This window comes from Candidatus Thiodubiliella endoseptemdiera (genome assembly GCF_964212635.1).
Lineage (GTDB): Bacteria > Pseudomonadota > Gammaproteobacteria > PS1 > Pseudothioglobaceae > Thiodubiliella > Thiodubiliella endoseptemdiera.
In genome coordinates this window covers 1254088-1307711 of the sequence record NZ_OZ156463.1, presented here as the reverse complement: position 1 = coordinate 1307711, position 53624 = coordinate 1254088, and the positions used below count along the sequence as shown (strand labels likewise).

Here is a 53624-nt window from a genome sequence, read left to right as displayed (position 1 = left end):
AATTAATCAATATTGATGAAAAACCACTTAAACAATGTCCACAACTTAAAATCATTCGCATCGATATGTCAATTTATTTTGGCTCAGTCAATTATATCCAAAAACGCATTTCAACGATTGTTGAAAATGAACGCATTAATCACATTTTGATTGTTGGCAGTGGCATCAACTTTATTGATCTAGCAGGCACAGAAGCCCTTATTTCAGAAAACAACAGTTTGGTAAAAAATGGCGGTGGATTATATTTTGTCGGCTTAAAAGCCCCTGTTTATGAGTTTGCTGCCAAATCACATTTCATTGAACATATTGGCAGATCAAGATTCTTTGACTCAAAATCACAGGCAATCGCTACTATCTACAAACAACTGGAGCGTGAAATTTGTGCCACTTGTCCCGCGCAAATCTTTAACGAATGTAATGCTCAATGAGACCTTTGTATAAATACAGATACCCTCTTTCATCAAATTATATATTTTGAGACCTTTGCATAAATATGAATAATCATCAAAACGCCATCTTTCATCAAATTACAAACTTTTTAAAAACACCCTTAGCCCTGCTAGGAGTGGATTTAAAAAATTTCCAATTTAATAAAATCTGTCATTTTGCTAATCATCCCTATTTATGCAAAGGTCTCATTTTGCTAATCATCCCTACTTTCATACAAAAGTCTCAATAAAATTAAAATTAGGCTTTACATCGTCATATAAATCATTAAAATACTAGATGCTGGTAAGAATACAGCTGCTGTTTATTATTTGTACTTGATGCTCTGCATCAGCCCTGATTTATAAAAGTGGTCTAGTTTTTTTCGGTATTTTTTTTATAATATATAGGAGACATTATGTCTACAACAGGAAAAGTCAAATGGTTTGACGCAAAAAAAGGTTTTGGTTTTATTGAGCAAGAGAGTGGTGATGATGTATTCGTTCACTTCCGTGCTATTGAAGGTGATGGTTATAAATCACTAGACGAAGGTCAAGAAGTTGTTTTCGATTTAGAAGACGGTGCTAAAGGTCCTCAAGCAGCAAATGTAATTCCACAGTAAATAATATTTACTTAGAATTTAAAAAACCCGGCTTAATTGCTGGGTTTTTTATGTGTAAAGCCCACTCAAAACATTTATAATTAACACTAATATGAAAACATTCTATTGGTATGACTACGAAACTTTTGGTATTAACCCAAAAATAACACGCATTTCACAATTTGCAGGTATTCGCACAGATGAAAATCTAAATATTTTAGACGAACATATGTTTTATTGTAAACCCACTAACGATTGTTTACCGTCGCCAGAAGCCTGTGCAGTAACAGGCATATCGCCACAACTTTGTGAACAAAAAGGAATGATTGAGCACGAATTTATTAAAAAAATTCACGCTGAATTTTCCACACCTGATACCTGTGTGGCTGGCTACAACTCTATTCGCTTTGACGATGAATTTACGCGTTATACTTTGTATCGTAATTTTATTGACCCTTACGCTTGGCATTGGAAAAATGGTAATACTCGCTGGGATATCTTGGATGTGGTGCGTTTGTGTTACGCCCTAAAAAAAGACGATTGTTTGAAATGGGTGTACGATGAAAATGACAAACCTATTTTCAGACTTGACCAACTTGCCCCTGCAAATGGCATTGAACATAGCGATGCTCACGATGCGTTAGCCGATGTTCGCGCTACGATTGCAATCGCAAAAATTATTAAGGACACGCAACCACAATTATTTGCATATGCATTTAGTTTGAGAGAAAAGAAAACGGTGGAAAGTAAAATCAAACTGTTTGAACCAATGTTACACACTTCGGGAATGTATCCTGCGACACTTTCTTGCACGCGTTTGTGCGTTGCACTGGCATATCATCCAGAATATAGCGACCGTGCCATTGTATTTAATTTAGATCAAGACCCATCTATTTTGTTGAAATTGAATACCGACGAATTAAAAAAATTGATGTTTACTAAACAAGCAGAGCTGCCAAAGGATGTGGAGCGACTGCAAATCAAAGATTTAATTTTTAACAAAAGCCCAATGTTTGTACCCAATGTTTCTAAACTTAACCCTAAAATTGTTGAGCAATTACAATTAAATATGGATATTTGCCTGCAAAGATTAGCATTTATTGAAAGTAATCAAATTGCGTTGAAAAATATTGCACAAAATTTATATAAAAATAACGACAAACTAACACCAAGTCTTGATGTTGAACAAACATTGTATGATGGCTTCATGGACAATGCAGACAGGCGTATTAGTGATGAAATTCAAAAGCTTTCTGTGACACAATTAAAAAACTTTCATCCGAAATTTAAAGCGGAAAAACTCAACACACTATTAATCCATTTTAAAGCCAGAAATTATCCCGAATCTTTAACTAAAGATGAGCAGGAAAATTGGCTTTCCACTGTACAAGGTCGTGTTCAAAAAGGAGAAAATGGCTATTTATCAATTGGTGAATATTCTGATTCTATCAATGCAATGCGTAAAGCATATCCCGACCAAGAAGATCTGTGGAAAAAATTAGAAAAATATGCAGAATATTTTCTTATAAAACACTGATAGAGCCTATTATAGAACGGTTTTGCTATTCATTTAATATTAAGGTATAATGTTCGCTCAATCAAATAGATACGTGAAATAAATGAACGCCGAAACACGCAGTGAAATATTTGGCAGGTTATTGAAAAAAATACCTGACCCAACAACAGAATTAAATTACTCAACTCCATTTGAATTACTCGTAGCAGTAACTCTATCGGCACAAGCGACAGATAAAAGTGTCAATAAAGTGACTGAGAAATTATTCCCATTGGCCAACACACCTGAAACAATTTATGAACTGGGTGAAGATGTAGTACGAAATACCATTAAAACCATCGGTTTGTTCAATTCAAAAGCCAAGCATATCATTCAAGCTTGTAAAATTCTTATTGATAAATATGATTCCAAAGTACCTGAAACTCGCAAAGAGTTAGAAGCGTTGCCTGGTGTCGGCCGTAAAACAGCCAATGTAGTGCTTAACACTGCTTTTGGTCACCCTACTATTGCCGTTGATACGCATATTTATCGTGTTGCCAATCGCACAGCGATTGCCAGTGGTAAAACGGTTTTAGAAGTTGAGAAAAAATTAGTCAAATTCATTCCCGATGAGTATCGTGTACCTGCACACCACTTGATGATTTTGCATGGTCGTTACACTTGCAAGGCGCGTTCACCATTATGCTCAGAGTGTATTTTGCTTGACTTATGCGAATACGAAGAAAAGAATTTAAATTCTTAACCTTTGCTTTACACTCAAGATAGAACCGAGCAACGCCAATTCCTCGCCAATGCTTGGCAAAAATTCTTAGACAAAAAACCACTCGACCCACTCGAAGACCAACTCACGCAAGTGATTGAAATGCACCCTGAATATCACACTTATATTAATGATATAAAATCCGATTATTTCCCCGAACAAGGTGAAGTCAATCCATTTTTACACATCAATTTGCACTTGTCGTTAAGAGAACAATTATCCATCAACCAACCCACAGGCATTCAAAGTTATTATCAAAAAATAATCAATAAACTCAAAGACCCGCACGAAGTAGAACACAAAATGATGGATTGTATCGCTGAAATGATTTTTTCTTCCCAAAAAAATAACACGCCAATGAATCATCAAGCCTATATTCATTGCTTAGAAAAGCAATCTTATTAATAGAGACCTTTGCATAAATATGAATAATCATCAAAACGCCATCTTTCATCAAATTACAAACTTTTTAAAAACACCCTTAGCCCTGCTAGGAGTGGATTTAAAAAATTTCCAATTTAATAAAATCTGTCATTTTGCTAATCATCCCTATTTATGCAAAGGTCTCTAATAGGCATTATGGGGAATTAGCAAAACTACGCGGCTTGGGTAAAAAATCTGAACAGCAATTGAATAAAATTGGCATTTACACACAGATTAGTTTACAAAAAATAGGCTCAATAGCTGTTTATATCAAACTCGGCAAACCACATTTATGTTTTTTTGTATGCGCTAGCAGGTACACTTGAAGATAGAAGTTGGTGAGATATAAAACAAGGCTTATTATTGAACTGGATAATTACAAAAATATTTAATCAATATTCCAATTCACAAAATTTTTCAACAATTGTAAACCATCATGTTGGGATTTTTCAGGGTGAAATTGCACTGCAAATAAATTATCTTTAGCCACTGCACAAGTGAAGTCAATTCCATAATTACTTGATCCAGTAATGATATTCGTCTCAGAGGTTGCAACAAAATAACTGTGAACACTATAAAAGCGTGCATTGTCTTCAATATTATGCCAAAGTGGATGTTCTGATACTTGTTTGACGGTATTCCAGCCCATGTGTGGGATTTTTAGTGCATTTTTTGGAAAATGAACTACATCACCTTCAAGAATAGATAAACCTTCAACACCCCCATTTTCTTGAGAATGATCAAATAAAAGCTGTAGCCCAAGACAAATACCTAAAAAAGGTTTTTTGCGGGCAGACTGTTTAACCACTTCCACCAAATTATGCTTATTCAATGCTTGCATACATGCACCAATTGCCCCCTGTCCAGGAAATACAATGCGGTCTGCATTACGAATTAACTCGGCATTATCGGTTAGGAAAATATTATCATTAGGTGCAACATGTGCTAACGCTTTTTGTACACTACGGACATTACCCATGCCATAATTAACAATCGCAATACTTTGCATTTTTATAGACTGCCTTTGGTCGATGGAATTACACCCACTTGTCGTTCATCAAGTGTTACTGCCATACGCAATGCCCTGCCAAATGCTTTGAAAATCGTCTCAGACTGATGGTGAGAATTAACGCCTTTAAGATTGTCAATGTGCAGAGTAATTAAGGCGTGATTAACAAAGCCTTGAAAGAACTCTGAGATTAAATCCACATCAAACGAGCCAATCATTGCCCGAGTAAAATTTACATTAAGTTCCAAACCAGGGCGACCTGATAAGTCTAGCACCACACGAGATAGTGCCTCGTCCAACGGCACAAAAGCGTGTCCATAACGAGTCAAGCCTGCTTTGTTACCCACGGCTTTAGCGAACGCCTGACCTAATGTAATACCGATATCTTCCACACTGTGATGGTCATCAATTTCGGTATCGCCATCACATTTAATGATTAGATCCATTAAGCCATGTCGTGCAATTTGGTCAAGCATATGGTCTAAAAATGGCACGCCTGTATCTATATCTGCTTTGCCTGTGCCATACAAATTCAATTCAACACTAATATCAGTTTCGTTAGTTTTTCTGGATACTTTTATCATATTATTTTGCAAGTTCAATTATCTTTTTATTATAACTGTTAGTTGCAATAACCGCCCAGATAATGCAAATAATATAAGGAATGAATAATCCAAAACCGAAAGTAATAAAACCAACTATAGCGGTAACGACTAACATAATCAACGCACCAATCACACTGGTATAGAATAAACCAATTGGTCCTAAAAATATTGTCAGAAGAATGGCAACAATAAAACTTTTGGTTGGTAATTTTTGTAATGACATAATTTATAGATATTCTTCAATCAAAATTTCAGCAATTTGAATGGTATTCAATGCCGCACCTTTGCGAATATTATCAGAAACTACCCAAAGATTAAGCCCTTTTTCATAAGAAATATCTTCACGAATACGACTCACAAAAGTATCATCGTGGTTCATCGCATCAGTAAATGGTGTCGCATACCCCCCATCTTCACGAATATCCAATACCGTTACACCACTCGCTTTTGACAAAATTTCAGTCGCCTCGGTGGCGGTAATTTTCTTCTTAGTTTCGATGTTAATTGCCTCAGAATGCCCATAAAGAACTGGCACACGCACTGCTGTTGGGTTGACTAAAATATTGTCATCTTCAAAAATCTTTTGCGTTTCCCATACCATTTTCATTTCTTCTTTGGTATAGCCATTCTCTTGAAATACATCAATATGCGGGATCACATTAAACGCAATCTGTTTTGGATACACCTCAACATTAATATCAGTATTACCGCCCAATAATTTAGCACTTTGGTCGGTTAATTCCGTAATTGCCTCCTTACCCGAACCTGATACTGCCTGATAAGTTGCCACATTAATGCGTTCAATACCTACCGCATCATAAATCGGCTTCAACGCCACCAGCATTTGAATGGTTGAACAATTCGGATTAGCGATAATATTGCGTTGCGTATAACCCGCAATCGCATGCGGATTAACTTCTGGCACCACTAATGGAATATCTTTATCACGACGAAAATGTGCCGTATTATCAATCACCACACAGCCTGCTTCTGCTGCAATTGGTGCATATTTTTTAGAAATACTGCCACCTGCTGAAAATAAACCAATTTGTGCTTGTGAAAAATCAAACGACGCCAAATCCTGCACCGTCCACTGTTTCCCTTGACACATTATCTTCTTACCCGCAGAATTAGCACTTGCTAGTGGGTATAAATTATTAATCGGAAAATTTCGCTGTTCTAAAATCGAAAGAATCGTCTCACCCACAGCACCTGTTGCGCCAACCACACAAACATCAAACTTTTTGCTCATAATATAAAAATGTTAAAGATTATAAAACCGTAGCATTATACTTGATTATTGATATCAATCAATTGGTGCTTAAAACCAAACTTATCACTCAAATGTTGACACAGGGCTTGCACGCCATAGCGTTCGGTGGCGTGGTGTCCTGCGGATATGAAAGTGATATTGTTTTCTTTGACAATCGCTGGGATTTTCTCGGATACTTCGCTAGTGATAATGTCATATTAACTTCCCCTCGCCAAACTAGCGTATCGCCAATGGGTTTAGGATTTTTTTATGCCAAAACGCTGTGCAAGTTGGATGTTGTTGCCCACTGTTGCGTGTGCATCCAGGCAAACATCAACTTTTTTGTTTATTTTTACTTCTTCTTTCTTTATTTTCTTTATTGTTTAATTTTCGGTATAAAGTATTAGTATCGTCAATACTTTTTATAAACATTTTACTTTCTGAAATAATAGTCTTTAAAAATCTCTTTTTTTGTCTCACATTCCAGAGTAACCTCAAAAATGTAGCAATATAAATAATAATCGACAATAAATTTATAGATAAAATCCATTTTATGGATATAGAAAGGTCGAATACTCCACTAGATAGCGTTACAAGTATAGAAATAGCAGATAAGAAAATGACTAGAAATAAAGCATAATATTCCCAAAAAATATTTGTTGAAAGATTTTCATACTTAGTTTTCAATATTTGGGTATTGTTTCCCAAAATATCTAAAACTGCATCATCGCATGCTTTTTCTTTATTATCTAATTTTTTAATTGAGTCGTCGCATGACTTGGCATCAGACTGAATGGAATCTATAATATATTTAAAAACAACCAAGGCTGTAGAAGATAATACAACTAGCGTCGTTGTAGTGATACCATAAAAAATATTAATCTCGGGCATGGTACTACCCACTTAGGATAAAAGGCTTATCTTATTTTTAATCTCATCAAATAGAACAGATAAAAAACTACCTCGCATATGCCCGTTAAACGAGGCATCGGCTGTTTTCAAAGCGTCACTTTTTTCATCGCGATAGGCGGATTCACCTGCTAAAACGAAATGAGAAACGCCGATATCTTGACTTGCGTTAATATTTAAAATTTCGCCGTTATCATCATCACCAACTAGTGCTTGAAACCTACCTTCTTCACATTGTTTTTCGCAAATAATTGAGATTTTTTGTGTTCTTAATAGGGTCCTGGCTTGTTCCAAAAACTTGTCATAGAAATTTGCTTTAAGTCTGCCTGTAAAAATTTTTATATCTGTCTTATTTTCAATGGCATACTTAAACAAATACTCAGTAACAACTTCAGCATGTGCAATCGATGAATTATCAAACTCAATAATTTCTTTTTCTTTTCTTTGGTAATGTTTTTCTACCATCTCTCTGTATGCCTTTATTTCAGCATCATCAGATTGGTAATTACTTTTATTTTTTTTCATGATAGATTAATTTTAGCACATTAAAATTTACAAGGTTGCGAATTATAAAGTTATTACACTTTTTTGTCAAAATTATTACACTTTGTTATCAATATCAACAAATTGATGCTTAAGACCAAACTTATCACTCAAATGTTGACACAGGGCTTGCACGCCATAGCGTTCGGTGGCGTGGTGTCCTGCGGATATGAAAGCGATATTGTTTTCTTTGGCAATCGCTGGAATTTGCTCGGATACTTCGCCAGTGATAAAGGCATCTGCACCTACTGCAATAGCGTGTTCAATATAGCTTTGTGCGCCGCCTGTGCACCATGCAATATGTTTTAATGCTTTATCGTCATCACCAAAAACTAAAGGCGCTCGGTTAAGTGCTTGCTTAATGGTATTTGAGAGTTGTGATAATGTCAGATCAACTTCCCCTTGCCAAACTAGTGTATCGCCAATGGGTTTAGGATTTTTTATACCAAAACGCTGTGCAAGTTGGATGTTATTGCCCACTGTTGTGTGTGCGTCAAGTGGTAAGTGGTAGGCGAATAAATTAATATTATTGGCTAATAATGCTTTGATGCGATTTTTTTTGATACCAGTAATGCGCTGGTCTTCGCCTTTCCAAAAGAAACCGTGATGGACAAATAAGGCATCGGCTTTTTCATCGATGGCACGGTCGATTAAATCTTGGTTAGCACTAACGCCAGAAATGATATTTTGGATGTCAGATTTACCTTCAACTTGCAAGCCGTTTGGGCTGTAGTCTTTAAAGGTGTCAACTTTTAGATAGTCGTGGCAATAGCTGGATAGTGTTTTGTTATTGACCATAGAATTGCTCCACAATATTGATGAATTGTTGATTTTCTTTACTAGTACCAATGGTAACACGCAGGCAATCGGTGAGTTTTGGAGTGTTGGCTAGGTTTTTAATGAGAACACCATTTTGTTTGAGATTTTCAAATAATTGATTGGCCTTAGGGGCTTTAAATAAGAGGAAATTTGCCTGCGACGGATAGACTTTTAAGCCGTCAATTGTCTTTAAGGCTGATGATAATTTGCTGCGTTGTTGCAAAATAATTTTTGCATTGGCATCAATATCTGCGCGTTCGCTTAATAAAAAATTGGCACTCACTTGAGTTAAGGTATTGATATTATAAGGTAAACGCAATTTATCTAATTGCTCCACAGTATCTTGTGCGCCGATTAATAAGCCTAAACGCAAGCCTGCAAAACCAATTTTTGAGATGGTTCTGAGCAAAACTAAGTTAGGGTATTTTGCAATATCGGCTAAAAAACTATCATCGGCATACGCATAATATGCCTCATCCAACACCACCATTGCAGTGGTTGAAGTGATGATTTTTTCAATCGTTGCCCTATCAAAAGAATTACCAGTCGGATTATTTGGGTAGGCAATAAAAATCAGTTTTGGTTGATGAGTTGCAATTGCCGATAGCATCACAGGCAAATCAATTTCGAACTCATCGGTTAAATCCACGCCTTGGTAATTCAGGTGGGTGAATTTTGAAATCATATCATACATCACAAAACTCGGCTCGACGCTCAAAATGGTGTCGCCCGCCTCACACGCTAAGGCTAATAATTGGATTAATTCATCAGAACCATTGCCTAATAACACACCGAATGCATCAGGAATATTCATTAATTCACGCAACGATTGTTGCAATTCTAGTGCGTTAGGGTTTGGATAACGATTCAAATCTGCATCGGCTAAATATGCCAAATATTGACCAATTAAATCCTCTGCTAAAGGAAAAGGAGACTCCATCGCATCCAACTTTACCATATTTTCCGAGGGGGGTACATGGTAGGCGTTAATTGCTTGAATATCGCTGCGAAGCCAATTGTTGATAAAACTCATAGGGGTTTCCTGTTAGGGTGTTTTTGCATTTTACCAATACTTTTGGCATTTAACAAAGTTTGATAAGTGTAGTCTAATGCTTGTTGACAAATATCTTCCATAGATAAATCTTGTGCAACCAAACTCGCAATCGCACTCGACAAAGTGCAACCAGAGCCGTGATAATTGCCTAGTAATTTGGCATAAGTATAACTTTTTATTAAATTTCCACACTGATATAAACGATGCTCTATTTCACTATCCGACACATCTGTTGTCGTTACCAGCACCCATTCACAAGGTAAGGAAGTGACTTTTTGCTGTTCGTTTTCGCCCACAGCCAATGCTGATAATTCAGCAGAATTCGGAGTAAGAATATGCACCAAAGGCAACAAATCGTTTTTTAAAGTTGCGATTGCCTGTGCCTGCAACAACACATCATCAGTACTTGATTTAATAATTGGATCTAAGACAACAATGAGCACTTGATTCTTTAACAATTCAACAATCACCTGAATTTGCATCGCAGAAGAAAGCAACCCAATCTTAACTACCTGCAGCTCAATATCCATTTGCAGATGCTGAAATTGTTTGGCAATTAATGCATTATCTATCGCCTGAATTTCCGCAACCGACTGTGTATTTTGCACTGTTAGCACCGTCGCAATCGGCAATGGCGTTAAACCAAATTGATTAATGGTTTCAATATCAGCGCTGAGTCCCGCACCTCCGCAAGGATCAAGCCCTGATAAAACTAAAACAGTGTCATTCAATCTTGCTTTCTTTTTTGATTAAAAAATCTACCACTTCAAGCATTCTACTGTGTGTTCCTGCGTGGGTAGCATCTGTCCAATATTTGCCATTAACCACAATCACTGGTACACCTTTAATCTTATATTTAGTGGAGTTGAGTGTGGCTTTATTGAGCTTAATGCGAACGGCAAAAGATTTAAATGCTTTTTCTACCTTTTCCTTGTTCACACCGAAAGAAACTACCCAATTAATAAAACTTGTTTTAGAATTGAAATTTTTATTTTTTGCATGAATGGCGCTGAATAATGGCTCATGTAATTTACCAAGTAGGTCTAATTCTTCTAAGACAAAGTAAAAAATAGCCCCTTTCTTCCAACGCTTAGAAAACACCGCGGGCTGTTGCACAAATTCAGCATTGGCAGGTAATTTTTTTAACCATGCATGTAGCACCGGCTCAAGATTATAACAATGTGGGCAGTAATACCAAAATAACTCCCGCACTTCAATTTTATCTCCTGTGGTAGTTTTAACAGGTTTCTCAAGTGCAATATAATCAATACCTTCATCATAATCAGCATACACAAAAGTGGTGAATGCCAGTAACAGCCCTAATACTATATTTTTCATTATTTCTCCTTTTCCAAAATGTTGATATTATACGATTGCAATGCATCCATCGTGGCACTCAATTGCGTATAAGTTTTCTGTTCAATCGGGTGCATACCGTCAGGATTGAGTTGTGCAAGGGGTGCAAGTACAAAATTGTATTTCAAAATATCATCTCTTGGCAAATTATGCACGGCATCAATTACAGAATCATATAGCACTAAATCCAAATCCACGCTTCGTGAAGAAAATTTTGGCTGCGATCTGTCACGCCCTTGCTTATCTTCAATCGTGTGCAACACACTAATCACATCAACCACGCTCAAATCCGTCGTCGCATTCACGCCCACATTGTAGAAATCATCACCTTCAAATCCTGCTGACACACTCTCAAAAATATCCGAGCACTCAATGTCAAAAAAATTCAGTCGCAACCCGTCTATCGCCTGTGCCACATTGTGTCTGCGATTTTTGTTTGAGCCAATATTGATGTGAATATTAGCCACAACTACGCTCAATAATTACGCCCACGCCCTTAGCCCCTGTAATTGCCTCGCCTTTATTCAGCGTTAACTTCACTTTTTCTACGCCAAATTCATTGATAATAATTTGCGTAATTTTCTCTGCCAAAGTTTCCACTAATTGAAATTCACTATTTTGCACAAAATCAATCAAGCGTTTAGAGACCGCCTTATAATCAAGCGTTTGGTCAATATGGTCCGTCTCACTCGCCGCTTTAATATCCGCCGACATTTCAATATCCAACACAATATCTTGGCGAATTTTACGCTCCCAATCGTAAATACCAATCACGCAATCAATCTTTAAACCTTGTATAAATACAATATCCATAGTAACATTTAATTTTTTTCGTTAAATAAGGGTGCTATGTTACCTATTTTGATTATTATCGGTTACCTAATCGGCTCAATTTCCAGTGCAATTTTAGTCTGCAAAGCCTTCGGACTCCCCGACCCTCGCACTCAAGGCTCAAACAACCCTGGTGCAACCAATGTTCTACGCATCGGTGGCAAAAAAGCTGCTGCCATCACCCTTATCGGTGACGGTACAAAAGGTGCTATCCCTGTTCTCATTGCGCATTATTTTGGTGTTGATTTATTCACATTAACCTTGGTGGCGTTGGCCGCATTTTTAGGTCATGTCTACCCAATTTTCTTTAACTTTAAAGGGGGAAAAGGTGTGGCAACACTTTTAGGTGCTTTATTCGCACTCAATTATTTAGTTGGCCTAAGTTTTGTATTTATTTGGGTTTTTGTTGCCAAAGTATTAAAAATTTCATCATTATCTGCACTCATTGCTACTATATTGATGCCCATAATTTTTTACCTTTTAAGTCAAGATTTAAATGCTACTTATATCATTACGCTTATCTGCATTTGGGTTTTTTATACTCACAGAGGAAATATTCAAAGACTGCTTCATAATAAAGAAGAGAAAATCAATTAGAGACCTTTGCATAATGTAGAGATGATTAACAAAATAACAAATTTTATGTATTGAGATTTTTTTAAATCTGCTCCAGAAGAACTGCAACTATAGCCATTTCCCAGGGAGGGTAAGTGCCTCAAGTTTTAACATTGACACCTTTTTTAAGCAAATAAAGCGATAACATTGTCAGCACAAAAATCATCACTATTAGCACAAAAATTGAAGTGAAAAAATTAGTAGTGCTGGTACCTAAAAATCCCAATCTAAAACTATCCACCATGTAATAAATCGGGTTAAATTGACTAACACTTTGCCAAAATTCAGGCAAGATTTCAACGCTATAAAACATCCCTCCAAGATAAGTCATTGGCATCAGAATAAAAGTAGGAACGATAGAAATATCATCAAAAGACTGGGCAAATATTGCGTTAATAAAACCTGCTAAAGAAAATAAAATGGCTGTTAATAGAAAGGTAATAAGTGTGACTGGTAAAGAATAAATTTGAAAATCTATAAAGAGTGAAACTGCAATAAACACCCCAATACCCACAAAAAAACCTCGTGCCACACCACCCGAAATATAACCCAATAAAATTACCCAATACGGCACAGGAGAAACCAACATTTCCTCAATGCTGTGATTAAATTTTGCCAAAAAAAACGAAGAAACCGTATTGGCATAAGAGTTCTGGATAACCGTCATTAAAATAATACCAGGGATGATAAATTGCAAATAACCCACACCCTGCATTTGCCCAATTCTCTCACCCATCAAACCGCCAAAAATCAATAAATAGAGCGAAGTGGTAATAATGGGCGGGAATATTGTTTGCACCCAAATCCGAGAAAATCGCAGAATTTCTTTGATAACAATGGTTTTATATTGAACCCACATAATTATTTATTCACCAAATTTAAAAATAAAGTTTCCAAGCGATTTTGTGCACTCCTTACATGAGTAATTTCGATATCGTTCTGAGCCAATGTTTGCAATACCTGGGTAATGCCGATACCTGATTCCACCGATGCTTCCAATGAATATTCATCTAATTGTGTGATTGAAAATTCTAATTCAGCTGGGATGTTGATTAGTTTCTTCGCGCTTTCTAAAATCAAAACTTGTTGCGATACTTGCGCCAATAATTGCCTCATACTCGTCTGTTCAACGATTTTTCCATCATTGACAATGGCAATATTACGACATAAAGACTCTGCCTCTTCTAAATAATGCGTAGTCAAAATAATCGTCATTCCATCTTTATTAAGTTCTTTCAGAAACTGCCACATTGAACGACGGATTTCCACATCCACCCCCGCACTTGGTTCATCCAAGATCAGAATTTTAGGCTTATGAACAAGTGCCCTTGCCAACATTAAACGCCTTTTCATCCCGCCTGAAAGTGACTTTGCCATATCATGGCGTTTATCCCACAGTTCTACGCGCTTTAACAATGCTTTGGCATTTTTTCGTGCTTGATTGCGTTCAATTCCGTGATAACCCGCTTGGTTAATCAAAATTTCTTCAATCGGTTCAAATGGATTAAAATTAAACTCCTGTGGCATCAAACCAATCAAACTTTTTACCTTTGCAACATTCTTAGATTGTTCTAAACCCAGCACACTAATGTTACCCGCTGTTTTTTCTAACAATCCACAAATAATCCCAATCATCGTGGTTTTCCCTGCACCATTACTGCCCAATAGAGCAAAAAAATCACCTTCTGCCACCGATAAATTTATCCCTTTCAAGGCGTGAAAATCATTGGCATAGGTTTTGGTTAACGATTGAATTTTGAGTGCTTTTGACATGGGCAGATATTATCCACTTTTAATACGCTATCAGTGATATTTATGCGATAATGACCCACTTTATAATTACACTGTGTCCTATGTCCGAAATTAAAAATGTACCATTACCTGATATTGGCGACTTTGATGAAGTTGAAGTCATTGAGATTTTAGTCGCTGTTGGCGACACAGTTGCAGAAGATGATGGCATAATAACGCTTGAAAGCGATAAGGCTTCAATGGAAATCCCCGCCCCTTTTGCAGGAGTTATTGCTGAAATCAAAGTAACATTAGGCGATAAAATTAAACAAGATGACATCATTTTATCCATCAAAAGTGTAGGAAATGATGCGGAAATTGTCGAAGAAGTAGCGAAGGTAGTTAGTGCAGAACCCAAAATACTACCCGTCGTTGTGCCAGATATTGGTGATTTTGACGAAGTTGAAGTCATCGAAATCTTGGTGAATGCAGGTGATGTATTATCCGAAGAAGATGGCATTATCACCCTTGAAAGCGATAAAGCCTCAATGGAAATCCCAACCCCCCTAGCAGGTAAAGTTATTGATATTAATGTTGCTTTGGGTGACAAAGTTAAATTAGGCGATTTAATTCTTAATATTAAAAGCACCAGCGTTGAAGCCGTAGTAACAAAAGACACCGCGCCAAAACCAACCGCTGCTCCCGCACCAAAACCTACAAACACACCAGCACCACAAACTCTAGACCAATCAGTATCAACGACCCCCAAAGGAGACTCTCACGCCTCCCCTTCTATCCGCAAATTGGCACGAGAACTCGGCGTTGATTTATCCAATGTTACTGGCACAGGACAAAAAAGTAGAATACTAGACACTGACCTTAAAGGCTATGTAAAACAAATCATCACCTCAGGCGGTACAGGCGGATTGCCTAAAACCCCAGTGATTGACTTCTCTAAATTTGGACTGCTAGAGATTCAACCTCTTACAAGAATCAACAAACTTTCAGGCAAACATTTAACCGCCTGCTGGCTCAATATCCCTCATGTTACTCAGTTTGACGAAGTCAATATCGACAAAATGGAAACCTATCGACAAGAACAAAAAGCTAACGGCGTTAAATTAACCCCTTTAGTATTCATTATGAAAGGGGTAGTGCAAGCCTTACAAGCACATCCACGCTTTAATGCCTCATTAGATGAGTCGGGTGAAAACTTAATCATCAAAAAATACTTCAATCTCGGTATCGCCATGGATACGCCAAATGGCTTAGTCGTCCCCGTCATCAAAGATGTTGAACAAAAATCCTTACTTGAACTTGCCACAGAATTAGCACAAACTTCCGCCAAAGCCCGAAATGGCAAACTCAGCCCTAAAGATATGCAAGGCGCAGGTTTTACCATTTCCAGTCTTGGCGGCATCGGTGGCACCCAATTCACCCCCATTGTCAACGCCCCAGAAGTTGCCATTTTAGGCGTATCTCGTTCATTCAACAAACCAAGTTGGAACGGCAAAAACTTCGTGCCAGAATTAACCCTGCCACTTGCCTTGTCTTATGACCACCGAGTGATTGACGGTGCACAAGGTGGTCGTTTTATGGCAGAACTTAACAACATCTTAAGCGAGGCAAATTATGATTAAAACACAAGTGGTCGTTATCGGCTCTGGCCCTGGTGGTTACACTGCTGCCTTTCGTGCTGCAGATTTAGGCAAAAAAGTTGTCCTGATTGAACGCTATGAAAACCTCGGCGGTGTATGCTTAAATGTCGGCTGCATCCCTTCAAAAGCACTACTACACACCGCAGAAATCATTAATGAAGCCGCACAGGCACAACACCTTGGCATCACTTTTAACGAGCCAGAAATTGACATTGACGCTGTGCGACAAAATAAAGACGATGTGGTGAGTAAATTAACAGGTGGCATCAAAGCCCTAGCAAAAGCAAGAGGTGTGCAAGTTGTTACTGGTTATGGCAAATTTATCTCCAATACCCAAATCAAAATTGCAGACACCGATGAAATTATCGAATTTGAACACGCTATTATTGCCGCTGGCTCACGCGTTACTAAAATCCCAGCCTTCCCATTTGATGACTCGCGCGTTATGGATTCAACCGATGCCTTAGACTTAGAAAATGTGCCAAAACGCCTGCTCATCGTCGGCGGCGGCATTATCGGCTTAGAAATGGCAACTGTATATGACGCACTCGGTAGTGAAATCACCGTAGTTGAATTAGCCGATCAACTTATTGCCGCTGCCGATAAAGACATTGTTAATCCATTATTCAGACGCATTAACAAACAATACGCCAATATTTTCCTAAACACCAAAGTCATTAGTATGGACGCACAAACTGACGGCATCAAAGTCGGCTTTGAAGGCAAAAATGCCCCCAGTATTGACACTTTTGATAAAGTTTTAGTCTCTATTGGACGCTCGCCTAATGGCAAACGCATTGACTGCGAAAAAGCAGGTGTGAATGTTGATGACTGGGGTTTTATCAAAGTCGATAAACAAATGAAAACCAACATCCAAAACATCTACGCCATCGGCGACATCGTCGGACAACCCATGCTCGCCCACAAAGCCGTGCATGAAGCCAAAGTCGCCGCCGAAGTTATCTGCGGACACAAATCAGGTTTTGACGCTTTAACCATCCCCTCTGTCGCCTACACCGACCCCGAAGTCGCTTGGACAGGCAAAACTGAAAAACAACTCAAAGCCGAAGGCATCGAATACCAAGTTGGCAAATTCCCTTGGGCAGCCTCAGGCAGAAGCCTCAGCATCTCTCGAGACGAAGGCGTTTCAAAAGCCCTATTCGATAAAAAAACCCACCGCATTATCGGCATGGGCATCTGCGGCACCAACGCTGGCGAGTTAATTGCCGAGCCAACCTTAGCCATCGAAATGGGCTGCACAATGAGCGACATCGCCCTCACCATCCACGCCCACCCCACCCTCAGCGAAACCACCGCCTTCGCCGTGGAAATGGCAGAAGGTACTATTACCGACCTGCTGCCGCCAAAGAAAAGATAATAATGGCTGAAAAAATCACAACTGTTTGAAGATTTTAAAATCTGCTGTCATTTTGAGACCTTTGCATAAATATGAATAATCATCAAAACGCCATCTTTCATCAAATTACAAACTTTTTAAAAACACCCTTAGCCCTGCTAGGAGTGGATTTAAAAAATTTCCAATTTAATAAAATCTGTCATTTTGCTAATCATCCCTATTTATGCAAAGGTCTCATTTTGATAAAAAACAAGAAAAATGGTTTTTCTTAGTTATTGATATTGTCACAGTTTTGACCGAACAGCACGATTATAAAAAGCTAAAAAAAATTATTGAAATGTTTTAAAACACAGTCTATCAAAGGAAAATTTTCAATTTCTTGCAAACTGTAAGCAACTGAAATTACCAGCCACTATTTTTTACTTTTTAAGGTCTTTATTTATCCCAGTATTTAGTTTCAATACTATGACCTAAGTCTGCCTCAATCAACCGTGAACGCACTTTAAGTAACTTCTCAATCAATGCAGGTTCAGCCTGTTCATAAGCCTCTGCATCAGGCACACGCTTGACAACAACGCCTAATAATTCAGTGATGGCATTGCCAATTGAATTTTGCGAGATGGTAACAATTAACCGACCTTGATCATCACGATAGATAAGTTGTTTAAAGGCGGGTTGCCATCGAATGTCTGAGGCATATTTTGCGTCGCTTAGACATTTATCACGCACTTGTTTGGCGGCAGATAAAAAATCATTATTAAACAACAGTGTTTTTTCGATTTCTTTGGCGAAGTAAGCATTTTTTGGCACACCTGAATTTCTGCTAGACACTTGTGCAAAAAAAGTGCGGTAAAAATCTAAAAAGCCTTTAAGAATTTGATCGTATTCGTGCCAAAAACCGATGTTTTTTAAACTCTCAATACCGCCCTGTATTTCCCAACTGGTTAAACCTTGTGGATAGCCAGTGAGTGAAAGACTGGATGATTCTCCGACCACGGGCTTAAGGATTTCAAGGTCTAGTGAGGACAAAAATTCCACATACACATCTTTCATATAAGCCGCAAAGACAGAATGTTGTCCACCATCGGTTAAGTTAGGATTGTTGGCATCAGTTAATTTAGCGTCTTTGAGTTGTTGCTTATCAAATACGATAAAATGGTTGTGTAGCATACGAATACTCGGCACACCCGGTGAAGTGATTGGCCAAGTAGAATCCAACGATGCTTCACCAGCCAAAATAAGATGCTTGGCTGGATCAGGATATTGTTCCAACATAAAGCCAATGATAATTTGGTTCATACGATTCCAAACATTCTTGACATTATCAGGCACTTGGGTGCGTCTAACGGGTCTGCCCAATGGGTTTAGAATTTTTTGCGATGTGTTATAAATGATAGAACAATCAAACTCGTTTGAATGCCCTAACGCTTTTCTATAAAGCAATAAATCCTCATCATTGGTGAGCAGACCGTTATTGTCGGCTAAATCGGCTAAATTTTCCGGTGAATTAAAAAACTCATTCGGTTTCATTCCCTCAGGCACTTCTAATGGGATGGGGCGGAAAGGGGTGTTAATTTCTCTTGGACCAGTTGGCATATTTTTCTCTCTTTAGAGGCTTTTGCATAAATAGAAATGATTAGCAAAATGACAGATTTTATTAAATTGGGAATTTTTTAAATTCACTCCTAGTAGGGCTAAGGGTGTTTTTAAAAGATTTTCAATTTGATGAAAGATGGCGTTTTGATGATTATTCCTATTTATGCAAAGGTCTCTTTATATTAATAAAAAGGGTCTATGTTACTTATGCAACATAGACCCCCTTAAATTTTGCGTTAAAAATTAAACTTCAAAAGTCGGTAATTTTTTCGCAACCATTGCTTTTTTCATTACCACATAATCTGGTAAACCATTCTTGTATGGTGGATAGTCTTCCCCCTCAATTAGTGGCTGTAAATACTCACGACAGGCATCAGTAATACCAAAACCGTCCTTAGTAATGTAATCCATTGGCATCATTTTCTCAACATTAGCGATGTCTTTCAACTCACCCATACCAATTTCCCAAGTATATGGGTTGTTTGAGGTGCGAATAATGGCAGGCATGACAGAGTTTTTACCTTCCATTGCCAAGTTAACCGCCGCTTCGCCTAATGCGTATGCTTGTTCAACATCGGACTTAGACGCCAAATGACGCGCTGCACGCTGTAAATAGTCTGCAACAGCCCAGTGATATTTGTAACCCAAAGCGTCTTTAATTAAGTTAGCAACAACGGGTGCTGCGCCGCCAAGTTGTGCGTGACCAAAGTCATCACGCGTGCCTTGTTCGGCAAGGAAACGACCATCTGGCCATTGTGTGCCTTCAGACACTACGATTGTGCAGTAGCCAAATTCTTTAACATTGGCATCAACCTTAGCAAGGAATGCCTTTTCATCAAATTCAATTTCTGGAAATAAAATCACTACCGGAATTGAATCATCAACCAAACCACCTGCTGCTGCAATCCAACCTGCATGACGACCCATCACTTCTAAAACGAAAATTTTAGTCGAAGTGGCAGCCATTGATGCAACATCAAAACTGGCTTCCATCGTGGAAACTGCAATGTATTTTGCCACCGAACCAAAACCTGGGCAATTGTCCGTTACTGGCAAATCATTATCAACCGTTTTAGGCACATGAATTGCTTGGATGGGGTAACCCATAGACTCCGATAATTGTGAAACTTTCAAACAAGTGTCAGCAGAATCACCCCCCCCATTGTAAAAGAAATAACCAATGTCGTGTGCTTTAAACACTTCAATCAATCTTTCGTATTCTGCCTTATTTGCCTCTAAAGATTTCATCTTATAACGACAAGAACCAAAACCACCCGAAGGCGTGTGCTTCAACGCAGAAATATCCGCATCAGATTCTTTAGAAGTATCAATTAAATTTTCCATTAAAGCACCAATAATGCCATTTTGACCTGCGTAAACCGTGCCGATTTTGTCCGGAAATTTGCGTGCAGTTTCAATAACACCACAAGCCGAAGCGTTGATTACGGCTGTTACACCACCAGATTGTGCATAAAAAGCATTTTTCATTAGTTATATTCCTTTAATTTAAAAAAAAGATAATTATACAGTGCAGGCATATGAATTATTAATGAAAATTACACCCTAATCCAAAAGTAGAGATTGCAAAGATAGTGCTATCCCTTACCTCATCTGTGTTTGCAAAAAAATATTAGTCCCACCCATAGGTTCGACAACTATTTTTTATCAATTCAAACGGAGCAAGTGCTAACCCCAACACTCCCTGCACGCCGCTCAATAAAGCCATCCAACACCCAGCCACACTTATTCGTAGTTTTTTATCTCTAAGAGACCTTTGCATAAATATGAATAATCATCAAAACGCCATCTTTCATCAAATTACAAACTTTTTAAAAACACCCTTAGCCCTGCTAGGAGTGGATTTAAAAAATTCCCAATTTAATAAAATCTGTCATTTTGCTAATCATCCCTATTTATGCAAAGGTCTCTCTAACACTAAAATAATAACCCTTATTCCCAAAAGTAACATCTACCGCAATATTTCTAACATCCACCGCAAAACTTTTAAAAACCATCGCAAAACTTCTGCCACCCATCCCAAAACTTTGGTATAAAAAGCAATGGATTTGTCCATATCCCCGACGCGTAACATTGTATGCAAAGGTCTCTAGGGTAAAGAAATAATGAATAAATTACACTCTGACCCTAATTATTCTAATTATTCTCTGCATTCAGATCAAGGTTCTACTTACAGGGCTTATGAGTATTTAGCATTATTTAAAGCAAATAACATTACCCAAAGCATGAGTAGAAAAGGAGAATACTATGATAATGCAGTCGCTGAGAGCTTTTTTAATACACTCAAAACCGAGCTAGTCAATCAACAAACCTACCAAACCAGAGCGCAAGCAACAAGTGCAATCTTTGAATATATTGAAGTGTTTTACAACAAGATTAGACGACATTCAACGATTGGTTATTATTCACCCAATGATTATGAACAAGCGTTTTATAAGGAGAATTACCCAACTTAACAAAAGCCTTTTAGGCTTAAGTTGGGTTGGCTTCGCCAATTTGGGGGGCAAGCCCCCAAACCCCATTGTTCAATCAAAAAGAACAAGGGTATAATTTATTGAAGTGGTGTCCAGTCAAGTGGGGGAATCGCATTCTGACCCCTTTGATTAATTTGTTAGGTAGTTGATAATTTATTGGTATCGTATTGCAGGCTAGGGTTTGTTTTGTATACTAACTGTTCTAATAAAACTGTAACCAGCATAAAACTGCCTTGTAGTGTAATACGACTTAATGCATCGATAATATCAATGTATGAATGCTTTGATAATTCGATAGGGTTTTGTATACTTTCTTGTCCATTTTGTACTGTTGCGTTGTTCAGCATTGTAGTAACGATATGAAATGCAATAATTGCACTTCCGTTATTTGCTATTTTTTTAAGTTTATCCGACATTGAGCATTCAAAGTTTTCTACTACTTGCTCGCCAACAAATTCACATAAGAAAGCAGCTGATTTTTTAAAAACATTTGCATTGTTTGCACCATTAATACATGGAAAGTCAGTGTGAATTCTTTTTATCATATAAAATAACTTATCTTCATTAACTACAATTTCTGCAGAATTTTCTTTGGCAAAACTATCAACTAACGCCATAATTTCACAATAGTCTATAGTTTCATTGTCTGAAAATATCATTTTTTTACCTCAAAAAAAGCACCTAAAAGGCGCTTTTTTTATAATTTATAACAAGTTAATCATTCATTATCGCAAAAGTACTTTTTGCAGATTTAACACCAATATCATGCAATGCCTCTAAATCGCTAATACTATTGATTTGTTTAAAGTCGCCTTTTGAATTAATATTGGAAAATGAATAACTATCAATTTTAACAGTTCGTTTGGCGTCATTAATACTGGTTGCCGCACGCAAGACATTATCAAATTCTATACTCGATTTAGTTATTTTCATTAGTTTTTCTCCAACAGTTAATTAATATGCACCAACTACTCAAGTGCAATAAGTATAAATTATATACTATAAAAGGCATTTTACAAATATCTTTTTATATACATGTTTTGTACATGTTTATATTTTTAACACCTAACGCCTGAATTCACCTGGCGCATAAGCGGCCTAGTGGAATGATTTGTTAGGTTTTTTATCTTCATAAATTATTGTTTTTTGAAACTCCCCCAATAAACTGGACACTAAATTTTAACATTTAGGAGTCCAAAATGACAAGAAAATACACAGCAAAATAAATGGGGACATAAATGGAGACACATAAATGGGGACACATTGCGGTTCCCCCACTTGACTGGACATACATAAATGGGGACAGGCTACTTTTATCATAGTTTTTTCTTATTTTTTGGTCTTCCTCTAGCCTTTAGAGTTGACAGCAAACCATGCTTCTTTGCCATTTTTATAACCCAGTTTTCATTGCCAAGTGGTGCTTGTCTATTAATACTGTTTCTGATTTTATCTATTTCTTTTTGAGTTTGTGGCGTATTGACATATTCCACCCAGTTATCTAGTTCTCCATAAGGCTTGTTCAATATCTTTCTATTTCTAAAAACTCTTTCTGATAATGACCCGTATTGCCAATCTTGTGCTGTTTTGCTTAAATCAGCCCTTAACGCATTAGCCTCTATATAGCGCATCAAAGTTAGATAATAACTGTCTTTTTCAACAATAAAACTTTTAAATCTACCTTGCCAAATATGTCCTGAGGTTTTGTTTTTCTTATGATAATAACGCACATGAGAAGTCATCACCCATTGCATAAATTTACTCAGACTATTTTCACCTTGTGGTACAAGTAATAAATGAAAGTGATTAGGCATTAGACAATAGGCGTGTAACTCAATATTCTCTCTTTCTAGCCCTGTTTTTAATAATTTTAGGAAAAACTCGTAATCATCCTCATCATCAAAAACTTGCATACGCATATTTCCTCTATTGATAATATGATAGATTCCGCCTTGGGTTTGACCTCTTGGTATGCGTGGCATTTTAGTGTTGGGGTAAAAGTGGGGAATTATATCATAAAAAGTAGCCTGTCCCCATTATTTTTAAAAGTGGGGAATTATATCATAAAAAGTAGCCTGTCCCCATTATTTTGTTCTGGTTGGTCAATGGGCAAGAATAATGACACAGTGCTCGTAATTGACGCTCTGAGCATGGCAATCAAAAACAAGCCAAGACAACAGCAAGTATTACTGCATTCAGATCAAGGTTCTACTTACAGGGCTTATGAGTATTTAGCATTATTTAAAGCAAATAACATTACCCAAAGCATGAGTAGAAAAGGAGAATACTATGATAATGAATAAATGGGGACAATGAATAAATGGGGAAATAAATGGGGACAGAAATAAATGGCATAAATGGGGACAGGCTACTTTTATCATAGTTTTTTCTTATTTTTTGGTCTTCCTCTAGCCTTTAGAGTTGACAGCAAACCATGCTTCTTTGCCATTTTTATAACCCAGTTTTCATTGCCAAGTGGTGCTTGTCTATTAATACTGTTTCTGATTTTATCTATTTCTTTTTGAGTTTGTGGCGTATTGACATATTCCACCCAGTTATCTAGTTCTCCATAAGGCTTGTTCAATATCTTTCTATTTCTAAAAACTCTTTCTGATAATGACCCGTATTGCCAATCTTGTGCTGTTTTGCTTAAATCAGCCCTTAATGCATTAGCCTCTATATAGCGCATCAAAGTTAGATAATAACTGTCTTTTTCAACAATAAAACTTTTAAATCTACCTTGCCAAATATGTCCTGAAGTTTTGTTTTTATTATGATAATAACGCACATGAGAAGTCATCACCCATTGCATAAATTTACTCAGACTATTTTCACCTTGTGGTACAAGTAATAAATGAAAGTGATTAGGCATCAGGCAATAGGCGTGTAACTCAATATTCTCTCTTTCTAGCCCTGTTTTTAATAATTTTAGGAAAAACTCGTAATCATCCTCATCATCAAAAACTTGCATACGCATATTTCCTCTATTGATAATATGATAGATTCCGCCTTGGGTTTGACCTCTTGGTATGCGTGGCATTTTAGTGTTGGGGTAAAAGTGGGGAATTATATCATAAAAAGTAGCCTGTCCCCATTATTTTAGTGTCATAAATATATTCACCAACTCCTCTTTCAAAGTCTTCGGCTTTATCCATGTAACCATCTACAGGGAATAAATGGGGGGGAATAAATGGGAAAATAAAAAATAAATGGGGACAGGCTACTTTTATCATAGTTTTTTCTTATTTTTTGGTCTTCCTCTAGCCTTTAGAGTTGACAGCAAACCATGCTTCTTTGCCATTTTTATAACCCAGTTTTCATTGCCAAGTGGTGCTTGTCTATTAATACTGTTTCTGATTTTATCTATTTCTTTTTGAGTTTGTGGCGTATTGACATATTCCACCCAGTTATCTAGTTCTCCATAAGGCTTGTTCAATATCTTTCTATTTCTAAAAACTCTTTCTGATAATGACCCGTATTGCCAATCTTGTGCTGTTTTGCTTAAGTCAGCCCTTAACGCATTAGCCTCTATATAGCGCATCAAAGTTAGATAATAACTGTCTTTTTCAACAATAAAACTTTTAAATCTACCTTGCCAAATATGTCCTGAGGTTTTGTTTTTCTTATGATAATAACGCACATGAGAAGTCATCACCCATTGCATAAATTTACTCAGACTATTTTCACCTTGTGGTACAAGTAATAAATGAAAGTGATTAGGCATTAGACAATAGGCGTGTAACTCAATATTCTCTCTTTCTAGCCCTGTTTTTAATAATTTTAGGAAAAACTCGTAATCATCCTCATCATCAAAAACTTGCATACGCATATTTCCTCTATTGATAATATGATAGATTCCGCCTTGGGTTTGACCTCTTGGTATGCGTGGCATTTTAGTGTTGGGGTAAAAGTGGGGAATTATATCATAAAAAGTAGCCTGTCCCCATTATTTTACAAAATAGTGTACTGAAATAGCTTGTTTGATTTTATCGAACACCTTTTTGACTGTCTGTATCGTAGCTAGTGTCATAAATATATTCACCAACTCCTCTTTCAAAGTCTTCGGCTTTATCCATGTAACCATCTACAGGGAATAAATGGGGGGAATAAATGGGAAAATAAAAAATAAATGGGGAAAATAAATGGGGACAGGCTACTTTTATCATAGTTTTTTCTTATTTTTTGGTCTTCCTCTAGCCTTTAGAGTTGACAGCAAACCATGCTTCTTTGCCATTTTTATAACCCAGTTTTCATTGCCAAGTGGTGCTTGTCTATTAATACTGTTTCTGATTTTATCTATTTCTTTTTGAGTTTGTGGCGTATTGACATATTCCACCCAGTTATCTAGTTCTCCATAAGGCTTGTTCAATATCTTTCTATTTCTAAAAACTCTTTCTGATAATGACCCGTATTGCCAATCTTGTGCTGTTTTGCTTAAATCAGCCCTTAACGCATTAGCCTCTATATAGCGCATCAAAGTTAGATAATAACTGTCTTTTTCAACAATAAAACTTTTAAATCTACCTTGCCAAATATGTCCTGAGGTTTTGTTTTTCTTATGATAATAACGCACATGAGAAGTCATCACCCATTGCATAAATTTACTCAGACTATTTTCACCTTGTGGTACAAGTAATAAATGAAAGTGATTAGGCATTAGACAATAGGCGTGTAACTCAATATTCTCTCTTTCTAGCCCTGTTTTTAATAATTTTAGGAAAAACTCGTAATCATCCTCATCATCAAAAACTTGCATACGCATATTTCCTCTATTGATAATATGATAGATTCCGCCTTGGGTTTGACCTCTTGGTATGCGTGGCATTTTAGTGTTGGGGTAAAAGTGGGGAATTATATCATAAAAAGTAGCCTGTCCCCATTATTTTTCCCAGTGCAGGCATATGAATTATTAATGAAAATTACACCCTAATCCAAAAGTAGAGATTGCAAAGATAGTGCTATCCCTTACCTCATCTGTGTTTGCAAAAAAATATTAGTCCCACCCATAGGTTCGACAACTATTTTTTATCAATTCAAACGGAGCAAGTGCTAACCCCAACACTCCCTGCACGCCGCTCAATAAAGCCATCCAACACCCAGCCACACTTATTCGTAGTTTTTTATCTCTAAGAGACCTTTGCATAAATATGAATAATCATCAAAACGCCATCTTTCATCAAATTACAAACTTTTTAAAAACACCCTTAGCCCTGCTAGGAGTGGATTTAAAAAATTTCCAATTTAATAAAATCTGTCATTTTGCTAATCATCCCTATTTATGCAAAGGTCTCTCTAACACTAAAATAATAACCCTTATTCCTAAAAGTAACATCTACCGCAATATTTCTAACATCCACCGCAAAACTTTTAAAAACCATCGCAAAACTTCTGCCACCCATCCCAAAACTTTGGTATAAAAAGCAATGGATTTGTCCATATCCCCGACGCGTAACATTGTATGCAAAGGTCTCTAGGGTAAAGAAATAATGAATAAATTACACTCTGAAGCTCCCCCAATAAACTGGACACTAAATTTTAACATTTAGGAGTCCAAAATGACAAGAAAATACACAGCCTTCACCAAAGCCTTTAAACTAGAAACCCTAGCACTAGCAAATCAACCAAATACTTGCATTGCACAGCTTGCAAGAGATTTAGGTTTACGCAGAAACATGATCTACAAATGGAGGATTGAATTGAATCAAAAACAAGATAAAGCCTTTAAAAGAACCGCCGATACCGCCAACACAGCACATCACAAAGCAACACATTCGGCGTTATTAAAGCAAAACAAACAACTTGCAAAAGACCTTAAACTGGCTCAAATGGAGGTAGAAATCCTAAAAAAGGCTCAAGCCTTCTTCAAAGGTCAAAACAGTTAAGATTTAAGTTTATCGCCTCAGAGGCGATAAACTACCCAATCACTGTTTTGTGTCGCTGTATGCAGGTATCCAAGAGCGGATACTACTACTGGAAGCATACGCCACAAAGCCCTAGAAGTAGGCAGAACGATAAAATCGTATTACAAATCATTCAAGCCTTTAAAAATAGTAGGCAAACCTATGGTTCGCCTAGGATTTATCACGAACTAAAAGCCCAAGGCGTTAAGGTTAGCCTGAATAAAGTGGCGAGGCTGATGAACAAGAACAACATATATGCCCATTTTAGTATTCGCCATAAAAAGGCAAAAATACCTAGAAACAATATTAACTTTGCTAGTAATATACTGAACAGGGAATTTATTGCAACAACACCCAATAGCAAATGGGTAAGCGACACTACCTTTGTTTGGACGCAGCAAGGTTGGTTGTATTTAGCAACTGTGATTGATTTATACTCACGCAAAGTTGCTGGTTGGTCAATGGGCAAGAATAATGACACAGCGCTCGTAATTGACGCCCTGAGCATGGCAATCAAAAACAAGCCAAGACAACAGCAAGTATTACTGCATTCAGATCAAGGTTCTACTTACAGGGCTTATGAGTATTTAGCATTATTTAAAGCAAATAACATTACCCAAAGCATGAGTAGAAAAGGAGAATGCTATGATAATGCAGTTGCTGAGAGCTTCTTTAACACACTCAAAACCGAGCTAGTCAATCAACAAACCTGCCAAACCAGAGCACAAGCAACAAGTGCAATCTTTGAATATATTGAAGTGTTTTACAACAAGATTAGACGACATTCAACGATTGGTTATTATTCACCCAATGATTATGAACAAGCGTTTTATAAGGAGAATTACCCAACTTAACAAAAGCCTTTTAGGCTTAAGTTGGGTTGGCTTCGCTAATTTGGGGGCAAGCCCCCAAACCCCATTGTTCAATCAAAAAGAACAAGGGTATAATTTATTGAAGTGGTGTCCAGTCAAGTGGGGGAACCGCACTCTGACCCTAATTATTGTGTAATTATTGTGTTGTGTGTTGTAATTATTTATTGTTATGTGTTTACCCAACTATGGACTCACACTTTTCGGTAAAGAAATATGCTTGCCTGATGGTTTCTTCGAATACTTCGTCATATTCCCTTTTTGGAATACCGTGATATTCCTTTTCATATGGTTCCTTATAGTACTGATGAACTATTTTGTTTCTGAGAGAGTTGAACTTCTTGAAGTTGGTAAACTCTTCCGTGCTAATCTGGTTCAGTATTCGCAGTACTTTTAATGTATCATTTAAAGAGATAGTGTCTGATAAATCCCACGTTTCACTTTGCTCAGATTTGAAGTGAACACACCCCACAAGCATTAAAAAAGATCTTGCCTGATTTTCGAGCCAGCCATGTATTGCTTGGATAGCTTCAATATAGTAACCATCATCATGTGCCTTTTTTGCAAGTTCATCGGGCATCCCCTTAGGCTTTATATATTCCAATCGTGACTCCTTGACACATAACGCCTGAAATCACCTGATGCGTCAGTGGTCAGGTGGAATGATTTGTTAGATGGTTTTTATGGCTTGGAAATTTATGATTAAGCATTTGAAATGCAATAGTAATTAAGCCAAAAATAAACACAATAATTGCTGATATAAGTAAATATTCACCCATTTTATAATTCCTCCAATCTATCTAATTTTTTAAAAACTTTACGATTAATCAATACAATTATAGCAATAACTACAACTATAGTAATCCAGCATAAGACCAATATAACAGGCTTTGCTATTGCATAATTTTCCACAAGCCACGCTAATAATGAGATACATGTTGCCATTAAAATAGCGAATGCAACTTTATACCAACCTATCTCTTCTTTAATTCTGCTTTCTTCAGACATAGGTTGATTTTAACATATTTTCAAAATAGTGTACTGAAATAGCTTGTTTGATTTTATCGAACACCTTTTTGACTGTCTGAAATAAATGCAAAATAAATGGGGACAGGCTACTTTTATCATAGTTTTTTCTTATTTTTTGGTCTTCCTCTAGCCTTTAGAGTTGACAGCAAACCATGCTTCTTTGCCATTTTTATAACCCAGTTTTCATTGCCAAGTGGTGCTTGTCTATTAATACTGTTTCTGATTTTATCTATTTCTTTTTGAGTTTGTGGCGTATTGACATATTCCACCCAGTTATCTAGTTCTCCATAAGGCTTGTTCAATATCTTTCTATTTCTAAAAACTCTTTCTGATAATGACCCGTATTGCCAATCTTGTGCTGTTTTGCTTAAATCAGCCCTTAACGCATTAGCCTCTATATAGCGCATCAAAGTTAGATAATAACTGTCTTTTTCAACAATAAAACTTTTAAATCTACCTTGCCAAATATGTCCTGAAGTTTTGTTTTTCTTATGATAATAACGCACATGAGAAGTCATCACCCATTGCATAAATTTACTCAGACTATTTTCACCTTGTGGTACAAGTAATAAATGAAAGTGATTAGGCATTAGACAATAGACAATAGGCGTGTAACTCAATATTCTCTCTTTCTAGCCCTGTTTTTAATAATTTTAGGAAAAACTTGTAATCATCCTCATCATCAAAAACTTGCATACGCATATTTCCTCTATTGATAATATGATAGATTCCGCCTTGGGTTTGACCTCTTGGTATGCGTGGCATTTTAGTGTTGGGGTAAAAGTGGGGAATTATATCATAAAAAGTAGCCTGTCCCCATTATTTATTTTAAAAAGTAGCCTGTCCCCATTATTTATTTCATTTAATCACACTCTGACCCTAATTATTTTCCTCTGACCCTAATTATTTTCACATATTTCCTCGTTTCTACGCATAACGGCGTGGCAATAACCCGCCTAGTAATTTATTTAGAGTTTACTCTATTTTAAATTCTCTAGGTCGGGTTGATTGGCTTGTTAGACGCCGCAGGCGGATAACGAGTTAATCTACTATTGCCACGCCGTTAGATGCGACCGCCCTGCGGTCGCATCTAACGCCTGAAATCACCTGACGCGTCAGCGGTCAGGTAGAATGATTTGTTAGGTATTTTTACCATTTGAGACCTTTGCATAAATAGGGATGATTAGCAAAATGACAGATTTTATTAAATTGGAAATTTTTTAAATCCACTCCTAGCAGGGCTAAGGGTGTTTTTAAAAAGTTTGTAATTTGATGAAAGATGGCGTTTTGATGATTATTCATATTTATGCAAAGGTCTCCATTTAAATAAATTATTTTGAATTTAACTTTTCTAACTCTTGATTTATTTTTTTAGTTTCACTAATCAAAGCATCCAATTTATCTTTTGTACCAAAAATAGCAAATGGCAGTAAAAACCAAAGAATTGCTAAAACAACTAAAAACAATATTATTAAAACACCAAAACCGCCCAACATACCTTCCGTCATAAACACTCCTTTTATTATTGATACCTAACGGCGTGGCAATAACCCGCCTAGTAATTTATTTAGAGTTTACTCTATTTTAAATTCTCTAGGTCGGGTTGATTGGCTTGTTAGACGCCGCAGGCGGATAACGAGTTAATCTACTATTGCCACGCCGTTAGATGCGACCGCCCTGCGGTCGCATCTAACTATTATTATAAGGACATATTTCCCTATATTCCGATATTAAAAATAAAATCCTGTAAAAATGTTGTATTTTTACAACTCTATTGGTCTGAAACTAGCTTTTTACTTAATATACGATATTGAAAGTAAAAATATTTCTTACATGGCCTTAACTTGTTAATATTGACAGGTATTATAGCAAAAAAAAATAACGCCTATCGTCATAAAAATCGGGCATTATGTCATTTATACAAACAACCACATCAAGAGACCTTTGCATAAATATGAATAATCATCAAAACGCCATCTTTCATCAAATTACAAACTTTTTAAAAACACCCTTAGCCCTGCTAGGAGTGGATTTAAAAAATTTCCAATTTAATAAAATCTGTCATTTTGCTAATCATCCCTATTTATGCAAAGGTCTCATCAAATAATTTATTTGCACAAAATTTGTTGAATCTCTTGATATTGCTTGGCAGTTTTTTGCACGATATTTTCGGGTAGGGTTGGTGCAGGTGGGGTTTTATTCCAGCCTAGGGTTTCTAGATAATCACGCACAATTTGTTTGTCAAAACTTTTTGGACTAATACCTACTTGATAATCAGTTTTTGACCAAAAGCGTGAACTGTCAGGGGTTAGTACTTCGTCCATTAAGGTCAGTTTGTTTGCTTCGTCTAGGCCAAATTCAAACTTGGTGTCAGCAATGATAATGCCTCGTTCTAAGGCGTAGTCCGCTGCAAATTGATAGAGTGCTAAACTGGACTCTTTGATTTGTTGTGCTAAATTTTGTCCCACAAGTTGTACCGTTTGCTCAAAGTCAATATTTTGGTCGTGTTCACCAACAGCGGCTTTACTGGAGGGTGTGTAAAGTGTTTGTGGTAATTTTTCTGCCAGTTGCAGGTTTTTTGGTAGTTTAATGCCACAAACTGAGCCTGTTTGTTGGTAGTCTTTCCAGCCAGAGCCAATAATATAGCCTCGAACAATGGCTTCGATAGGAAGGGGCTTGAGTTTTTTGACAATGACTGCACGACCATCCACTTGCTCAATTTCTTCTGCTGTTAAAACACTATCAAGCGATTCGTGGGTTAATTGGTTGGCGATGATATGGTGGGTTTTTTCAAACCAAAAATTGGCAACTTCGGTTAGCACTTGTCCTTTACCCGAAATTGGATCGTCAAAAACCACATCGAAGGCACTTAGGCGGTCGGTGGTAACGATGAGCATACGCTTTTCGTCAATGTCGTAGATGTTACGAACTTTGCCTTTCTGGATAAGAGGCAGACTGAGCGAGGTTTTGAAAAGTGTTTTCATAGGCGTTATTTTAACCTAAATAGTAATTTCATTGTCTGTGGTAAAATTCAACCCGATGCATAATATCATAAAAATTTTTGGCTTAATTTTACTCTCGCAGTTGGCGATGGCTTCGCCGTTGAGTGATACCGCACTGAGATTGATTAAAACAGGTAATGAAATCAGATCTCCGAGTGTGGTGCTGAGTGGGCAGAGGTTGTTATTAAGAGGGATGTTTCAGTTTAATGATTTGGATGCGGTGTATGAATCGTCAAAGCAAACGCGTGCGGGTAATTCTTTAATGGGATATTCTCCACAGGCGACAACGGCAAATAAATTGTTGGAAAAATTGATAGTAAAAGGTTACGACCCTGCGATTTATGACGCAGCTTTGTATCTGCTTGATGGCGAGAGCGGGTTTGTGAAAGATGAGTTGATGGCGTTGAATTTATTCGAAGAATCTGTCAAAACTCGTGCTAATCCGCAGTCTGCTTTTGTGGCTGCAGTGATTAGGAATGAATCTTTGGTGGCAGGTTTCAAGGACAAACAACGCATTGATGAGTTAATTACTTTTGCGGTATTAAATCGTGTGGCAGGTGCACAGCAATATCAAACACATTATATTATCAATAGAGGCAGGTCTTTGCAGGTGAAAAATTGGCGTGATTGGTTAGAAAGCCAATAATTACAAACTACGCAAAATCGCTTTTGCCCTACTTTGAAAATGTTTTAAATCAGATTTAGATACTTTTTTCTGCTTGGGTAATCGCCAAGTGAGTGGATTTTTGCGTTTGCCTTTGTAGCGTAATTCGTAGTGTAGGTGTGGACCAGTTGAGCGTCCTGTTGAACCAACATAGCCGATGACTTTGCCTTTTTTTACCTTAGAGCCGACGCGTAATCCGCGGGCAAATTTAGCTAAATGGGCATAGGCGGTGACATAGTTTATGCCGTGTTTGATATAGACGGCATTGCCGAGTGCACCGATATATTTGCGGCGCTGGATGATACCATCTGCGGCAGCATAGACGGGAGTGTTTCTATTTGCTGAATAATCAACAGCTCGGTGAGGACGCCAGGTTTTTAAGATGGGGTGAAAGCGTTTTCTTTGGAATTTAGAACTGATGCGTTTGTATTTTAACGGTGCTCGTAAAAATGATGAATATAGGCTTTTGCCGTTGATGTCGTAATAATTAAGCTGCCCGAATTTATCAATGTAAGAAAAAACAGCGACGCGTTTTCTACCACTGATATAGATGATGGCACTCGGTGCAGTACCCCGATTGCCGATGATGATAAAACGGTCGCCTTTGCGTAAATCTTTGTTGAAGTCAATTTTCCACGAGAAAATACGAACAATATTGCTGACTGTTTTTTGACTGATGTGGGCTTTTTGTGCATCATAATTGAGTGAACGGGTGATATTAATCGTCACTCGTTCAAGGGCATTAGTGCTGCTAAAAAATAGAGTAGTAATTAAAAGTAGTAGATATTTACGCATAACTTTGGGCAATTATGCATGCCACTTCACGCGTTATTTTGTCATTGGCAACGGCATCTTCTAATGAAGTAATACGGCTGTGTGGCACGCTGTCTAAAGTGCGTTCAATAATCTCAGCGATATCTAAAAATCTGATTTTGTTGTTTAAAAAGTAATCAACTGCAACTTCGTTGGCAGCGTTGAGTGTACCCATGGCGTTACCGCCTTGTTTAAGCGCATCAAATGCTAATTTTAAACAAACAAATTTATCCAAATCAGGGGCATAAAATTCTAGTGGTGAATTATCCGCTAAGTTTAACGGTGCAACGCCAGAGGTGATTCTATCGGGGTAACTTAGTGCGTAAGCAATTACTGTGCGCATATCTGGATTGCCAAGTTGTGATAGGGTTGAACCATCGTTGTAATAGACAGATGAATGGATAATAGACTGTGGGTGCATTACTACATCGATATTTTCAGCGGGCAGATTGAACAAATAATGTGCTTCAATAAGTTCTAGACCTTTATTCATCATCGTGGCAGAATCTACTGAGATTTTACGCCCCATGCTCCAGTTTGGATGGGCGCAGGCTTGGTCAGGGGTGATGGTTTTTAATTGTTCAATGGGGGTGTGCAGGAAAGGCCCTCCGCTGGCGGTGAGTTGGATTTTACTTAACCCTGATTTGCCACTTTGTAAACATTGGAAGATGGCACAGTGTTCGGAATCCACGGGGATGAGTTCGGCGTTATTATCTGCTACTGCTTGCATAAATAAATCACCCGCTAATACCAAAGATTCTTTATTCGCCAACATAATGCGTTTTCCCGCCTTGACAGCGGCTAGGCTTGACGGCATACCTGCGCTACCCACAATCGCTGCCATGACATAATCGGTTTGGTCGTGGGCGGCGATGGTGTTGAGTGCATTGCTGCCGTGCAAAACTTCAATATTATTAACGACTTTGGATAATTTTTCAGCCGCCATTGCATCTGCCATTACCACAACCTTAGGCTGAAATTTCTCACACAATACTCTCATCTTTTGCCAGTTAGTATTAGCACTTAAGGCAAAAATATTGAATTTATCAGGGTGTAACGCTATCACCGCTAGCGTGCTATCGCCAATGGATCCAGTTGCGCCGAGAAGGGTGATGTTTTTCATTGTGTGTATTGGAGCAAGATTAATAGGCTGGTAAAAATGGGTGTGGCGGCTAGCATTCCATCTAATCTGTCAAACATTCCCCCATGTCCAGGGAGGATATTGCCAGAGTCTTTAACACCCGCTTCACGCTTGTAGATACTTTCATACAAATCGCCAATCACGGAAAAAATGCCAGTAACGAATCCCAGTATCAAAAAGCGCCAATCTAAATTATGGGTTATTAGCATCCATAAGCCCGTTATTATTAACACGCCCAGCAATCCGCCTATCACGCCTTCAACGGTTTTTCCACCACTCAGTTTGGGTGCAAGTTTGTGCTTGCCGAAGGTTTTGCCTGAAAAATAGGCAATACTGTCTGCACCCCAAACAATGAATAATAGTAATAAGACGGTGTCTTGATTGATTCCCTGTAATAGGGGTAAGAAAACCAGCGGTGCAATTAATAAAAACAAACTGATGGCTTGATTAAAGGTGTTGTTACTGGGTTTTTTATGGGGATAGTTAACGACTAAATATAAATTTTTAAGCCAAAATGCAATGCTGACGAATCCCAGTAAAATAAAATACGATTCTAATGCCAACACGGGTAAAAAGTTTTCAAAAATAGGTGGCATTAAAGCGAGTGTCATTATAAACCACGATAGCAATGCGGGTATTTTGCTGAGTTTGGTAAACTCAACTCCGATGATGACTGCCACTATTGCCACAGCGATTGCAAAGCCAGTAGGTGATTGAAAAATCAGCCATACAGTAACCAGTGCCAATACACTGCCCGTTAATATTCTTTTTACCAACTCACTCATTCCGCCCCCCATATCGTCTATCACGATGATTAAAACTTTCAATCGCCTTGTCTAATTCGCCCGTATCAAAATCAGGCCATAGCGTGTTGGTAAAGTATAACTCGCTATAAGCCACCTCCCATAATAAAAAATTACTGATGCGTTGCTCGCCACTACTGCGAATGAGTAAGTCAACTGTATTACCTTGTAATGCTAAATACGATGCAAAAGTTTGTTCATTCAGTTCATCAGCAGCCACTCCGTCAATAATCGCCTGTTTGCAAGCATTAACAATATCCCATTGCCCGCCGTAATTTGCCGCAATTATTAAAGTCAGACCAGTGTTGTTGGATAATAATATTTGAGCTTCGGTTGCCATTTTTTGCACATCAATTGGAAATAATGACATATCGCCGATAATTTTCAAACGCACATTGTATTTATTCAGTTTTTTAACCTCTTTTTTAAGCACACTTAAAAACAACTTAAATAGTAAGGTTACTTCTTCATCGGAACGATTTTTATTTTCACTGCTAAACGCAAATAGCGTCAGCGTTTCAACACCAATTTTGCCACAATACTTGACAATCGTCTTTACCGTGTCCACGCCTTTTTTATGTCCTGCAATTCGTGGCAACAGCCGTTTTTTTGCCCAACGACCGTTGCCGTCCATAATAATTGCGATGTGTTTAGGAATATTCATAAGGGGCAAATTATACCTATTTAACGATAGGTGGACTGTTGCAACAATCTTGTAGAAAGCAAGTTCATAGTTTATAATTTTGAGACCACTTAATTTTTAACAAAAGAGGATTTAAAAAAATGAGTTTAGCAAAAAGAATTATCCCCTGCCTTGATGTGCGTGATGGGCGTGTGGTCAAAGGCACTAAGTTCGTTGATATTAAAGATGCAGGTGACCCTGTTGAAGTGGCAAAACGCTATGACGATGAGGGGGCAGATGAGATTACTTTTTTGGATATTACTGCGTCTCATGAGGGCAGAGATACGACGGTGCATATGGTTGAGGCGATTGCCGCGCAAGTTTTTATTCCGTTAACAGTGGGCGGCGGTATTCGCAAATCAGCGGATGTTCGGGTGATGTTGAATGCAGGGGCAGACAAGGTGGCAGTGAATTCTGCGGCTATTCACAATCCTGATTTGATTGCTCAATTGAGTGAAGAATTTGGATCACAATGTATCGTTATTGCCATTGATGCAAAAAAAGTGACAGAGGGAAAATGGGAGATTTTCACCCATGGCGGGCGTAATACCACAGGCATTGATGCGGTTGAATGGGCGGTGAAAATGACTACAGGTGAAAATGGTGCAGGTGAGGTTTTACTCACTTCAATGGATTGTGATGGGGTTAAAACAGGATTTGATTTGGCACTGACAAAAGCAGTCTCTGATGCGGTAAGTGTGCCAGTCATTGCGTCGGGCGGTGTGGGTAATTTAGCCCATTTATCTGCTGGTATTTTGCAAGGGGGTGCTGATGCGGTATTGGCTGCCAGTATTTTTCATTTTGGTGAATATACGATAGCACAAGCCAAACAAGCGATGCGAGAAAATGGCATTGAAGTGAGGCTTTAGCGTATGATGTTGCACTTTATGCGTGGGAGATTTTTATGAATTCTAAGAAAGAATTATGGGTATTGTTGGCATCCTTTGTGTTACCAATTGCACTCGGTACGGCATTTTTTTATTGGAATCCAACTGCCTTTACTGGCACTACCGTCAATTATGGTGAGTTTGTTAATCCGATTATTACCACGGAAACAGAAGATGTGCGTTTTTCTAACGATACTCAAGGCAGTTTACAGGGGTTGTGGACGCTGGCTTATGCCACCAAAACTTGTGAGAGTGCTTGCACACAGGTATTAAAGGATATGAAAACCATTCGCATTTTGATGAATGAAGATATGCGTCGTATTCAAAGAATGTTGTTAATTAATGGTGCGACTGATGTGCAGGAAACGGGTCTTTTGATTGCCCATCCGAGTGCGACACTCAGTCAACAATTGGCTAAATTTCCCGATAATACTTTGTTTTTAATTGACCCGCTTGGTAATGTGATGTTGCATTATAATCCACAGGGTATCGTCATTAAACGCGTTATGAAAGACCTTGATCGTTTGTTTAAATACTCAAGGATTGGTTAATATGCCTTCACTTAGCGTTCTACTCGGACTGTGTAAACTCAAAGTAGTTGCTTTAATTTTGCTGACTGCAGTAGTGGGAATGTTTTTAGCGGTGCCTGCACCATATTTGCCGGATGCGATGTTGGTGATGACTGCCTCAGTGGGGATTTCAATGGCGTCTGCTTCAGCGGCGGTATTTAATCATATTGTTGATGAGCAAATTGATATCCAAATGGCACGCACTGACAAACGACCTTTGCCACAAGGCAAGGTGAGTCGCAATCAAGCGTTAGTTTGGGGGGTGTTTTTAGGGGTGATTGGTTTGGGTATTCTGCAGTTGTTTGTGAATACAATTACGATGGTACTAACCTTTCTCTCGTTGATTGGGTATGCAGTGGTTTATACAATGTATTTGAAACGGGCTACACCGCAAAATATTGTGATTGGTGGGGCAGCAGGGGCAGTGCCACCGATTTTAGGCTGGACGGCAATTTCAGGTACGCAAGGTATTGAATACGCATTTTTATTGTTTTTGATTGTGTTTATTTGGACGCCACCGCATTTTTGGGCATTGGCAATCTTTAGAGTGGAAGAATACAAAAAAGTGGATGTGCCGATGTTGCCAGTAACGCATGGCTTGGCTTATACTCGGTTGCAGATTTTGCTTTATACAATTTTGTTATTTTTAGTAACATTATTGCCTTATTTAGTGGGTATGTCGGGGTTAATTTATCTTGTTTCAGCCATTATTTTAGGGCTTATATTTTTGGGATATGCGATTAAAATTTACACCCATCCAGAGGACAATCGAATCGCTTGGCAGACATTTATGTTTTCGGTCAATTATTTAATGTTGTTGTTCATGGCATTATTAGTGGATCATTATTTTTTAATAACTTTATAAGGGCAATACTATGAAAGGATTAGGACAAGTATTTAAAGCAGTTACTTCAGCGATGATTGGTGTGGGTAAAAAAGAAAATCTGATTAAGGACTTTGAACGCACTGAAAAATCAGGTCCATGGCCTTATATTATTGTTGGCTTTATTATGACGATTATTTTTATCATGGCAGTGATTACTGTGGTAAAGTTGGTGCTACCTTAGGCGAGCGACTGGTCTGGCACTATTTGTGCAATCTATACTTTTGGATTAGAGTTTTATGTAGTAACGCTAAAACGCTCAGTAGTAATAACAGTGCCACGACATTATGTAGCGTTGCAATTGCCATTGGAATTGAGAACAATACATTGAATATGCCCAAAGTAACTTGCGTGGTTAATAAGCCACCAATCAGCACCAAGTTTGATTTTAGGTACGAGTAGTTTTTGCCAAAGGTATAAATTAATAGTCCAATAAATAGTGTTGTGACTAATGCACCAATGCGATGTAGCATTTGAATGCTAGCACGAGTCGCATTTTCTAATACGCCAAATTCATAGTCGTGTTCTGCACCAATCGGACCCCAATACAGTGCATTGACAAAATCCATTGTCGGCCACCAAGAACCTAAACAAGTTGGAAACTCTTCGCCACAAGCAAGTGCTGCATAATTAGTAGAAGTCCAACCGCCCAAAATAATTTGCAAACTTAATATTAGTAAAGTTGCTATTAATAATACTTTGTGTCTTTTTAAGATATGTTGGTAGATAATCGGCGGATTGCCCTGATTAAGTAACATCCATGTGAGCAATACTGTGGTGGCAAATCCGCCGACAAGATGTGTGGTAACAATACCAGGATGTACCATTAGCGTTACTGTCCACATACCAAAAGCCCCCTGCAACATCACAAAAAAAGCAGTAAATCCAGGCAATCCAAGTGATTGACGGTATTTGGTTTTACCTTTGACGACTAAAAAGAACAGGGCAAAAATTGCCAGCCCTAATAAAGAGGCGACATAACGATGTACCATTTCTTTCCAACCTTTGGCGGCTTCAAGCGGGCGTTCGTAGCCCTCAAATTTTGTGCCATCAGCGTGGTCAGGAACAGTGAGTTGTCCGTAGCAAGTTGGCCAATCAGGGCAACCCAATCCTGCATCACCAAGCCGTGTGTAAGCACCTAGAATAACGACAATAAGGGCAAGTACAATGGATATTTTTAGTAGTTTTTTAAACATGGTGACATATTATACGAGACCTTTGCATAAATAGGGATGATTAGCAAAATGACAGATTTTATTAAATTGGAAATTTTTTAAATCCACTCCTAGCAGAGCTAAGGGTGTTTTTAAAAAGTTTGTAATTTGATGAAAGATGGCGTTTTGATGATTATTCATATTTATGCAAAGGTCTCTATACATATAACTTAGAGAATTAAAAACTTCAGTACAATTTGGGGATACTTGTTAATAAAATTTTTAATTTTATTAACATAAGTTATTTTTAATTTTATTAACATAAGTTAATAAAGGTAGTATAATCCTCAGGAATTAGTTCAAAGATAGAAAATGTAAATTTGACAAAACCCTTACTGCTACAGCATTTCAAAAAATATTGCCATAAAGTTTAAATTTTTGAAAGCACTATGACAGCAAGGCTTAAATCATATTCACTTGTTTTACTTTTGAATCGAGATAACAGTTTTCGATATGTATATGCATATTAAGAATGGGGAGATATTTTTTTATTTTGGAGGGTGTATGAAAAGATTAACAAGGCTTTTAAGTATTATGGTTGTGATGATGTCAACCAGTGTATTTGCCGAGTATGAGTTTAATATGACTGAGGGTGTTACTTCAGTCAGTCATGGTATTTATGGTTTACATATGATGGTATTTTTGGTATCTGTGGTAATCGCAATCGTCGTATTTGGTGCAATGATTTATTCGTTGATTATGCACAGAAAATCAAAAGGTGCCGTTGCAGCCAACTTTCACGAAAGCACTAAGGCAGAACTTATATGGACGGTTGTTCCAATAATTATTTTAATTAGTATGGCAATTCCAGCCTCTAAAGTGTTGATTGATTTGGAGGATACGACCAAGGCTGAAATGAGTATTAAAATCACAGGTCATCAATGGAAATGGCAATATGACTACCCCAAAGAAGGCATTAGTTTTTTCTCAAATTTGGCACAAAGTTCCAGAGAGGTTATTCGTGGAACAGACGCAGAGCGTGAAAATGCCGAACACTACTTATTAAATGTAGATAAGCGTTTGGTATTACCAGTAGATACCTCAATTCGCTTCTTAATCACTTCAAATGATGTTATCCATAACTGGTGGGTTTCTGATTTTGGCGTTAAACAAGATGCGAACCCAGGTTTTATTAATGATGCGTGGGCTAAGATTGACAAAATTGGCACTTACCGTGGACAATGTGCCGAGCTTTGTGGTAAAGACCATGGGTTTATGCCGATTGTGGTTGATGTGGTTTCTAAAGCAGATTATAAGCAATGGGTAGCTAAACAACAAGCAGCAGCGAAAGCGGCAATAGCAAGTGCAACTAAGACATGGTCTAAGGCTGACTTGATGGCCAAAGGTAAAAATGTGTATAACACTAACTGTGCTGCTTGCCATAAGGCAGACGGTTCAGGTACACCTCCTGTGTTTCCTGCAATGAAAGGCTCAACAATTGCTAATGGTCCAGCGGCTGCACACATTAACATTGTTTTAAATGGTAAGGCAGTAATGCCGCAGTTTAAAGCATTAGGCGATAGCGACCTTGCGGCAGTAATGACTTATGAAAGAAATGCCTTTGGCAATACAGGTAGCGTTATTCAGCCTACCGATGTTAAATCTGCACGCTAATCAAAGAAATTAAAGGAGAAAAAATATGACGACAATAACACACGACGATCACCATCACGGACCTGAAAAAGGCTTAATGAGATGGGTCAAGACAACGAACCATAAAGACATTGGTTCGCTTTATATGTGGTTCGCTTTCACTATGTTACTAATAGGCGGTGCATTTGCAATGGGTATTCGTGCTGAATTATTACAGCCAGGGTTGCAATTGATGGAACCACAGTTTTTTAATCAATTGACGACTATGCACGGGCTAATTATGGTGTTTGGTGCGATTATGCCAGCATTTGTTGGCTTGGGCAACTGGTTGATACCAATGATGATTGGTGCACCTGATATGGCGTTGCCACGAATGAATAACTGGTCATTTTGGATTTTGCCGTTTGCAGGCAGTATTTTACTCAGCACTTTCTTTATGGAAGGCGGTGCACCCGCATTTGGTTGGACATTCTATGCGCCACTCTCCACCACTTTTGCACCAGATAGCACCGACTTCTTTATTTTTGCTGTGCATTTATTGGGCTTCTCCTCCATTATGGGTGCAATTAACATTATTGCAACCGTTTTAAATATGCGTGCACCAGAGATGAAGTTGATGGATATGCCGTTGTTTGTATGGACATGGTTAATCACCTCCTTCCTATTAATTGGTGCAATGCCAGTATTAGCGGGTGCAGTAACAATGATGTTGACCGATCGCAACTTTGGCACTGCATTTTTTGATGCAACAGGTGGCGGTGACCCCGTATTATTCCAACACATCTTTTGGTTCTTTGGGCATCCTGAAGTTTATATTATGATTTTGCCAGCCTTTGGTGTCGTGTCACATATTATTCCAACCTTTGCACGCAAACCGTTATTTGGGTATTCTTCAATGGTCTATGCAACCGCATCAATCGCATTCTTATCTTACATTGTATGGGCGCACCATATGTTTTTAACAGGTATGCCCGTTGCAGGTGAACTCTACTTTATGTATGCAACAATGCTGATTGCAGTGCCAACAGGGGTTAAAGTATTTAACTGGATTTCAACCATGTGGCGTGGTTCAATGACTTTTGAGGCACCGATGTTATGGGCAGTTTCATTTGTCTTCTTATTCACGATTGGTGGCTTCTCCGGCTTAATGTTAGGCATTGCACCAGCAGACATCCAATATCACGATACATATTTTGTGGTTGCACATTTCCACTATGTCTTGGTAACAGGTGCATTGTGGTCAATCATTGCGGCAACATTCTACTGGTTACCTAAGTGGACAGGTAAGATGTATAACGAGTTTTTAGCCAAAATACACTTTTGGTGGGCAGTTATCGCCGTGAATGTTTTATTCTTCCCTCAGCATTTCTTAGGTCTTGCAGGTATGCCTAGGCGTATCCCTGATTACTCACTACAGTTTGCAGACTTTAACTTTATTTCATCCATTGGTGGTTTTGCATTCGGTGCATCGTTCTTCTTATTGACTTATATTGTGATTGATTGTATTCGCAATGGTAAGCCAGCCACTGCCCGCCCTTGGGAGGGTGCAAAAGGTTTAGAGTGGACGCTAGAGCCAAAAGCACAATACCATAGTTTTAATACACCCCCATCAAGAAAGTTAATTGAGGCGGAGTCTCAAAACTCTTAATGGATAAACAAAGAAAAGGTGCTGTTATTACTGCGGTTATTGTAGGCGTCGTAGCAATAGGAGTATTTGTAGCCACCATCGTGTTGTTTAACCCGACGACTGGCTAAATATGGAGCGAAAAAAAATAACGAGAGGGTTTTGGATAAAATTAGTATCAGCACCCATATTGATGTTTGCCTTTGCTTATGCAATGGTGCCTATTTATGATGTTTTTTGTGAGATTACTGGATTTAATGGCACAACCGGTAGAATAGAGTCAGAACAACAATATGTGGTGGATGAACAGCGTAAAGTTGAAGTGAGTTTTTTTGCGATGACAATGGGTGGTTTCCCGGTCCAGTTTGGACCAAAAGTGCATTCGATGACCATTGTTCCTGGTAAGTTTTATACAGCCAGTTACATTGCTAAGAATAACACGGATAAAACCGTTATTGGTCAAGCAATTCCAAGTGTAGCACCAACAGATGCTGCACTGTATTTTAAGAAATTAGAATGTTTTTGTTTTAATAAACAGGTGTTTAAACCGCATGAGGAAGTGGAAATGACCTTACGATTTGTGGTTGAACCAGAACTGGATAAGCGTATTAAAGATATAAGTTTGTCCTACAATTTTTTTAAACTTGAAGAATAATAAAGGGGAGAGAGTATGAGTAAAGAGCAAGCATATTATGTACCAGAGGGTACTTACTGGCCAATTATTGGCTCAATTGGTATAGCCACATTATTTGTTGGTTTTGCTAATCAAATGCATGGTGTGTCATGGGGCGGTTCAGTGATGGCACTTGGTTTTGCAATCGTAGTATTTATGATGTTTGGCTGGCTTGGTCAGGTGGTCAATGAAAGCACTAATGGTATTTATAATGACCAAGTGGATCGTTCATTCCGTTGGGGTATGAGTTGGTTTATATTCTCTGAAGTAATGTTCTTTGCTGCTTTTTTCGGTGCATTGTTCTATGCAAGACAACTTTCAGTGCCTTGGTTAGGTGGTGCAGATAACAATGTCTTTACCCCAGATTTGTGGAATGCCTTTAGTGCCTCGTGGCATCAGATGGCTTTCTTGGCACCAGGTGCGGAGTTACAGTCAGGTACAGTAATGAGTTTCCCAGCAGTGCCAGATAGTGGCATTGCAACGGCAACACCTGCTGATGTAGTGAACCCATGGGGCTTACCTGCATTAAATACGGCGTTACTATTGTTATCAGGTGTAACTTTGACTTTTGCCCACCATGCTTTGCGTGCTGGTCATCGCCAGCAAATCATTGGCTGGTTAGTGGCAACCATCGCCTTAGGTTCTGCATTCTTAGGTTTTCAAATTATGGAATATGGACACGCCTACCACGAAGGTTTAAAACTAACCTCAGGTATTTACGGCTCAACTTTCTATATGCTAACGGGCTTCCATGGCTTCCATGTAACTGTTGGGGTGATTATGTTAACCGTGATTTTATACCGAGTGCAGAAAGGTCATTTCAGTGCAGAAAACCACTTTGGTTTTGAAGGGGTTGCTTGGTATTGGCACTTTGTTGATGTTGTATGGCTAGGATTATTTGTCTTTGTTTATTGGTTGTAAGTATAAACTGAGATAATAAAACCCCCTTAACTGGGGGTTTTTTATAGAAAATTTTAGGAGTTGTTATGACAGAAGTATTAATCGTTATTGTTATTATTGCCATATTGGTGGCATTAGGATTTGGGCTTATTGGCATGCTTAAAGGTGGAAAGCAAGGTTCAGATAAGATGTTTAAGTCCTTAGTAACTCGTGTGGCTTTATCGGTGGCACTATTTATTTTTGTTATGTTTGCTGGTGCAATGGGCTGGATTAAGCCAAATGGAATGATGATTGACGCACCAGCTGTGCACCAACCTGTGCAAAAATGATGAAACGCAGTTTCATTCTACCTGGCATACTAATTTCTCTCACTTTGTGGGGGTTGATGTCATTAGGCTTTTGGCAATTAGATCGTGCCGATGAAAAGCGTGCGATTGAAAGTGCCATTGTGGCAGCACAATCAAGTCCCGCACAACTCGTTTCAGACGCTAACGATTTGCTGAATAAAGAACATTATCAAGTTCTACTCAAAGGTTATTACGATAACGACAAACAATTTATCTATGATAATCAAATCGTCAACAGCACCGCTGGGTATTATGTCCTCACCCCTTTTATCCTTGCAAACAAAAGTACCATTTTAGTCAATCGCGGTTTTGTACCTTGGCATGGCAATCGTGCAAAGTTAACCGATATTAAAATCAGCAATAATGCCACTACTATCAAAGTTCAGCTAATCGCCCCTAAACAACGCATAAAACTCAAGCAACAAAATATTAATACAACTTTCCCAGTCCTAATTCAATCGTTGAATATGGGGCAACTCTCTCAATTATCTGGATACCAAATTGTGCCAATGCTAGCGCAATTAGATGTAAAAGCTAACAATGGCTTTTATCGCAAATGGAAGCCTTTTTATGGCAGTGTCGACAAACACTTGGGTTACGCCCTGCAATGGTTTTTAATGGCGTTGGTGTTGAGTTTTATTACAATTTATTTATTAAGAAAAAATAGCAGAAATTGAATTTGATTAAGGTATGCTTATTATTTGACAACCTTTATGAAGATAAAAAAATATGCATAGAAATATACAAGATGATTTAAAAAAGGCTGATTTATTTTCTGGATTTAGCACATCTGAATTGGTGCAAATAGGTGGACATAGTAGTTATCAAATTTTAGAAAAGAATCAAACTCTTTTCCAGCAAGGGCAAGAGGCCACTGATTTTTTTCTAAATATTCAAGGGCAAATAAAATTGGCATTTTTATCAGAAAAAGGCGATGAAAAAGTGATGCCCATTATTAATAAAGGGCAAAGTTTTGCAGAAGCCATTATGTTTTTAGACAATAAGCGGTACCCATTAAATGCAACCGCACTACTCTCTAGTGTTGTATTGCGTATCAATATGCAGTGTTATCTTGGTATTTTAGAAAAATCACCAAAAGCCTGTTTTAAAATTATGGGTAAATTATCACAACGCTTGCATTGGGCAGTGAATGAAATTAATAATTTAACCTTACATGATGGCACCTGTCGACTGGTTAATTTTTTGCTTAACTATAGACAGAAAGGCGATAAAACAGCAGGTATTTTTCTATCGGTGTCTAAGCAAATTTTAGCGTCTCAGCTTGCTATTCAGCCAGAAACACTTTCTCGTATTCTAAAAAAACTCTCAAAAGAAGGATTGATAGAAATTAATAAAAACTATATTAACTTACTTGATGTGGATAAACTCCAAGCACTAGCTAAATTTTAAAAAATTGACTTATGTCAAAGACTTTCCATTATGTTTCTATTAACATAATCTCTGATTAAATTGAAAATAGGAGAAATAAGCATGTGTAGTATACATTACCCCAAAACCTCAAACAACTTTCTAAATTTTCTTATATAGCAAACCCTAAGAAGCCCTCTTCTTTTTCTGATTCAATTTTATACTTTCTTGATACACATCCATTGGTTTTTTATATTTCAATGTTTCATGGAATCTTTGGTGATTATAAAACTCAATATAATCATCTACATCCGTGGTTAACTCACTGATAGTTTGGTATTCGTTTAAATAAATCCTTTCACATTTAGCACTTCTCCAGAAGCGTTCAATGCAGATATTATCTGTGGCTCTGCCTTTGCCGTCCATTGAGATAGTAATACCCAGTTTTTTGAGTCGCTTGGTGTGCACCTCACTGGTGTATTGACTGCCTTGATCGGTATTAAATATCTCTGGGTGCGGGTATTTTTCTAAAGCATCGTTGAGTACGCTCATCACTAACTGTGAATCCATTGTGTTGGATATTCTGTGTGATAAAACAGCCTTGGAATGCCAATCAATAATAGCAGCCATATACACCATACCTCCCGCAATCTTAATGTAGGTGATGTCTGTACTCCAAACTTGATTAGCGTGGTTAATACCAAGACCTCGAAGCTTATAACTGTATTTTTTATGTGCTTTGATTGGTATGGCTGTATTAACCTGTTTAACCGCTAACACCGCTTTTAACCCCAACGCTTGGCGATAACGAGCCACTGTGTTTAAACTTACCTTGTAACCGTCTTCAAGTAGTTGTTGATGCACTTTTTTCTCACCGTAAATAGGTATTTGTTCAAACACCTTGGTGATATGAGATTTAATTTTATCTTTACGCACATTGGTACGCGGTGTGTAATATAAGCCACTCCTGTTAATGCTCAACAGTTGGCATTGTTGATTAATTGATAAAGGTTGTGTTGCAGATGTTGAAGACGGCTTGAAGTCAACTAATTGTTTAAGATTAGATAAGCCCAAGCTTTTTAGCTTTTTTGCTAACCATTCCTTCTATACGGTTACCTTGCCTACCAGAGCTGTTAAGCGCTCATTTTGTTTTTGTGATTTAACAAGCTCTTCTTTGTATTCTTTAACCGCCTTGGATGGCTCCATGGCAATTTCAGCATTAGCAAGGAAGGTTTTCTTCCAGTTTTGTAGGTTTTGTGGAAGGATGTTATGCTTGCTAGCAATCTGCACCAAGGTGCTTTCATTTTGTAATAACTCAAGCACTAATTTTGTTTTAAATGCTGAGGTGTATTTGGTTCGTTTTTTACTCATTTTTTTACTCCGATTTTTTTTGTTTAGTTTAACGGGTTTGAAATAAGAAAGTTTAGATTGTTGTCTGAAATTGTTGGGGTTTTATAGTATTTTAAAAAAGATAAGTTTAGGTGCTGTATTAATATTAACATTATCGGGTATCGCTACTGCAGAAAGTGCGGCAGGATATATTGCCAATATTGGCGTCCAGTCAAATATACAGGGTTTAGAAAGGGTAAAACAAATTTTGGTCGCACCCCCTTTTCTTCCAAAGCACGAACAAAAATATTCGGGTAAGCCTAGAATTATTGAGATGGAAATGATTATTGAAGAAAAAGAAATAGAGATTGAACCAGGGGTGTTTGTTCAAGCGATGACTTTTAATGGAACCAATCCAGGTCCAATGATGGTTGTGCATGAAGGTGATTATGTTGAATTAACTTTAAAAAACCCATCAACCAATTTTTTGGTACACAATATTGACTTTCACGCATCAACAGGTGCTTTAGGTGGTGGTGCTTTAACCAAGGTTGCCCCAGGTCAGCAGGTTGTCTTACGCTTTAAAGCCGATAGACCGGGTACTTATGTTTATCATTGTGCACCGGGTGGTACAATGATTCCCTACCATGTGGTTTCAGGCATGTATGGTGCCATTATGATTTTGCCAAAAGATGGACTTAAAGATAATAAGGGTCATTTAGTAACTTATGATAGGGCTTATTATGTGGGTGAACAGGGTTGGTATATTCCTAAAGATAAAAATGGTAAATATAAGCGCTACCCCAATGCGGTTGCATCGATGAATGACACCTTAAAAGTTATGAAAAAACTCACGCCAACACACATCACTTATAACGGCAAAAAAGGTGCTTTAACGGGTAAAAACGCAATGAAAGCCAAAGTCGGTGAAACCGTATTATTTATCCACTCACAAGCGAATGAAGATTCTCGTATTCATTTAATTGGCGGTCATGGAGACAATGTTTGGACAGGAGGCTCATTTAATAATACGCCAACCGTTGATAGAGAGACATGGAGTGTTTTAGGTGGTGAAGCAGTGGCTGCAACATATACCTTTAAACAACCTGGTATATATGCTTATGTTAATCATAACTTGATTGAAGCGATTATACTGGGTGCTGCTGCACATGTCTCTGTTGAAGGTGAGTGGAATAACGACTTGATGGAACAAGTTCAAGCGCCCACTAAAATAGAATAATAAAACTTCTCTAAGACCCGTATGGTGTAGAGATAGATATGGCCTTTAGTCTTTATTATTATAAATACAGGAGACCTTTGCATAAATAGGGATGATTAGCAAAATGACAGATTTTATTAAATTGGAAATTTTTTAAATCCACTCCTAGCAGGGCTAAGGGTGTTTTTAAAAAGTTTGTAATTTGATGAAAGATGGCGTTTTGATGATTATTCATATTTATGCAAAGGTCTCACAGTAATGATAAGGCTAAGGGCCATATTTTTTATGCATAAGATCAAACAGTTTATTTGGGCTCTTATTTTGGCAGGGTTGTTTTTAACGACAAATGCGCTTCCTGTCGGATTAAATACAGGTAGTTTTTCTATTAATTCAAGTGTGGCCTCTTTGATGGACTGGTATGCACAATTATTATCTAAAGATTCACAAAGTAAATTTTTAGATTATTATCCTAAGGAAATTCAGCAAATAAAAATAATCAAAATAAAGTTGATTGATTCGAAACAAGAAAATCGTCATAAATTTAATGTCGAATTGTTATTAACCTATAAAAACGCTAATAAGTTGATTAGCAAGACTGTCAGTGAAGTGCTTGTATTTTTATTGTCGCCATTAGGCAAGCCAGAATTAAATAAAATTATTAAAGATAAGGGAGAGTTTGCAACGGCAGCAAGTGGCAAAAATTTCAATCAACTCTATTATCAAAAACGACAGTTTGTTTATGCTTGGCTTGCTTGGCTCGATGGAGATAAATATAGGCTACCTACCATTGAAAATAAAGCAACTTATGTGGTTAATATAGCAGGGAAACAGATACAAGGCAGTGTGTTTTCTAGTTTAAAAAACGCAGTCAGTATCTATATAAAGGTAAGAATTTATTACATTCTATGGATGTTAAAGCGTTAAAAAATAATAAGTTTATTTTTAATCTTGTTATTCAATATAAGGGTGTGAACGCTAAAAATCAAAAAGTAATAGCGAAAATAAAACAAACTATTCATGTTAAGTTAAAAAATAATATTTGGCAGATAATTAGAATTCAAGAAAAACATTTGTTGCCTGATATTGCCCCGTGGATTGGATTCGTATGTTAAAAAAAATATTAATAACCATTCTACTGATAAGCAAATTTTCCTTTGCACAAGAAATGCCTATTTTAAGTGGCATTGGTGGAGAATTTTCTGCCATAAGCTCAATGACTGGAAAGGAAATTAAGTTCAGTAAATTTAAGGGTAAGGTTGTTCTTTTGTCATTTGGCTATACTAACTGTTCAGATATTTGCCCATTTACCTTGGGTTATTTACAACATTTATACGCAAAATTAACAGCAAAAGAGAAACAACAGATTCGCGTTATATTTGTCACTGTTGACCCAGAATATGACACACCAAAACATTTAAAAGAGTTTATGCAGCATTTTAATAAAAATTTTATTGGATTGACTGGTTCGAAGCAGACAATAAAAAAAATTACCGACTTATTTCAAGCGGAATACTCAAAATTAGCAGAAACCAGTATTCCAACAGAGTACATACGCAGAGTTAATCAAAAAACATTTAACAATGAAGTCGAAAAAAAAGCAGATAAATCCTCTCTTTTCTCTCATACAGTGGCTATTTATCTTATTGATAAAATGGGTAATACGCGATCTTTAGAGTACACAGGCACAGCAACGAAAAAATTTATTGAAAAAATACAGGTACTAATAGATGAATAAAATTATAATAATAGGTTTATTAATTTTTTTGGCTATCTTTTATGTTATTAATAGTCAAAAAAGTATACAAATAGAAGGTTTTTATATTGTATTACCCCCTAGTTCAAAAAGTGCTTCTGGGTATGGCATTATTAAAAATAAAAGCAATAAGCCAGATGTGTTAATAGGCGTTAGTAGCGATGATGCTACTGTTATGCTACATCAAACGCAAATACATTCAAATATGGCGAATATGGTGCATCATTCAAAATTTTCTATCAATGCAGGTAATTCTTTAATATTAAGACCGATGTCTTATCATTTAATGTTGACGCATATTTCTAAGTCTGCTCGTCACTCAATAAAAATTAAATTCGAATTTAAAAATGCTGGCATTATTGAAATAAAAATACCCATTCTTGATAGCCACAAATACAATTAATGGCGTCAATATTTTTTAGACTTGACCTATATCAAGGATTTGATTGTTAAGTGGGGTTATTATGGCGAGCGATGCTATTTTTTGAAAATAGTATTAGGATGGTAAACGCATTTTTTGAAATTAAACAAAAGGACAATAGTATGAAAAATTACACGACATTTTTTACGATAAAAAGACTATGGATAACATTGGTGGTGAGTTTAGTATTGTCTTTTTCTGCTTTACTTTACCTTGGTGGGCAGATTTATCAACAAGCACCGCCTATTCCTAATGCAGTAAAAACCACTAATGGCGTTATTATTTACAGTAAACAAGATATTGAAGATGGACAAAATATTTGGCAAACCACAGGCGGTATGCAGCAAGGTTCAGTTTGGGGGCATGGTAGTTATTTAGCACCAGACTGGAGTGCGGATTGGTTGCATCGTGAGGCTTTAAATTTATTGGATGTTATTAAGTCTAATAAATACAGGAGTAATTATTTAACTGTAAGCGAAAAAAATGCCTTATATACAGGCGAACTCAAAGAGGTAATGCGTAAAAATACCTATGACAGTTTGACAGGTATTACAACGGTTAGTAACGATAGAGCTATTGCCATCGGTAGAACAGAAGCCCATTTTGTTAATTTATATACATCTGATAGCACGGAATATAAAGCACTAAGGGAAAATTATGCATTTCCTATTCAGACCATTTTAAATAAAGAGAAAGCCAGGAAACTCAGTGCTTTTTTCTTTTGGACTTCTTGGGCGGCGTCCACTAATAGACCAGGCGACGATATAACTTATACCAGCAATTGGCCACATGAACCATTAGTGGGCAATACCCCATCTCCATCAGTATTGTTGTGGAGTATTATTTCAATAATTTTATTATTGGCAGGTATTGGCGGTATTGTTTGGTATTATGCATCACAATTTGACGATTGGCGTGAGCAGTCAGCGCCAGAAAACGGTATTGCAAAACAAGATTTCATTGAAAATACAAAAGTTACGCCCTCAATGCGAGCAACTGCCAAATATTTTTGGGTCGTTACCGCACTGTTTTTATCTCAGGTTTTATTGGGTATTGTTACCGCACATTATGCGGTAGATGGGCAAGAATTTTATGGCATCCCCATTGGAGATTATTTACCTTATGCGGTTAGCAGAACTTGGCATACGCAATTGGCCATTTTTTGGATTGCTACTGCATGGCTGGCGACAGGCTTGTATGTGGCACCGTTGATTTCTGGGCATGAGCCTAAATTCCAGCGTTTTGGCGTCAATTTCTTGTTTTTTAGTTTGTTATTGATTGTTGTTGGTTCATTTGCAGGTCAATGGTTAGCAGTTAATGGTTTTTTTGAAGATTTAACGCTGAATTTTTGGTTTGGACATCAGGGCTATGAATATGTGGATTTAGGACGCTTTTGGCAAATCTATTTATTTGTCGGTTTGATGCTGTGGGTGGGTTTATTATTAAGAGCTTTGCTACCTGCCTTTAAAGATAAAAATCTAAAATCATTATTATTTGTTGTTGTATTGGCGACTGTTTCTATTGGATTATTGTATGCCGCTGGCTTTATGTGGGGCAAAAATACCAACATCGCTATTATGGAATATTGGCGTTGGTGGGTAGTTCATCTTTGGGTTGAAGGTGTCTTTGAAGTCTTTGCCGCTGCTATTATTTCGGTATTATTCGTGCGCATGGGTTTGCTGCGCACCTCTGTAGCAACAACGATGGTGCTATTTACCACTATTGTCTTTTTAGGCGGTGGCGTGTTAGGGACTTTGCATCATATATATTGGAGCGGAACACCTATATCAATTATTGCCGTTGGCGCTACTTTCTCTGCACTTGAAGTAGTGCCTTTGGTGGTGATTGGCTTTGAAGCTTACAATCATAAAAAATTAGAACATCAAGCCGATTGGCAAACTAATTATCATTGGCCATTTATGTTTTTTAGTGCCGTGTTGTTTTGGAATTTAGTTGGTGCTGGATTATTTGGTTTCTTAATCAACCCACCTATTTCTCTTTACTATATGCAAGGTTTGAATATCACTGCCAATCATGGGCATGCTGCGTTATTTGGTGTTTATGGTATGCTGGGCATCGGGCTGATGTTATACGCTATGCGTGGGTTGACTGATGTCAGAAAATGGGATCATAAATTACTTAAAATCACCTTCTGGTCGCTTAATATCGGTTTAGCAATGATGACTTTCTTATCGTTACTACCGCAAGGCTTTTGGCAAACTTACCAGAGTATAGCCACCAGTTATGTCTCTGCTCGTTCAGTTGAATTTATACAAAGTGACATTATGCACGCTTTAGTTTGGGCGAGAGTGCCTGGCGATATTGTTTTTTCTGTCGGTGTCTTTGCTTTTGTATGGTTTGTGTTTAAAGCATTTGTTGGAAAGAAATAAA

General features: G+C 37.6%; 77 protein-coding genes and 2 pseudogenes (1 of these 79 running past the window's edge). 36 read left to right on the top strand and 43 right to left on the bottom strand.

Annotated elements, in window-relative coordinates; genetic code table 11:
- The 8 genes from AB8525_RS07035 to AB8525_RS07000 all read left to right on the top strand — a co-directional run.
- On the top strand, positions 1-428 hold the 3' portion of the coding sequence (locus AB8525_RS07035; protein WP_369179035.1) for a SulP family inorganic anion transporter. Its footprint begins 1309 nt before the window's first position; the window shows 428 of its 1737 coding nt (coding positions 1310-1737); its start codon lies beyond the left edge, outside the window; its stop codon occupies positions 426-428.
- Positions 429-493: 65 nt separating this feature from the next.
- A complete protein-coding gene (locus tag AB8525_RS07030) occupies positions 494-679 on the top strand; it encodes a hypothetical protein (RefSeq protein ID WP_369150411.1) in 186 nt (61 codons plus the stop codon).
- A gap of 165 nt (positions 680-844) precedes the next feature.
- On the top strand, positions 845-1048 hold the full coding sequence (locus AB8525_RS07025) for a cold-shock protein (RefSeq protein ID WP_369150409.1): 204 nt from the start codon (positions 845-847) through the stop codon (positions 1046-1048).
- 91 nt (positions 1049-1139) lie between these two features.
- On the top strand, positions 1140-2564 hold the full coding sequence (gene sbcB / locus AB8525_RS07020) for an exodeoxyribonuclease I (protein WP_369150407.1): 1425 nt from the start codon (positions 1140-1142) through the stop codon (positions 2562-2564).
- A gap of 82 nt (positions 2565-2646) precedes the next feature.
- The gene (nth, locus tag AB8525_RS07015; protein ID WP_369150405.1) at positions 2647-3285 is read left to right on the top strand and encodes an endonuclease III; all 639 of its coding nucleotides are present in this window, start codon (positions 2647-2649) and stop codon (positions 3283-3285) included.
- A 3-nt stretch (positions 3286-3288) separates the two neighbouring features.
- On the top strand, positions 3289-3708 hold the full coding sequence (locus AB8525_RS07010) for a DUF1841 family protein (protein WP_369150403.1): 420 nt from the start codon (positions 3289-3291) through the stop codon (positions 3706-3708).
- A gap of 19 nt (positions 3709-3727) precedes the next feature.
- Positions 3728-3874, top strand: coding sequence for a hypothetical protein (locus tag AB8525_RS07005; RefSeq protein WP_369149988.1), 147 nt, complete (start codon positions 3728-3730; stop codon positions 3872-3874).
- Positions 3840-4052, top strand: coding sequence for a TfoX/Sxy family DNA transformation protein (locus AB8525_RS07000; RefSeq protein WP_369150401.1), 213 nt, complete (start codon positions 3840-3842; stop codon positions 4050-4052). Before AB8525_RS07005 ends, AB8525_RS07000 begins: the two co-directional genes overlap by 35 nt.
- A gap of 62 nt (positions 4053-4114) precedes the next feature.
- Here AB8525_RS07000 and hisH read toward each other — a convergent pair whose 3' ends face one another.
- The 13 genes from hisH to folB all read right to left on the bottom strand — a co-directional run bounded on the left by hisH (position 4115) and on the right by folB (position 12086).
- Positions 4115-4735, bottom strand: coding sequence for an imidazole glycerol phosphate synthase subunit HisH (gene hisH, locus AB8525_RS06995; RefSeq protein ID WP_369177095.1), 621 nt, complete (start codon positions 4733-4735; stop codon positions 4115-4117).
- A 2-nt stretch (positions 4736-4737) separates the two neighbouring features.
- Positions 4738-5319 carry an imidazoleglycerol-phosphate dehydratase HisB gene (gene hisB, locus AB8525_RS06990; RefSeq protein ID WP_369177093.1) on the bottom strand — a complete coding sequence of 194 codons (582 nt, stop codon included), beginning with the start codon at positions 5317-5319 and terminating at the stop codon, positions 4738-4740.
- Position 5320: 1 nt separating this feature from the next.
- A complete protein-coding gene (locus tag AB8525_RS06985) occupies positions 5321-5563 on the bottom strand; it encodes a hypothetical protein (RefSeq protein WP_369177091.1) in 243 nt (80 codons plus the stop codon).
- Between the two features lie 3 nt (positions 5564-5566).
- On the bottom strand, positions 5567-6592 hold the full coding sequence (locus AB8525_RS06980; protein WP_369177089.1) for an aspartate-semialdehyde dehydrogenase: 1026 nt from the start codon (positions 6590-6592) through the stop codon (positions 5567-5569).
- A 35-nt stretch (positions 6593-6627) separates the two neighbouring features.
- The gene (locus tag AB8525_RS06975) at positions 6628-6750 is read right to left on the bottom strand and encodes a hypothetical protein (protein ID WP_369179033.1); all 123 of its coding nucleotides are present in this window, start codon (positions 6748-6750) and stop codon (positions 6628-6630) included.
- A gap of 175 nt (positions 6751-6925) precedes the next feature.
- Complete coding sequence (locus AB8525_RS06970; protein WP_369177087.1) at positions 6926-7483, bottom strand: hypothetical protein; 558 nt, start codon at positions 7481-7483, stop codon at positions 6926-6928.
- Between the two features lie 12 nt (positions 7484-7495).
- Entirely contained in the window at positions 7496-8026 is a 531-nt protein-coding gene (locus AB8525_RS06965; protein ID WP_369177085.1) for a hypothetical protein, read from the bottom strand.
- A gap of 75 nt (positions 8027-8101) precedes the next feature.
- Positions 8102-8842 carry a Nif3-like dinuclear metal center hexameric protein gene (locus AB8525_RS06960; RefSeq protein ID WP_369177083.1) on the bottom strand — a complete coding sequence of 247 codons (741 nt, stop codon included), beginning with the start codon at positions 8840-8842 and terminating at the stop codon, positions 8102-8104.
- Positions 8832-9896: a histidinol-phosphate transaminase gene (gene hisC, locus AB8525_RS06955; RefSeq protein ID WP_369177081.1), complete on the bottom strand. Its 1065-nt coding sequence runs from the start codon at positions 9894-9896 to the stop codon at positions 8832-8834. Before hisC ends, AB8525_RS06960 begins: the two co-directional genes overlap by 11 nt.
- On the bottom strand, positions 9893-10648 hold the full coding sequence (locus AB8525_RS06950; protein WP_369177080.1) for a hydroxymethylpyrimidine/phosphomethylpyrimidine kinase: 756 nt from the start codon (positions 10646-10648) through the stop codon (positions 9893-9895). The genes hisC and AB8525_RS06950 overlap by 4 nt, the downstream gene beginning before the upstream one ends.
- Positions 10641-11255, bottom strand: coding sequence for a thiol:disulfide interchange protein DsbA/DsbL (locus AB8525_RS06945; protein WP_369177079.1), 615 nt, complete (start codon positions 11253-11255; stop codon positions 10641-10643). Before AB8525_RS06945 ends, AB8525_RS06950 begins: the two co-directional genes overlap by 8 nt.
- Positions 11255-11740 carry a 2-amino-4-hydroxy-6-hydroxymethyldihydropteridine diphosphokinase gene (folK, locus tag AB8525_RS06940; protein ID WP_369177077.1) on the bottom strand — a complete coding sequence of 162 codons (486 nt, stop codon included), beginning with the start codon at positions 11738-11740 and terminating at the stop codon, positions 11255-11257. Before folK ends, AB8525_RS06945 begins: the two co-directional genes overlap by 1 nt.
- Positions 11733-12086 (bottom strand): dihydroneopterin aldolase, encoded by a 354-nt coding sequence (gene folB / locus AB8525_RS06935; protein ID WP_369150377.1) that lies wholly within the window; start codon positions 12084-12086, stop codon positions 11733-11735. The genes folK and folB overlap by 8 nt, the downstream gene beginning before the upstream one ends.
- Before the next feature lie 36 nt (positions 12087-12122).
- On the opposite strand from folB, the gene plsY reads away from it, so the two are divergent.
- Positions 12123-12701, top strand: coding sequence for a glycerol-3-phosphate 1-O-acyltransferase PlsY (gene plsY, locus AB8525_RS06930; protein WP_369177076.1), 579 nt, complete (start codon positions 12123-12125; stop codon positions 12699-12701).
- A 118-nt stretch (positions 12702-12819) separates the two neighbouring features.
- On the opposite strand, the gene AB8525_RS06925 is transcribed toward plsY, so the two are convergent.
- Both AB8525_RS06925 and AB8525_RS06920 read right to left on the bottom strand, forming a co-directional pair.
- On the bottom strand, positions 12820-13578 hold the full coding sequence (locus tag AB8525_RS06925; RefSeq protein ID WP_369177074.1) for an ABC transporter permease: 759 nt from the start codon (positions 13576-13578) through the stop codon (positions 12820-12822).
- 2 nt (positions 13579-13580) lie between these two features.
- Complete coding sequence (locus AB8525_RS06920) at positions 13581-14492, bottom strand: ABC transporter ATP-binding protein (protein WP_369177072.1); 912 nt, start codon at positions 14490-14492, stop codon at positions 13581-13583.
- Between the two features lie 80 nt (positions 14493-14572).
- Here AB8525_RS06920 and AB8525_RS06915 point away from each other — a divergent pair, with 80 nt between their 5' ends.
- The 3 genes from AB8525_RS06915 (at position 14573) to AB8525_RS06905 (ending at position 17737) form a co-directional block, all read left to right on the top strand.
- On the top strand, positions 14573-16090 hold the full coding sequence (locus AB8525_RS06915) for a dihydrolipoyllysine-residue acetyltransferase (RefSeq protein WP_369150371.1): 1518 nt from the start codon (positions 14573-14575) through the stop codon (positions 16088-16090).
- Positions 16083-17486 carry a dihydrolipoyl dehydrogenase gene (gene lpdA, locus AB8525_RS06910; RefSeq protein WP_369177070.1) on the top strand — a complete coding sequence of 468 codons (1404 nt, stop codon included), beginning with the start codon at positions 16083-16085 and terminating at the stop codon, positions 17484-17486. Before AB8525_RS06915 ends, lpdA begins: the two co-directional genes overlap by 8 nt.
- Before the next feature lie 71 nt (positions 17487-17557).
- Positions 17558-17737 (top strand): hypothetical protein, encoded by a 180-nt coding sequence (locus AB8525_RS06905; RefSeq protein WP_369177069.1) that lies wholly within the window; start codon positions 17558-17560, stop codon positions 17735-17737.
- Between the two features lie 163 nt (positions 17738-17900).
- Here AB8525_RS06905 and AB8525_RS06900 read toward each other — a convergent pair whose 3' ends face one another.
- Entirely contained in the window at positions 17901-19061 is a 1161-nt protein-coding gene (locus AB8525_RS06900; RefSeq protein WP_369150365.1) for a hypothetical protein, read from the bottom strand.
- Between the two features lie 243 nt (positions 19062-19304).
- Positions 19305-20549 carry a 6-phosphofructokinase gene (locus AB8525_RS06895; protein WP_369177067.1) on the bottom strand — a complete coding sequence of 415 codons (1245 nt, stop codon included), beginning with the start codon at positions 20547-20549 and terminating at the stop codon, positions 19305-19307.
- 296 nt (positions 20550-20845) lie between these two features.
- Here AB8525_RS06895 and AB8525_RS06890 point away from each other — a divergent pair, with 296 nt between their 5' ends.
- Complete coding sequence (locus AB8525_RS06890) at positions 20846-21115, top strand: hypothetical protein (RefSeq protein ID WP_369177066.1); 270 nt, start codon at positions 20846-20848, stop codon at positions 21113-21115.
- Here AB8525_RS06890 and AB8525_RS06885 read toward each other — a convergent pair.
- Positions 21097-21153 (bottom strand): annotated as a pseudogene (locus tag AB8525_RS06885) (VOC family protein); the annotation flags it as partial. The gene AB8525_RS06890 and the pseudogene AB8525_RS06885 overlap by 19 nt on opposite strands.
- A 31-nt stretch (positions 21154-21184) precedes the next feature.
- On the opposite strand from AB8525_RS06885, the gene AB8525_RS06880 reads away from it, so the two are divergent.
- Positions 21185-21535 carry an IS3 family transposase gene (locus tag AB8525_RS06880; RefSeq protein WP_369177064.1) on the top strand — a complete coding sequence of 117 codons (351 nt, stop codon included), beginning with the start codon at positions 21185-21187 and terminating at the stop codon, positions 21533-21535.
- 155 nt (positions 21536-21690) lie between these two features.
- On the opposite strand, the gene AB8525_RS06875 is transcribed toward AB8525_RS06880, so the two are convergent.
- The 3 genes from AB8525_RS06875 to AB8525_RS06865 form a co-directional block, all read right to left on the bottom strand.
- Positions 21691-22170, bottom strand: a complete 480-nt coding sequence (locus AB8525_RS06875) for a hypothetical protein (protein ID WP_369177063.1) — start codon at positions 22168-22170, stop codon at positions 21691-21693.
- A gap of 97 nt (positions 22171-22267) precedes the next feature.
- On the bottom strand, positions 22268-22486 hold the full coding sequence (locus tag AB8525_RS06870; RefSeq protein ID WP_369177061.1) for a hypothetical protein: 219 nt from the start codon (positions 22484-22486) through the stop codon (positions 22268-22270).
- A gap of 383 nt (positions 22487-22869) precedes the next feature.
- Positions 22870-23532 carry a transposase gene (locus tag AB8525_RS06865; protein ID WP_369149933.1) on the bottom strand — a complete coding sequence of 221 codons (663 nt, stop codon included), beginning with the start codon at positions 23530-23532 and terminating at the stop codon, positions 22870-22872.
- Positions 23533-23655: 123 nt separating this feature from the next.
- Here AB8525_RS06865 and AB8525_RS06860 point away from each other — a divergent pair, with 123 nt between their 5' ends.
- A complete protein-coding gene (locus AB8525_RS06860; RefSeq protein WP_369177059.1) occupies positions 23656-23853 on the top strand; it encodes a DDE-type integrase/transposase/recombinase in 198 nt (65 codons plus the stop codon).
- A gap of 74 nt (positions 23854-23927) precedes the next feature.
- Here AB8525_RS06860 and AB8525_RS06855 read toward each other — a convergent pair whose 3' ends face one another.
- The 5 genes from AB8525_RS06855 to AB8525_RS06835 all read right to left on the bottom strand — a co-directional run bounded on the left by AB8525_RS06855 (position 23928) and on the right by AB8525_RS06835 (position 26375).
- Positions 23928-24590, bottom strand: coding sequence for a transposase (locus AB8525_RS06855; RefSeq protein ID WP_369176686.1), 663 nt, complete (start codon positions 24588-24590; stop codon positions 23928-23930).
- Positions 24591-24621: 31 nt separating this feature from the next.
- On the bottom strand, positions 24622-24783 hold the full coding sequence (locus AB8525_RS06850; protein ID WP_369177057.1) for a hypothetical protein: 162 nt from the start codon (positions 24781-24783) through the stop codon (positions 24622-24624).
- A complete protein-coding gene (locus AB8525_RS06845; protein WP_369149933.1) occupies positions 24780-25442 on the bottom strand; it encodes a transposase in 663 nt (220 codons plus the stop codon). The genes AB8525_RS06850 and AB8525_RS06845 overlap by 4 nt, the downstream gene beginning before the upstream one ends.
- A gap of 94 nt (positions 25443-25536) precedes the next feature.
- The gene (locus AB8525_RS06840) at positions 25537-25716 is read right to left on the bottom strand and encodes a hypothetical protein (RefSeq protein ID WP_369177055.1); all 180 of its coding nucleotides are present in this window, start codon (positions 25714-25716) and stop codon (positions 25537-25539) included.
- Positions 25713-26375: a transposase gene (locus AB8525_RS06835; RefSeq protein WP_369149933.1), complete on the bottom strand. Its 663-nt coding sequence runs from the start codon at positions 26373-26375 to the stop codon at positions 25713-25715. The genes AB8525_RS06840 and AB8525_RS06835 overlap by 4 nt, the downstream gene beginning before the upstream one ends.
- Before the next feature lie 322 nt (positions 26376-26697).
- Here AB8525_RS06835 and AB8525_RS06830 point away from each other — a divergent pair, with 322 nt between their 5' ends.
- Positions 26698-26967 (top strand): hypothetical protein, encoded by a 270-nt coding sequence (locus AB8525_RS06830; protein ID WP_369150361.1) that lies wholly within the window; start codon positions 26698-26700, stop codon positions 26965-26967.
- Here AB8525_RS06830 and AB8525_RS06825 read toward each other — a convergent pair.
- Positions 26949-27005 (bottom strand): annotated as a pseudogene (locus AB8525_RS06825) (VOC family protein); the annotation flags it as partial. The gene AB8525_RS06830 and the pseudogene AB8525_RS06825 overlap by 19 nt on opposite strands.
- Before the next feature lie 100 nt (positions 27006-27105).
- Here AB8525_RS06825 and AB8525_RS06820 point away from each other — a divergent pair.
- Both AB8525_RS06820 and AB8525_RS06815 read left to right on the top strand, forming a co-directional pair.
- Complete coding sequence (locus tag AB8525_RS06820) at positions 27106-27432, top strand: transposase (RefSeq protein WP_369150253.1); 327 nt, start codon at positions 27106-27108, stop codon at positions 27430-27432.
- Positions 27433-27443: 11 nt separating this feature from the next.
- Complete coding sequence (locus AB8525_RS06815; RefSeq protein ID WP_369179031.1) at positions 27444-28304, top strand: IS3 family transposase; 861 nt, start codon at positions 27444-27446, stop codon at positions 28302-28304.
- 193 nt (positions 28305-28497) lie between these two features.
- Here AB8525_RS06815 and AB8525_RS06810 read toward each other — a convergent pair whose 3' ends face one another.
- The 6 genes from AB8525_RS06810 to AB8525_RS06785 form a co-directional block, all read right to left on the bottom strand.
- Positions 28498-28923 (bottom strand): hypothetical protein, encoded by a 426-nt coding sequence (locus tag AB8525_RS06810; RefSeq protein ID WP_369177053.1) that lies wholly within the window; start codon positions 28921-28923, stop codon positions 28498-28500.
- A 176-nt stretch (positions 28924-29099) separates the two neighbouring features.
- Positions 29100-29327 (bottom strand): hypothetical protein, encoded by a 228-nt coding sequence (locus tag AB8525_RS06805; protein ID WP_369177052.1) that lies wholly within the window; start codon positions 29325-29327, stop codon positions 29100-29102.
- Positions 29328-29443: 116 nt separating this feature from the next.
- Positions 29444-29968: a transposase gene (locus AB8525_RS06800; RefSeq protein WP_369177050.1), complete on the bottom strand. Its 525-nt coding sequence runs from the start codon at positions 29966-29968 to the stop codon at positions 29444-29446.
- Positions 29931-30113 carry a transposase gene (locus AB8525_RS06795; protein ID WP_369177048.1) on the bottom strand — a complete coding sequence of 61 codons (183 nt, stop codon included), beginning with the start codon at positions 30111-30113 and terminating at the stop codon, positions 29931-29933. Before AB8525_RS06795 ends, AB8525_RS06800 begins: the two co-directional genes overlap by 38 nt.
- Before the next feature lie 384 nt (positions 30114-30497).
- Positions 30498-30650 carry a hypothetical protein gene (locus AB8525_RS06790; protein ID WP_369177046.1) on the bottom strand — a complete coding sequence of 51 codons (153 nt, stop codon included), beginning with the start codon at positions 30648-30650 and terminating at the stop codon, positions 30498-30500.
- A 29-nt stretch (positions 30651-30679) separates the two neighbouring features.
- On the bottom strand, positions 30680-30856 hold the full coding sequence (locus AB8525_RS06785; protein ID WP_369177044.1) for a hypothetical protein: 177 nt from the start codon (positions 30854-30856) through the stop codon (positions 30680-30682).
- Between the two features lie 446 nt (positions 30857-31302).
- Between AB8525_RS06785 and AB8525_RS06780 the strand changes: the two genes are divergently transcribed.
- Positions 31303-31455 (top strand): hypothetical protein, encoded by a 153-nt coding sequence (locus AB8525_RS06780; RefSeq protein ID WP_369149986.1) that lies wholly within the window; start codon positions 31303-31305, stop codon positions 31453-31455.
- Between the two features lies 1 nt (position 31456).
- On the opposite strand, the gene AB8525_RS06775 is transcribed toward AB8525_RS06780, so the two are convergent.
- A complete protein-coding gene (locus tag AB8525_RS06775) occupies positions 31457-32332 on the bottom strand; it encodes a phosphoribosylaminoimidazolesuccinocarboxamide synthase (protein ID WP_369177042.1) in 876 nt (291 codons plus the stop codon).
- 55 nt (positions 32333-32387) lie between these two features.
- Between AB8525_RS06775 and AB8525_RS06770 the strand changes: the two genes are divergently transcribed.
- Positions 32388-32996 carry a hypothetical protein gene (locus AB8525_RS06770; RefSeq protein WP_369177040.1) on the top strand — a complete coding sequence of 203 codons (609 nt, stop codon included), beginning with the start codon at positions 32388-32390 and terminating at the stop codon, positions 32994-32996.
- Here the strand turns inward: AB8525_RS06770 and AB8525_RS06765 are convergent, their stop codons facing one another.
- The 4 genes from AB8525_RS06765 to uppS are packed head-to-tail and all read right to left on the bottom strand — an operon-like array spanning position 32997 to position 36435.
- Positions 32997-33809, bottom strand: a complete 813-nt coding sequence (locus tag AB8525_RS06765; protein ID WP_369177038.1) for a peptidoglycan DD-metalloendopeptidase family protein — start codon at positions 33807-33809, stop codon at positions 32997-32999.
- The gene (ispC, locus tag AB8525_RS06760) at positions 33802-34950 is read right to left on the bottom strand and encodes a 1-deoxy-D-xylulose-5-phosphate reductoisomerase (RefSeq protein WP_369177036.1); all 1149 of its coding nucleotides are present in this window, start codon (positions 34948-34950) and stop codon (positions 33802-33804) included. Before ispC ends, AB8525_RS06765 begins: the two co-directional genes overlap by 8 nt.
- The gene (locus AB8525_RS06755; protein WP_369177035.1) at positions 34947-35795 is read right to left on the bottom strand and encodes a phosphatidate cytidylyltransferase; all 849 of its coding nucleotides are present in this window, start codon (positions 35793-35795) and stop codon (positions 34947-34949) included. The genes ispC and AB8525_RS06755 overlap by 4 nt, the downstream gene beginning before the upstream one ends.
- Positions 35746-36435 (bottom strand): polyprenyl diphosphate synthase, encoded by a 690-nt coding sequence (gene uppS, locus AB8525_RS06750; protein ID WP_369177033.1) that lies wholly within the window; start codon positions 36433-36435, stop codon positions 35746-35748. Before uppS ends, AB8525_RS06755 begins: the two co-directional genes overlap by 50 nt.
- Positions 36436-36554: 119 nt before the next feature.
- Between uppS and hisF the strand changes: the two genes are divergently transcribed.
- The 4 genes from hisF to AB8525_RS06730 are packed head-to-tail and all read left to right on the top strand — an operon-like array spanning position 36555 to position 38976.
- Positions 36555-37322, top strand: coding sequence for an imidazole glycerol phosphate synthase subunit HisF (hisF, locus tag AB8525_RS06745; RefSeq protein ID WP_369150322.1), 768 nt, complete (start codon positions 36555-36557; stop codon positions 37320-37322).
- A 35-nt stretch (positions 37323-37357) separates the two neighbouring features.
- Positions 37358-37891, top strand: coding sequence for a hypothetical protein (locus AB8525_RS06740; protein ID WP_369177031.1), 534 nt, complete (start codon positions 37358-37360; stop codon positions 37889-37891).
- Position 37892: 1 nt separating this feature from the next.
- Entirely contained in the window at positions 37893-38774 is an 882-nt protein-coding gene (gene cyoE / locus AB8525_RS06735; RefSeq protein WP_369177029.1) for a heme o synthase, read from the top strand.
- Between the two features lie 10 nt (positions 38775-38784).
- Positions 38785-38976: a DUF2970 domain-containing protein gene (locus AB8525_RS06730; RefSeq protein WP_369177027.1), complete on the top strand. Its 192-nt coding sequence runs from the start codon at positions 38785-38787 to the stop codon at positions 38974-38976.
- Positions 38977-38995: 19 nt separating this feature from the next.
- Here the strand turns inward: AB8525_RS06730 and AB8525_RS06725 are convergent, their stop codons facing one another.
- Both AB8525_RS06725 and AB8525_RS06720 read right to left on the bottom strand, forming a co-directional pair.
- Positions 38996-39988: a heme A synthase gene (locus AB8525_RS06725; protein WP_369177025.1), complete on the bottom strand. Its 993-nt coding sequence runs from the start codon at positions 39986-39988 to the stop codon at positions 38996-38998.
- 9 nt (positions 39989-39997) lie between these two features.
- Entirely contained in the window at positions 39998-40147 is a 150-nt protein-coding gene (locus AB8525_RS06720; RefSeq protein ID WP_369150313.1) for a hypothetical protein, read from the bottom strand.
- Between the two features lie 363 nt (positions 40148-40510).
- On the opposite strand from AB8525_RS06720, the gene coxB reads away from it, so the two are divergent.
- From coxB to AB8525_RS06685, 7 genes are all read left to right on the top strand, one after another.
- On the top strand, positions 40511-41620 hold the full coding sequence (coxB, locus tag AB8525_RS06715) for a cytochrome c oxidase subunit II (RefSeq protein ID WP_369177023.1): 1110 nt from the start codon (positions 40511-40513) through the stop codon (positions 41618-41620).
- Positions 41621-41645: 25 nt separating this feature from the next.
- Positions 41646-43247 carry a cytochrome c oxidase subunit I gene (gene ctaD, locus AB8525_RS06710; RefSeq protein WP_369150310.1) on the top strand — a complete coding sequence of 534 codons (1602 nt, stop codon included), beginning with the start codon at positions 41646-41648 and terminating at the stop codon, positions 43245-43247.
- 109 nt (positions 43248-43356) lie between these two features.
- Entirely contained in the window at positions 43357-43878 is a 522-nt protein-coding gene (locus AB8525_RS06705; RefSeq protein WP_369150307.1) for a cytochrome c oxidase assembly protein, read from the top strand.
- A gap of 15 nt (positions 43879-43893) precedes the next feature.
- Positions 43894-44817: a cytochrome c oxidase subunit 3 gene (locus AB8525_RS06700; RefSeq protein ID WP_369177021.1), complete on the top strand. Its 924-nt coding sequence runs from the start codon at positions 43894-43896 to the stop codon at positions 44815-44817.
- 65 nt (positions 44818-44882) lie between these two features.
- The gene (locus tag AB8525_RS06695; protein ID WP_369177019.1) at positions 44883-45125 is read left to right on the top strand and encodes a twin transmembrane helix small protein; all 243 of its coding nucleotides are present in this window, start codon (positions 44883-44885) and stop codon (positions 45123-45125) included.
- A gap of 56 nt (positions 45126-45181) precedes the next feature.
- Positions 45182-45820: an SURF1 family protein gene (locus AB8525_RS06690; protein ID WP_369177017.1), complete on the top strand. Its 639-nt coding sequence runs from the start codon at positions 45182-45184 to the stop codon at positions 45818-45820.
- 52 nt (positions 45821-45872) lie between these two features.
- Positions 45873-46553 (top strand): Crp/Fnr family transcriptional regulator, encoded by a 681-nt coding sequence (locus AB8525_RS06685; RefSeq protein WP_369177015.1) that lies wholly within the window; start codon positions 45873-45875, stop codon positions 46551-46553.
- A gap of 144 nt (positions 46554-46697) precedes the next feature.
- On the opposite strand, the gene AB8525_RS06680 is transcribed toward AB8525_RS06685, so the two are convergent.
- Both AB8525_RS06680 and AB8525_RS06675 read right to left on the bottom strand, forming a co-directional pair.
- On the bottom strand, positions 46698-47585 hold the full coding sequence (locus AB8525_RS06680; RefSeq protein WP_369177013.1) for an IS3 family transposase: 888 nt from the start codon (positions 47583-47585) through the stop codon (positions 46698-46700).
- Between the two features lie 30 nt (positions 47586-47615).
- Positions 47616-47882, bottom strand: a complete 267-nt coding sequence (locus tag AB8525_RS06675) for a transposase (protein WP_369177012.1) — start codon at positions 47880-47882, stop codon at positions 47616-47618.
- 139 nt (positions 47883-48021) lie between these two features.
- Between AB8525_RS06675 and nirK the strand changes: the two genes are divergently transcribed.
- Positions 48022-49080: a copper-containing nitrite reductase gene (nirK, locus tag AB8525_RS06670; protein WP_369179029.1), complete on the top strand. Its 1059-nt coding sequence runs from the start codon at positions 48022-48024 to the stop codon at positions 49078-49080.
- Positions 49081-49138: 58 nt separating this feature from the next.
- Here nirK and AB8525_RS06665 read toward each other — a convergent pair whose 3' ends face one another.
- Positions 49139-49294: a hypothetical protein gene (locus AB8525_RS06665; protein WP_369177010.1), complete on the bottom strand. Its 156-nt coding sequence runs from the start codon at positions 49292-49294 to the stop codon at positions 49139-49141.
- 50 nt (positions 49295-49344) lie between these two features.
- Here AB8525_RS06665 and AB8525_RS06660 point away from each other — a divergent pair, with 50 nt between their 5' ends.
- The 4 genes from AB8525_RS06660 (at position 49345) to AB8525_RS06645 (ending at position 53623) form a co-directional block, all read left to right on the top strand.
- Complete coding sequence (locus AB8525_RS06660; protein ID WP_369177008.1) at positions 49345-49983, top strand: hypothetical protein; 639 nt, start codon at positions 49345-49347, stop codon at positions 49981-49983.
- Between the two features lie 181 nt (positions 49984-50164).
- Positions 50165-50794: an SCO family protein gene (locus AB8525_RS06655; RefSeq protein ID WP_369177006.1), complete on the top strand. Its 630-nt coding sequence runs from the start codon at positions 50165-50167 to the stop codon at positions 50792-50794.
- A complete protein-coding gene (locus tag AB8525_RS06650) occupies positions 50787-51215 on the top strand; it encodes a copper chaperone PCu(A)C (RefSeq protein ID WP_369177005.1) in 429 nt (142 codons plus the stop codon). Before AB8525_RS06655 ends, AB8525_RS06650 begins: the two co-directional genes overlap by 8 nt.
- Positions 51216-51355: 140 nt before the next feature.
- Positions 51356-53623: a nitric-oxide reductase large subunit gene (locus AB8525_RS06645; RefSeq protein WP_369177003.1), complete on the top strand. Its 2268-nt coding sequence runs from the start codon at positions 51356-51358 to the stop codon at positions 53621-53623.
- Position 53624 lies beyond the last annotated feature (1 nt).

What these genes read in the sequence shown, in the direction of transcription:
- AB8525_RS06945 (WP_369177079.1), bottom strand. Translation starts at nt 11,255, where the DNA reads ATGAAAAATATAGTATTAGGGCTGTTACTGGCATTCACCACTTTTGTG.
- AB8525_RS06985 (WP_369177091.1), bottom strand. Translation starts at nt 5,563, where the DNA reads ATGTCATTACAAAAATTACCAACCAAAAGTTTTATTGTTGCCATTCTT.
- AB8525_RS06905 (WP_369177069.1), top strand. Translation starts at nt 17,558, where the DNA reads ATGAATAATCATCAAAACGCCATCTTTCATCAAATTACAAACTTTTTA.
- folB (WP_369150377.1), bottom strand. Translation starts at nt 12,086, where the DNA reads ATGGATATTGTATTTATACAAGGTTTAAAGATTGATTGCGTGATTGGT.
- AB8525_RS06980 (WP_369177089.1), bottom strand. Translation starts at nt 6,592, where the DNA reads ATGAGCAAAAAGTTTGATGTTTGTGTGGTTGGCGCAACAGGTGCTGTG.
- hisF (WP_369150322.1), top strand. Translation starts at nt 36,555, where the DNA reads ATGAGTTTAGCAAAAAGAATTATCCCCTGCCTTGATGTGCGTGATGGG.
- AB8525_RS06865 (WP_369149933.1), bottom strand. Translation starts at nt 23,532, where the DNA reads ATGCCACGCATACCAAGAGGTCAAACCCAAGGCGGAATCTATCATATT.
- AB8525_RS06770 (WP_369177040.1), top strand. Translation starts at nt 32,388, where the DNA reads ATGCATAATATCATAAAAATTTTTGGCTTAATTTTACTCTCGCAGTTG.
- AB8525_RS06820 (WP_369150253.1), top strand. Translation starts at nt 27,106, where the DNA reads ATGACAAGAAAATACACAGCCTTCACCAAAGCCTTTAAACTAGAAACC.
- lpdA (WP_369177070.1), top strand. Translation starts at nt 16,083, where the DNA reads ATGATTAAAACACAAGTGGTCGTTATCGGCTCTGGCCCTGGTGGTTAC.
- AB8525_RS06925 (WP_369177074.1), bottom strand. Translation starts at nt 13,578, where the DNA reads ATGTGGGTTCAATATAAAACCATTGTTATCAAAGAAATTCTGCGATTT.
- AB8525_RS06965 (WP_369177085.1), bottom strand. Translation starts at nt 8,026, where the DNA reads ATGAAAAAAAATAAAAGTAATTACCAATCTGATGATGCTGAAATAAAG.
- AB8525_RS06725 (WP_369177025.1), bottom strand. Translation starts at nt 39,988, where the DNA reads ATGTTTAAAAAACTACTAAAAATATCCATTGTACTTGCCCTTATTGTC.
- AB8525_RS06665 (WP_369177010.1), bottom strand. Translation starts at nt 49,294, where the DNA reads ATGAATAATCATCAAAACGCCATCTTTCATCAAATTACAAACTTTTTA.
- hisH (WP_369177095.1), bottom strand. Translation starts at nt 4,735, where the DNA reads ATGCAAAGTATTGCGATTGTTAATTATGGCATGGGTAATGTCCGTAGT.
- hisC (WP_369177081.1), bottom strand. Translation starts at nt 9,896, where the DNA reads ATGAGTTTTATCAACAATTGGCTTCGCAGCGATATTCAAGCAATTAAC.
- AB8525_RS06695 (WP_369177019.1), top strand. Translation starts at nt 44,883, where the DNA reads ATGACAGAAGTATTAATCGTTATTGTTATTATTGCCATATTGGTGGCA.
- AB8525_RS06835 (WP_369149933.1), bottom strand. Translation starts at nt 26,375, where the DNA reads ATGCCACGCATACCAAGAGGTCAAACCCAAGGCGGAATCTATCATATT.
- uppS (WP_369177033.1), bottom strand. Translation starts at nt 36,435, where the DNA reads ATGAATATTCCTAAACACATCGCAATTATTATGGACGGCAACGGTCGT.
- AB8525_RS06860 (WP_369177059.1), top strand. Translation starts at nt 23,656, where the DNA reads ATGGGCAAGAATAATGACACAGTGCTCGTAATTGACGCTCTGAGCATG.
- AB8525_RS06960 (WP_369177083.1), bottom strand. Translation starts at nt 8,842, where the DNA reads ATGGTCAATAACAAAACACTATCCAGCTATTGCCACGACTATCTAAAA.
- AB8525_RS06890 (WP_369177066.1), top strand. Translation starts at nt 20,846, where the DNA reads ATGAATAATCATCAAAACGCCATCTTTCATCAAATTACAAACTTTTTA.
- AB8525_RS06830 (WP_369150361.1), top strand. Translation starts at nt 26,698, where the DNA reads ATGAATAATCATCAAAACGCCATCTTTCATCAAATTACAAACTTTTTA.
- AB8525_RS06650 (WP_369177005.1), top strand. Translation starts at nt 50,787, where the DNA reads ATGAATAAAATTATAATAATAGGTTTATTAATTTTTTTGGCTATCTTT.
- AB8525_RS06970 (WP_369177087.1), bottom strand. Translation starts at nt 7,483, where the DNA reads ATGCCCGAGATTAATATTTTTTATGGTATCACTACAACGACGCTAGTT.
- cyoE (WP_369177029.1), top strand. Translation starts at nt 37,893, where the DNA reads ATGCCTTCACTTAGCGTTCTACTCGGACTGTGTAAACTCAAAGTAGTT.
- AB8525_RS06795 (WP_369177048.1), bottom strand. Translation starts at nt 30,113, where the DNA reads ATGCCACGCATACCAAGAGGTCAAACCCAAGGCGGAATCTATCATATT.
- AB8525_RS06705 (WP_369150307.1), top strand. Translation starts at nt 43,357, where the DNA reads ATGGAGCGAAAAAAAATAACGAGAGGGTTTTGGATAAAATTAGTATCA.
- plsY (WP_369177076.1), top strand. Translation starts at nt 12,123, where the DNA reads ATGTTACCTATTTTGATTATTATCGGTTACCTAATCGGCTCAATTTCC.
- AB8525_RS06900 (WP_369150365.1), bottom strand. Translation starts at nt 19,061, where the DNA reads ATGCCAACTGGTCCAAGAGAAATTAACACCCCTTTCCGCCCCATCCCA.
- AB8525_RS06660 (WP_369177008.1), top strand. Translation starts at nt 49,345, where the DNA reads ATGCATAAGATCAAACAGTTTATTTGGGCTCTTATTTTGGCAGGGTTG.
- sbcB (WP_369150407.1), top strand. Translation starts at nt 1,140, where the DNA reads ATGAAAACATTCTATTGGTATGACTACGAAACTTTTGGTATTAACCCA.
- AB8525_RS06775 (WP_369177042.1), bottom strand. Translation starts at nt 32,332, where the DNA reads ATGAAAACACTTTTCAAAACCTCGCTCAGTCTGCCTCTTATCCAGAAA.
- ctaD (WP_369150310.1), top strand. Translation starts at nt 41,646, where the DNA reads ATGACGACAATAACACACGACGATCACCATCACGGACCTGAAAAAGGC.
- AB8525_RS06690 (WP_369177017.1), top strand. Translation starts at nt 45,182, where the DNA reads ATGTCATTAGGCTTTTGGCAATTAGATCGTGCCGATGAAAAGCGTGCG.
- AB8525_RS06675 (WP_369177012.1), bottom strand. Translation starts at nt 47,882, where the DNA reads ATGAGTAAAAAACGAACCAAATACACCTCAGCATTTAAAACAAAATTA.
- AB8525_RS06645 (WP_369177003.1), top strand. Translation starts at nt 51,356, where the DNA reads ATGAAAAATTACACGACATTTTTTACGATAAAAAGACTATGGATAACA.
- AB8525_RS06790 (WP_369177046.1), bottom strand. Translation starts at nt 30,650, where the DNA reads ATGAATAATCATCAAAACGCCATCTTTCATCAAATTACAAACTTTTTA.
- AB8525_RS06915 (WP_369150371.1), top strand. Translation starts at nt 14,573, where the DNA reads ATGTCCGAAATTAAAAATGTACCATTACCTGATATTGGCGACTTTGAT.
- AB8525_RS07030 (WP_369150411.1), top strand. Translation starts at nt 494, where the DNA reads ATGAATAATCATCAAAACGCCATCTTTCATCAAATTACAAACTTTTTA.
- AB8525_RS06855 (WP_369176686.1), bottom strand. Translation starts at nt 24,590, where the DNA reads ATGCCACGCATACCAAGAGGTCAAACCCAAGGCGGAATCTATCATATT.
- coxB (WP_369177023.1), top strand. Translation starts at nt 40,511, where the DNA reads ATGAAAAGATTAACAAGGCTTTTAAGTATTATGGTTGTGATGATGTCA.
- AB8525_RS06920 (WP_369177072.1), bottom strand. Translation starts at nt 14,492, where the DNA reads ATGTCAAAAGCACTCAAAATTCAATCGTTAACCAAAACCTATGCCAAT.
- AB8525_RS06895 (WP_369177067.1), bottom strand. Translation starts at nt 20,549, where the DNA reads ATGAAAAATGCTTTTTATGCACAATCTGGTGGTGTAACAGCCGTAATC.
- AB8525_RS06845 (WP_369149933.1), bottom strand. Translation starts at nt 25,442, where the DNA reads ATGCCACGCATACCAAGAGGTCAAACCCAAGGCGGAATCTATCATATT.
- AB8525_RS07025 (WP_369150409.1), top strand. Translation starts at nt 845, where the DNA reads ATGTCTACAACAGGAAAAGTCAAATGGTTTGACGCAAAAAAAGGTTTT.
- AB8525_RS06655 (WP_369177006.1), top strand. Translation starts at nt 50,165, where the DNA reads ATGTTAAAAAAAATATTAATAACCATTCTACTGATAAGCAAATTTTCC.
- AB8525_RS06720 (WP_369150313.1), bottom strand. Translation starts at nt 40,147, where the DNA reads ATGAATAATCATCAAAACGCCATCTTTCATCAAATTACAAACTTTTTA.
- AB8525_RS06765 (WP_369177038.1), bottom strand. Translation starts at nt 33,809, where the DNA reads ATGCGTAAATATCTACTACTTTTAATTACTACTCTATTTTTTAGCAGC.
- AB8525_RS06685 (WP_369177015.1), top strand. Translation starts at nt 45,873, where the DNA reads ATGCATAGAAATATACAAGATGATTTAAAAAAGGCTGATTTATTTTCT.
- nth (WP_369150405.1), top strand. Translation starts at nt 2,647, where the DNA reads ATGAACGCCGAAACACGCAGTGAAATATTTGGCAGGTTATTGAAAAAA.
- AB8525_RS06880 (WP_369177064.1), top strand. Translation starts at nt 21,185, where the DNA reads ATGAATAAATTACACTCTGACCCTAATTATTCTAATTATTCTCTGCAT.
- AB8525_RS06875 (WP_369177063.1), bottom strand. Translation starts at nt 22,170, where the DNA reads ATGGCGTTAGTTGATAGTTTTGCCAAAGAAAATTCTGCAGAAATTGTA.
- AB8525_RS06850 (WP_369177057.1), bottom strand. Translation starts at nt 24,783, where the DNA reads ATGATAAAAGTAGCCTGTCCCCATTTATTTTTTATTTTCCCATTTATT.
- AB8525_RS06870 (WP_369177061.1), bottom strand. Translation starts at nt 22,486, where the DNA reads ATGAAAATAACTAAATCGAGTATAGAATTTGATAATGTCTTGCGTGCG.
- AB8525_RS06785 (WP_369177044.1), bottom strand. Translation starts at nt 30,856, where the DNA reads ATGACGGAAGGTATGTTGGGCGGTTTTGGTGTTTTAATAATATTGTTT.
- AB8525_RS06730 (WP_369177027.1), top strand. Translation starts at nt 38,785, where the DNA reads ATGAAAGGATTAGGACAAGTATTTAAAGCAGTTACTTCAGCGATGATT.
- AB8525_RS06740 (WP_369177031.1), top strand. Translation starts at nt 37,358, where the DNA reads ATGAATTCTAAGAAAGAATTATGGGTATTGTTGGCATCCTTTGTGTTA.
- AB8525_RS06840 (WP_369177055.1), bottom strand. Translation starts at nt 25,716, where the DNA reads ATGATAAAAGTAGCCTGTCCCCATTTATTTTCCCCATTTATTTTTTAT.
- AB8525_RS06700 (WP_369177021.1), top strand. Translation starts at nt 43,894, where the DNA reads ATGAGTAAAGAGCAAGCATATTATGTACCAGAGGGTACTTACTGGCCA.
- hisB (WP_369177093.1), bottom strand. Translation starts at nt 5,319, where the DNA reads ATGATAAAAGTATCCAGAAAAACTAACGAAACTGATATTAGTGTTGAA.
- AB8525_RS06780 (WP_369149986.1), top strand. Translation starts at nt 31,303, where the DNA reads ATGAATAATCATCAAAACGCCATCTTTCATCAAATTACAAACTTTTTA.
- ispC (WP_369177036.1), bottom strand. Translation starts at nt 34,950, where the DNA reads ATGAAAAACATCACCCTTCTCGGCGCAACTGGATCCATTGGCGATAGC.
- AB8525_RS06805 (WP_369177052.1), bottom strand. Translation starts at nt 29,327, where the DNA reads ATGTCTGAAGAAAGCAGAATTAAAGAAGAGATAGGTTGGTATAAAGTT.
- AB8525_RS07005 (WP_369149988.1), top strand. Translation starts at nt 3,728, where the DNA reads ATGAATAATCATCAAAACGCCATCTTTCATCAAATTACAAACTTTTTA.